General features: G+C 58.6%; 49 protein-coding genes and 2 pseudogenes (1 of these 51 running past the window's edge). 12 read left to right on the top strand and 39 right to left on the bottom strand.

The window, feature by feature from the left end; all coding sequences use genetic code 11:
* The 3 genes from AAIL67_RS19100 to AAIL67_RS19090 all read right to left on the bottom strand — a co-directional run.
* Window positions 1-889: the 5' portion of an NnrS family protein gene (locus AAIL67_RS19100; RefSeq protein ID WP_343484578.1), read on the bottom strand. It extends 377 nt beyond the left edge of the window; the window shows 889 of its 1,266 coding nt (coding positions 1-889); it begins with the start codon at window positions 887-889; its stop codon lies off the left edge, out of view.
* Window positions 882-1,286: a group III truncated hemoglobin gene (locus AAIL67_RS19095; protein WP_003073223.1), complete on the bottom strand. Its 405-nt coding sequence runs from the start codon at window positions 1,284-1,286 to the stop codon at window positions 882-884. The genes AAIL67_RS19100 and AAIL67_RS19095 overlap by 8 nt, the downstream gene beginning before the upstream one ends.
* Window positions 1,287-1,677: 391 nt before the next feature.
* Window positions 1,678-2,067, bottom strand: coding sequence for a MerR family transcriptional regulator (locus tag AAIL67_RS19090; protein WP_343484577.1), 390 nt, complete (start codon window positions 2,065-2,067; stop codon window positions 1,678-1,680).
* A gap of 73 nt (window positions 2,068-2,140) precedes the next feature.
* Between AAIL67_RS19090 and AAIL67_RS19085 the strand changes: the two genes are divergently transcribed.
* Window positions 2,141-3,220, top strand: a complete 1,080-nt coding sequence (locus tag AAIL67_RS19085; protein ID WP_343484576.1) for an SDR family oxidoreductase — start codon at window positions 2,141-2,143, stop codon at window positions 3,218-3,220.
* A gap of 204 nt (window positions 3,221-3,424) precedes the next feature.
* On the opposite strand, the gene AAIL67_RS19080 is transcribed toward AAIL67_RS19085, so the two are convergent.
* Window positions 3,425-3,862, bottom strand: a complete 438-nt coding sequence (locus AAIL67_RS19080) for a transcriptional repressor (protein ID WP_343484574.1) — start codon at window positions 3,860-3,862, stop codon at window positions 3,425-3,427.
* A gap of 67 nt (window positions 3,863-3,929) precedes the next feature.
* A complete protein-coding gene (locus AAIL67_RS19075) occupies window positions 3,930-5,099 on the bottom strand; it encodes a heparan-alpha-glucosaminide N-acetyltransferase domain-containing protein (RefSeq protein WP_343484573.1) in 1,170 nt (389 codons plus the stop codon).
* A gap of 118 nt (window positions 5,100-5,217) precedes the next feature.
* Between AAIL67_RS19075 and AAIL67_RS19070 the strand changes: the two genes are divergently transcribed.
* Complete coding sequence (locus tag AAIL67_RS19070) at window positions 5,218-6,582, top strand: OprD family outer membrane porin (protein WP_343484572.1); 1,365 nt, start codon at window positions 5,218-5,220, stop codon at window positions 6,580-6,582.
* Between the two features lie 244 nt (window positions 6,583-6,826).
* Here the strand turns inward: AAIL67_RS19070 and AAIL67_RS19065 are convergent, their stop codons facing one another.
* The 9 genes from AAIL67_RS19065 to AAIL67_RS19025 form a co-directional block, all read right to left on the bottom strand.
* Window positions 6,827-7,324, bottom strand: a complete 498-nt coding sequence (locus AAIL67_RS19065) for a hypothetical protein (protein WP_063664254.1) — start codon at window positions 7,322-7,324, stop codon at window positions 6,827-6,829.
* A 254-nt stretch (window positions 7,325-7,578) separates the two neighbouring features.
* On the bottom strand, window positions 7,579-13,482 hold the full coding sequence (locus AAIL67_RS19060; RefSeq protein WP_343484571.1) for a PilC/PilY family type IV pilus protein: 5,904 nt from the start codon (window positions 13,480-13,482) through the stop codon (window positions 7,579-7,581).
* Between the two features lie 123 nt (window positions 13,483-13,605).
* Window positions 13,606-14,181, bottom strand: a complete 576-nt coding sequence (locus AAIL67_RS19055) for a hypothetical protein (protein ID WP_034356292.1) — start codon at window positions 14,179-14,181, stop codon at window positions 13,606-13,608.
* Window positions 14,178-15,263, bottom strand: a complete 1,086-nt coding sequence (locus tag AAIL67_RS19050) for a PilW family protein (RefSeq protein ID WP_034382564.1) — start codon at window positions 15,261-15,263, stop codon at window positions 14,178-14,180. Before AAIL67_RS19050 ends, AAIL67_RS19055 begins: the two co-directional genes overlap by 4 nt.
* Window positions 15,264-15,311: 48 nt before the next feature.
* Window positions 15,312-15,827 (bottom strand): hypothetical protein, encoded by a 516-nt coding sequence (locus tag AAIL67_RS19045; protein WP_034356298.1) that lies wholly within the window; start codon window positions 15,825-15,827, stop codon window positions 15,312-15,314.
* Window positions 15,821-16,387 (bottom strand): GspH/FimT family pseudopilin, encoded by a 567-nt coding sequence (locus tag AAIL67_RS19040; RefSeq protein WP_034356301.1) that lies wholly within the window; start codon window positions 16,385-16,387, stop codon window positions 15,821-15,823. The genes AAIL67_RS19045 and AAIL67_RS19040 overlap by 7 nt, the downstream gene beginning before the upstream one ends.
* A complete protein-coding gene (locus AAIL67_RS19035; RefSeq protein WP_052057621.1) occupies window positions 16,387-16,803 on the bottom strand; it encodes a prepilin-type N-terminal cleavage/methylation domain-containing protein in 417 nt (138 codons plus the stop codon). Before AAIL67_RS19035 ends, AAIL67_RS19040 begins: the two co-directional genes overlap by 1 nt.
* Before the next feature lie 237 nt (window positions 16,804-17,040).
* Complete coding sequence (locus AAIL67_RS19030; protein ID WP_131324677.1) at window positions 17,041-17,295, bottom strand: hypothetical protein; 255 nt, start codon at window positions 17,293-17,295, stop codon at window positions 17,041-17,043.
* Between the two features lie 155 nt (window positions 17,296-17,450).
* Complete coding sequence (locus AAIL67_RS19025) at window positions 17,451-17,627, bottom strand: hypothetical protein (RefSeq protein WP_156507099.1); 177 nt, start codon at window positions 17,625-17,627, stop codon at window positions 17,451-17,453.
* A 266-nt stretch (window positions 17,628-17,893) separates the two neighbouring features.
* On the opposite strand from AAIL67_RS19025, the gene AAIL67_RS19020 reads away from it, so the two are divergent.
* Window positions 17,894-18,874, top strand: a complete 981-nt coding sequence (locus tag AAIL67_RS19020; RefSeq protein ID WP_343484568.1) for an AraC family transcriptional regulator — start codon at window positions 17,894-17,896, stop codon at window positions 18,872-18,874.
* Window positions 18,875-18,974: 100 nt separating this feature from the next.
* Window positions 18,975-19,082 (top strand): annotated as a pseudogene (locus AAIL67_RS19015) (LysR family transcriptional regulator); the annotation flags it as partial.
* A 400-nt stretch (window positions 19,083-19,482) separates the two neighbouring features.
* Here AAIL67_RS19015 and AAIL67_RS19010 read toward each other — a convergent pair.
* Window positions 19,483-20,883 (bottom strand): PLP-dependent aminotransferase family protein, encoded by a 1,401-nt coding sequence (locus AAIL67_RS19010; RefSeq protein WP_343484567.1) that lies wholly within the window; start codon window positions 20,881-20,883, stop codon window positions 19,483-19,485.
* Window positions 20,884-21,054: 171 nt separating this feature from the next.
* Between AAIL67_RS19010 and AAIL67_RS19005 the strand changes: the two genes are divergently transcribed.
* The 4 genes from AAIL67_RS19005 (at window position 21,055) to AAIL67_RS18990 (ending at window position 25,178) form a co-directional block, all read left to right on the top strand.
* On the top strand, window positions 21,055-22,344 hold the full coding sequence (locus tag AAIL67_RS19005; protein WP_034356319.1) for a hydroxymethylglutaryl-CoA reductase, degradative: 1,290 nt from the start codon (window positions 21,055-21,057) through the stop codon (window positions 22,342-22,344).
* Between the two features lie 82 nt (window positions 22,345-22,426).
* Window positions 22,427-22,870, top strand: a complete 444-nt coding sequence (locus AAIL67_RS19000; RefSeq protein ID WP_034406331.1) for a hypothetical protein — start codon at window positions 22,427-22,429, stop codon at window positions 22,868-22,870.
* Between the two features lie 17 nt (window positions 22,871-22,887).
* On the top strand, window positions 22,888-24,270 hold the full coding sequence (locus tag AAIL67_RS18995) for a tripartite tricarboxylate transporter permease (protein WP_003066594.1): 1,383 nt from the start codon (window positions 22,888-22,890) through the stop codon (window positions 24,268-24,270).
* 14 nt (window positions 24,271-24,284) lie between these two features.
* Window positions 24,285-25,178: a hydroxymethylglutaryl-CoA lyase gene (locus AAIL67_RS18990; protein WP_034406337.1), complete on the top strand. Its 894-nt coding sequence runs from the start codon at window positions 24,285-24,287 to the stop codon at window positions 25,176-25,178.
* Between the two features lie 307 nt (window positions 25,179-25,485).
* Here the strand turns inward: AAIL67_RS18990 and AAIL67_RS18985 are convergent, their stop codons facing one another.
* The 5 genes from AAIL67_RS18985 to AAIL67_RS18965 all read right to left on the bottom strand — a co-directional run bounded on the left by AAIL67_RS18985 (window position 25,486) and on the right by AAIL67_RS18965 (window position 32,079).
* Window positions 25,486-25,941 (bottom strand): DUF4198 domain-containing protein, encoded by a 456-nt coding sequence (locus tag AAIL67_RS18985; RefSeq protein ID WP_224648492.1) that lies wholly within the window; start codon window positions 25,939-25,941, stop codon window positions 25,486-25,488.
* A 433-nt stretch (window positions 25,942-26,374) separates the two neighbouring features.
* Window positions 26,375-28,789 (bottom strand): TonB-dependent receptor, encoded by a 2,415-nt coding sequence (locus AAIL67_RS18980; protein ID WP_063664219.1) that lies wholly within the window; start codon window positions 28,787-28,789, stop codon window positions 26,375-26,377.
* Between the two features lie 129 nt (window positions 28,790-28,918).
* Window positions 28,919-30,079 carry a FecR domain-containing protein gene (locus tag AAIL67_RS18975; RefSeq protein WP_063664220.1) on the bottom strand — a complete coding sequence of 387 codons (1,161 nt, stop codon included), beginning with the start codon at window positions 30,077-30,079 and terminating at the stop codon, window positions 28,919-28,921.
* A gap of 80 nt (window positions 30,080-30,159) precedes the next feature.
* On the bottom strand, window positions 30,160-30,657 hold the full coding sequence (locus tag AAIL67_RS18970; protein WP_034406445.1) for an RNA polymerase sigma factor: 498 nt from the start codon (window positions 30,655-30,657) through the stop codon (window positions 30,160-30,162).
* A gap of 651 nt (window positions 30,658-31,308) precedes the next feature.
* Complete coding sequence (locus AAIL67_RS18965; RefSeq protein ID WP_034406349.1) at window positions 31,309-32,079, bottom strand: helix-turn-helix transcriptional regulator; 771 nt, start codon at window positions 32,077-32,079, stop codon at window positions 31,309-31,311.
* Between the two features lie 20 nt (window positions 32,080-32,099).
* Here AAIL67_RS18965 and AAIL67_RS18960 point away from each other — a divergent pair, with 20 nt between their 5' ends.
* The gene (locus AAIL67_RS18960) at window positions 32,100-33,008 is read left to right on the top strand and encodes a sulfite exporter TauE/SafE family protein (protein WP_063664221.1); all 909 of its coding nucleotides are present in this window, start codon (window positions 32,100-32,102) and stop codon (window positions 33,006-33,008) included.
* A gap of 237 nt (window positions 33,009-33,245) precedes the next feature.
* On the opposite strand, the gene fabF is transcribed toward AAIL67_RS18960, so the two are convergent.
* A complete protein-coding gene (fabF, locus tag AAIL67_RS18955) occupies window positions 33,246-34,517 on the bottom strand; it encodes a beta-ketoacyl-ACP synthase II (protein WP_082877384.1) in 1,272 nt (423 codons plus the stop codon).
* 97 nt (window positions 34,518-34,614) lie between these two features.
* Between fabF and AAIL67_RS18950 the strand changes: the two genes are divergently transcribed.
* Window positions 34,615-35,196: a TetR/AcrR family transcriptional regulator gene (locus AAIL67_RS18950; RefSeq protein ID WP_034406356.1), complete on the top strand. Its 582-nt coding sequence runs from the start codon at window positions 34,615-34,617 to the stop codon at window positions 35,194-35,196.
* Window positions 35,197-35,251: 55 nt separating this feature from the next.
* Here the strand turns inward: AAIL67_RS18950 and AAIL67_RS18945 are convergent.
* From AAIL67_RS18945 to AAIL67_RS18930, 4 genes and pseudogenes are all read right to left on the bottom strand, one after another.
* A pseudogene (locus AAIL67_RS18945) lies at window positions 35,252-35,395 on the bottom strand (IS3 family transposase); the annotation flags it as partial.
* 23 nt (window positions 35,396-35,418) lie between these two features.
* Window positions 35,419-36,999 carry an esterase-like activity of phytase family protein gene (locus AAIL67_RS18940; protein ID WP_343484566.1) on the bottom strand — a complete coding sequence of 527 codons (1,581 nt, stop codon included), beginning with the start codon at window positions 36,997-36,999 and terminating at the stop codon, window positions 35,419-35,421.
* A 108-nt stretch (window positions 37,000-37,107) separates the two neighbouring features.
* Window positions 37,108-38,250: a porin gene (locus AAIL67_RS18935; protein WP_343484565.1), complete on the bottom strand. Its 1,143-nt coding sequence runs from the start codon at window positions 38,248-38,250 to the stop codon at window positions 37,108-37,110.
* 396 nt (window positions 38,251-38,646) lie between these two features.
* Entirely contained in the window at window positions 38,647-39,873 is a 1,227-nt protein-coding gene (locus AAIL67_RS18930; protein ID WP_343484612.1) for an FAD-dependent monooxygenase, read from the bottom strand.
* A gap of 139 nt (window positions 39,874-40,012) precedes the next feature.
* Between AAIL67_RS18930 and AAIL67_RS18925 the strand changes: the two genes are divergently transcribed.
* Entirely contained in the window at window positions 40,013-40,954 is a 942-nt protein-coding gene (locus AAIL67_RS18925; protein ID WP_224648498.1) for a LysR family transcriptional regulator, read from the top strand.
* Between the two features lie 277 nt (window positions 40,955-41,231).
* On the opposite strand, the gene AAIL67_RS18920 is transcribed toward AAIL67_RS18925, so the two are convergent.
* From AAIL67_RS18920 to AAIL67_RS18905, 4 genes are all read right to left on the bottom strand, one after another.
* Window positions 41,232-41,642 carry a VOC family protein gene (locus AAIL67_RS18920; RefSeq protein ID WP_224648499.1) on the bottom strand — a complete coding sequence of 137 codons (411 nt, stop codon included), beginning with the start codon at window positions 41,640-41,642 and terminating at the stop codon, window positions 41,232-41,234.
* Between the two features lie 483 nt (window positions 41,643-42,125).
* Window positions 42,126-42,359 (bottom strand): hypothetical protein, encoded by a 234-nt coding sequence (locus AAIL67_RS18915; RefSeq protein ID WP_343484611.1) that lies wholly within the window; start codon window positions 42,357-42,359, stop codon window positions 42,126-42,128.
* 9 nt (window positions 42,360-42,368) lie between these two features.
* Window positions 42,369-42,599 carry a hypothetical protein gene (locus AAIL67_RS18910; RefSeq protein WP_034382555.1) on the bottom strand — a complete coding sequence of 77 codons (231 nt, stop codon included), beginning with the start codon at window positions 42,597-42,599 and terminating at the stop codon, window positions 42,369-42,371.
* Between the two features lie 419 nt (window positions 42,600-43,018).
* Window positions 43,019-43,885, bottom strand: coding sequence for a hypothetical protein (locus tag AAIL67_RS18905; RefSeq protein WP_034382553.1), 867 nt, complete (start codon window positions 43,883-43,885; stop codon window positions 43,019-43,021).
* A gap of 590 nt (window positions 43,886-44,475) precedes the next feature.
* Between AAIL67_RS18905 and AAIL67_RS18900 the strand changes: the two genes are divergently transcribed.
* Window positions 44,476-44,673, top strand: a complete 198-nt coding sequence (locus AAIL67_RS18900) for a hypothetical protein (protein WP_343484615.1) — start codon at window positions 44,476-44,478, stop codon at window positions 44,671-44,673.
* A 41-nt stretch (window positions 44,674-44,714) separates the two neighbouring features.
* Here AAIL67_RS18900 and AAIL67_RS18895 read toward each other — a convergent pair whose 3' ends face one another.
* The 10 genes from AAIL67_RS18895 to AAIL67_RS18850 form a co-directional block, all read right to left on the bottom strand.
* Window positions 44,715-46,682, bottom strand: a complete 1,968-nt coding sequence (locus AAIL67_RS18895; protein WP_034383191.1) for a MacB family efflux pump subunit — start codon at window positions 46,680-46,682, stop codon at window positions 44,715-44,717.
* Window positions 46,676-47,884, bottom strand: coding sequence for an efflux RND transporter periplasmic adaptor subunit (locus AAIL67_RS18890; RefSeq protein WP_034383188.1), 1,209 nt, complete (start codon window positions 47,882-47,884; stop codon window positions 46,676-46,678). The genes AAIL67_RS18895 and AAIL67_RS18890 overlap by 7 nt, the downstream gene beginning before the upstream one ends.
* Window positions 47,884-48,531: a hypothetical protein gene (locus tag AAIL67_RS18885; RefSeq protein ID WP_242609931.1), complete on the bottom strand. Its 648-nt coding sequence runs from the start codon at window positions 48,529-48,531 to the stop codon at window positions 47,884-47,886. The genes AAIL67_RS18890 and AAIL67_RS18885 overlap by 1 nt, the downstream gene beginning before the upstream one ends.
* A gap of 21 nt (window positions 48,532-48,552) precedes the next feature.
* A complete protein-coding gene (locus tag AAIL67_RS18880; RefSeq protein WP_034383187.1) occupies window positions 48,553-48,921 on the bottom strand; it encodes a hypothetical protein in 369 nt (122 codons plus the stop codon).
* On the bottom strand, window positions 48,908-49,756 hold the full coding sequence (locus AAIL67_RS18875; protein ID WP_052088495.1) for a DUF3325 domain-containing protein: 849 nt from the start codon (window positions 49,754-49,756) through the stop codon (window positions 48,908-48,910). Before AAIL67_RS18875 ends, AAIL67_RS18880 begins: the two co-directional genes overlap by 14 nt.
* A complete protein-coding gene (locus tag AAIL67_RS18870; RefSeq protein ID WP_034383184.1) occupies window positions 49,753-50,055 on the bottom strand; it encodes a DUF3649 domain-containing protein in 303 nt (100 codons plus the stop codon). The genes AAIL67_RS18875 and AAIL67_RS18870 overlap by 4 nt, the downstream gene beginning before the upstream one ends.
* Window positions 50,052-51,746 (bottom strand): PepSY-associated TM helix domain-containing protein, encoded by a 1,695-nt coding sequence (locus AAIL67_RS18865; RefSeq protein WP_080747231.1) that lies wholly within the window; start codon window positions 51,744-51,746, stop codon window positions 50,052-50,054. Before AAIL67_RS18865 ends, AAIL67_RS18870 begins: the two co-directional genes overlap by 4 nt.
* A gap of 204 nt (window positions 51,747-51,950) precedes the next feature.
* Window positions 51,951-54,416, bottom strand: coding sequence for a TonB-dependent siderophore receptor (locus AAIL67_RS18860; RefSeq protein WP_080747230.1), 2,466 nt, complete (start codon window positions 54,414-54,416; stop codon window positions 51,951-51,953).
* 333 nt (window positions 54,417-54,749) lie between these two features.
* Window positions 54,750-55,787, bottom strand: a complete 1,038-nt coding sequence (locus AAIL67_RS18855; RefSeq protein WP_034383180.1) for a FecR domain-containing protein — start codon at window positions 55,785-55,787, stop codon at window positions 54,750-54,752.
* On the bottom strand, window positions 55,784-56,401 hold the full coding sequence (locus tag AAIL67_RS18850; RefSeq protein ID WP_034383178.1) for an RNA polymerase sigma factor: 618 nt from the start codon (window positions 56,399-56,401) through the stop codon (window positions 55,784-55,786). The genes AAIL67_RS18855 and AAIL67_RS18850 overlap by 4 nt, the downstream gene beginning before the upstream one ends.
* Window positions 56,402-57,671 lie beyond the last annotated feature (1,270 nt).

Below are 57,671 nucleotides of genomic sequence, written 5' to 3'. Positions count from 1 at the left end.
ACGCTGCCACCAGCAGGCCCGTGCCCAAGGCCGCATGACCCAGATACAGAATCCACAGCAACGGCACCTGACGCACAGCCCAGGGTTTCCAGGCCAACACCTGCCATAGGGTGACTAGTCCCGTGACAGCCAATGCGGTCACCATACCCGACACCCATCCCAGCAACAGGCAGACAATGCCAAGCACGCCAGCCCAGAGTTGCCACTGCCCGCTGGCCGTATGCATGGGAATCTGCAGATCCGTCACCGCCCGCATTGCGAAGAATGGAATAACGCGCCGCGCAACCAGTAGTGCAATCACAGCCATGCACAGCAGCCCTGTATAAAGGTAATGCATCAGCGTTGCGTAGTCGCTGCCTTGCCATACCGAGCGCAGAAAGAGTGCATCGGCCACGCCCAGACCTGACACCAGCAGCGGCAGGCCGTAGTTGCGTCGGCTGCGTGCTGCATAGATCACCCGGCCCAGCACTACGGCAGCGGCGGCGAAAAACAGCAGTTCGCACACTACGGCAAAAGCAAAAGCTGTATCACCCACCACCAGGAAACCCACGCGCGCCAGCAGCCACAGTACGCACAGCCCGCCCAGCGCCCGTCCTTGAATAGGGTTGCTTCCAGTCCAGTTACTAGCCGCCGTGAGCAGAAAGCCCACGGCAATCGTCGCCACAAAGGCCCACAACATTTCGTGCGCATGCCACTGCACGCCGCCCAAACGCCCCGCAAGCCACTGTGGCACGAACACCCACAACGCGACCGACACCGCAGCCCACAGACAACCGGCCATGTACAAGGGCCTGAAGCCAAGCTCCAGTAAGGCTTTCCACTGGGGTGCAGGAGCCTTGGGTTGGGGCACAAACTCCATCGGCTCCTCGATCTGCAGCAGCTCAGACATGGCTCACCACCGCCGGTAGTGCCTTGGGATCACGGCTCATCTGGTAGCCCGACCACAGGCTCTGTGCAATACGGCGCGCCGCCTGCCACGCTTGATCAGCCATGGCGCGGTTGGGTTGCTCGGCCAGCGTGATCTCGAACAGGCCCAACCAGCGCTCAAACAGCTCTAGGCTTAGACCCGGTAGCGCAGCATGCTTGGGCATAGGGGCCCCTGAAAAGCGTGCTGTGCGTCGCAAAATGGCCGACCAGAAATCCACCAGCTTGGTCAGATGATGATCCCAGTCCGCTATACGTGCATCGAAGATGGGGCCGAGCACCTCGTCCTGGCGTATTCGCGCATAGAAGGAGTGCACCAAGCTGACGACCTCCTCTTCAGTGCAAAGCTCATGAATCCTCATTGCACAATTCCTTTCGCTGTCGTTACCGCACATAAGATTCATTAATTATGTATCTTATAGCTAGACATGTCTCTAGGTGCATGGTGTTGTTGCTTTACAGGGACTTCCTGTCAATGCAAGCGCTGATCAGTAACTTTTGACGGACCTGTCTGTCAAGGCGATCCAGGTGCTTGAAACGAGGAACAGACTGCCCATCTACAGACGGGGTTAGGCACGAGGTGTGCGCCCCCAGAAACAAACCGCGCAGCAGGGCTCCATTCAAATCTCGTAGAGAGGACGCGCAAGCCTGCACTGAACCAGACAGGGTCCGGCCGCTAGGCTCCAGAAAATACCTGAGCGGGGGCTTGAAACCGGAAGCCGGCGGCAGCTTCCGTTCCTGGGCACCGACAGCTCAGCTCGAAGCCTTGGCCAGTTGCTGCAGCTCAAGTTGTCTGGCAGCACTGGCTTCGAGGTTTGCACGCTCTTCATCCAGATAGCGGTAAATGCTTTTGAGGTCGGCGATTTTCTGCCTGATCTCCGCCATCTTCTTTTCAATGAGTTTGGCGCCGTCAGCACAATCAATCGTCTTGTTCCGCTGCGCATCCAGGATCTGGCCTATTTCCCCCAGCGAAAAACCCATGCTTTGCGCGCGCTGGATAAAGGTCAGATCCTGCAGGGTTTGCGCAGTGTAGACGCGATAGCTGTTGGTTCGCCGCGTCGGCGAGATCAGACCGATTTGCTCGTAGTAACGCAAAGTATGGCGGCTGGCGCCGCTGCGGGTTTCAAGTTCGCCGATTCTCATCAAAATACCGCTTGACTATAGAGTTAGGTCGACACTTTACATTTGATTTCTCACCTTACCAAGGAGCAGGAGAATGAACGTGGAGTGCTTTGTCACGGGAGGGACCGGCTTCATCGGTCAACATTTGCTGGCAAACCTGAGTGCCAAAGGTCACACCGTCCGGGTGTTGATGCGCCGCCCAGAACGGCTGGCTGCACTGCGAGAGCAAGTCGACAATCTGGGAGGAATTGCCACCCGGATATTTGCCGTTGCAGGCGACCTTGAGCGGGACAACCTCGGGCTGAGTCCCGCCGACCAAGCAGTGCTAAGGCAGGCCCGAGTCGTATTCCACCTGGGTGCCCACTTCGCTTGGGGGCTTTCATTGGAGCATTCTCGTGCGGTCAATGTAGAAGGGGCAAAGCGCGTGGCGCTGTTGGCGACTGAGCTAAATAGCCGCTTGGTGATGATCGGCGGCTATATGCTGAAGAATCATGAACATCTGCTTCGCATCGGAATTGATCCTCGTCATCCAGAGCTGACCGATTGGCCTGCCGTCTACCGACACGTCGGTGCTTACGAGGCGAGCAAGCTGGAAGCGCACTTTGCGACCCTGCAGGTCATGTCCACCAAGGGTGGGGAAGCTACCGTAGTTCACCCCGCGACGGTCTGCGGCCATAGCCGTACCGGACATATCCTTGACGGTCAGCCGCTGGTGGCACTGATACGCAATCTTGCGCAGGGAAAGCTGGCTGCAGTGCCCGGCACTGCCAAGCATTGGCTGCCACTGGTCACCGTGGATTACCTGGTTGAGTTGGTGGCGGCTTGTGCTTTCGATCCTGCCATGGTGGGCAAGGAACTGCTGGCGCTTGATGACCAAAGCCCCAACTTGCGGGAGCTCTTGGGACAGGTGGCACAACCCATGGGCTTGAAGCCTCCCAGGTATCACATCTCACTGCGATTGCTGAAGTTGCTGCTGAGTATTCCGCCCGTCGCGCGGTTCTTGAATACAGACGCCGAAGCCTTGGACTTTATCCAGACCACTCGCTTTGATACGGCGGCGGTCGAGCAATTTGCCAATAGGCATGGAATAGCCAAACCGGATATAGGTCAGGCTTTGCAGCACACTGCAATGTTCGTCAACTCATATTGCATGACCAAGGACAGGACTGCCTGACATATTCCTTGGGGCAGCAAACAACATCAAGATCCAAGGTGGTCGTACGGAGCAGTAGGGCGCGGTCTCGGGCTCGTCGCAGATGTGCGCTTGCATACGCCCGCAAGGGTCTGCTGCACCATTTCGGCACACGCAGAAGCAGTCATCCAGATGATGTCGGACATGACAACAGATCGCATGGCCGGTCTGGGATGGAATCGGTATTCAAGGCTGACCGACAAGACGGCTACCGGCAGGAGAGGTCATCCCCCCCGACAAATTGGACGCGCACTCACGACAGCGGCCATACAGCGTAATTTCATGGCTATCTACCAGAAAACCAGGTGGCGCCAAGCCCGCCAGGTTGCCGGGACAGGCATGTACATCGAAAACCCGCTGACAGACTGTGCACTGAAAATGGTGGTGGTGGCCGTGGTGAGCTACCTCGTACATGGGCGTGCGCTCAGGCAAGTGGACTTCATGAAGAAAACCCTCTTCAGCCATCGCTTTGAGCGCTCGGTACACGGTCGCAATCCCCAGCCCAGGTAGCGTTGCCTGCGCCAACTCCAGCACCTCCTGTGGCGCAAGCGGCCTGTCGGCCTTCGTCATGGCCTGCTCAATAGCCGCGCGCTGCTTCGTGGATCGTTGCTTGGAGGGGGTCATTGTGGCGAGGCTATGTCATGGAAGCGGGGATGCGATATTGTGCCCTGGCTCGCCCCTTGAGCGGCCCCTACAGGTACTTGAGCCAAGTGATGTCGCGTCGACGCTGCTTGAATGCAGCAAACCAGCGAACGACGGGATACAAGGTCACGGCCAGCAGCGCCGAGATCACCCATAGCCAAAGCAAACTGCTCAGCCCGAACAGTTGTCCCTGGTTGGCCCCCCAGACCGCCATTGCGCTCAAGTACATGAACTTGAGCACGTACAGATGCAGCACATAAAAAAACATAGGCGCGGCCCCCAGCGTGGCCAGAAGCAGCAGCCAGCGGCGGCCTGTGGCTTTCTCGAACGCTCCCAGCAGCAGCAATCCGATGCCGAGCGTCAACAGCAGGAACAGCAGTGAGGGCGGATACTTGGTGACGTTGAACCAGGACATGACCGTGCGCAGCGTATCCGCACCGGCCAGCCAAGGTGCATCGCCATACAGGTTCAGCGTGCGCAACAGCGCAAAGCTCAGCAGGCAGCTAATGCCTGCAACGAGCAGATGGTGTCTGCGCCGTGCCGGGTCACAGGCTTTGCCAAACCACGGTCCGATGCCGTAGCCCAGGGCGATCACACCAATCCAGGGCAGCAAGGGATAGGACGTACGCAGTTGCAAGCCCGCCAGATCCAGCCAACCACGGTCATGCAAGATTGCCCAGGGAATATGCATCACGTGATCCGCCGGGAAATGCAGGCTGTCGAACAGGTTATGGCCTGCTACCAGCACCAGGCCCAATAGCAGCAAGGCCTTGCGTGGCAGCCACACCAGCACCGACAGGGCCAGCATGGAAAGACCAATGGCCCAGATCACTTGCAGGAAGATCTTGGCGGGGGGAAATTGGAAAGTCCAGGCGAAGTTGACTACCGTCACCTCCAGCAGCACCAAGAACAGGCCGCGCCGCCAAAGGAAGCCTGACGCTGCACTCGCCTGACCCGCCTCGGCATGGCGGCTGGCATACAGATATGCCCCCAAGCCTGTCAGAAACACAAACACAGGCGCACACAAATGGGCCAGCATGCGCGGAAAGAACAGGCCGGGCGCAGTGTCTGCCACCACCATCGGGTCCGGTACTTGCAGATGCAGGTAAAAGGTTTCACGGACATGGTCGAGCAGCATGAACAGCATGACGAGACCACGCAGCGCATCGATCGATTGCAGACGGCCAGCACTCGCTAGCGAAAATGGAGAAGGTGACAAGCTGCTTACTTTATTGATATTGAATTATCACTATCATATCAATTCTATGTTTACCCGCACATGGTTTCAGCTCTTCCCTTCCAACAAGCAAACCATGTGTCCAAGAACGCAGGAGCACATGCACGCTGTCTTCCCTGAAAAACCTATCGAGACCTCCCGCCCCACCCTCTGCTGCCCTGCAATCGTCGCGGCCTTGCTCCTGGCCAGCGGCAAGGCCTTCGCCATTGGACAGGACGAAGCCAAAGGCTTTGCCGAGGGCAGTTCTCTCATCATGCACAACCGCATGCTTTCAGAGCAACTCGACTATCAAAATGGCAGCAGCTTTCGCGCCGCAAGTGGGCAAAGAGGCCAAACCCTTGCGCGCGAATCGGCCTACGGGCTCATGCTCAATTACGAATCAGGCTACACACGGGGCCTTGTTGGAGTGGGGCTTGATACACATGCCTATGGGGCCCTCAATCTAGGCACCGAAGCGAACCATGCACGCGCAACACCTCGCTACGTGACCAGGAATGGACAAGAGATTGCCGATCGTTTTGGGCGCGCCGGCGCTGCGCTGAAAATCCGAATATCAGCCACCGAACTGAAGGTGGGCGAGATGCGGACCAGGTCCCCGCTCTTCAGTTCGTCCGATACTCGATTGCTGCCTGAAAGCAATCGAGGCTGGCAAGTCATCAGCACAGACATCCCTGCGCTCACACTGCAAGCCGGACGCTTTACCGGCTGGGCTGACCGCAACGCCCGCAAGAACGGTGCCGACCTGCTGGCCAACTACTCGGGCGTGACCAGCAGCTCCTTCAGCTTTATAGGCGGTACATGGGTCACTCCCATCACCCACCTGACGCTCAGCAGCTACTACGGGCAATACGCGGACAACTGGAACACCGCTTATCTGGGAAGTTTCTACAAACTTCCTCTGCCAGATAAGCGTTCACTCTCGTTCAATCTGAATATCTATCGCAGCACCGATACCGGCAGGGCAAAGTCCGGCGTCATCGACACCACCACCTGGAGCTTGATGAACAGCTACGCCATAGGAGCTCACAAATTCGGACTCGGCTACCAGAAGGTCCGCGGGAACAACCCGTTTGACTATGTGAATCGCGGCTCCATCTGGCTGGAAAACGCGATGCAGCTGTCCGACTTCAACGGTCCGCGCGAAGCCTCCTGGCAACTCAGGTACGACGTGGACCTGAGCTCCATTGCAACCCCTGGATTGAGCGCTGGCGTGGCCTACACCAGAGGCTCCGGTATCGACAACAGCCGTCTCAACGCAGTGTATGCCAGCCACCTCGGCTATTCGGCGGCCAACGGCAAACACTGGGAGCGAGACATTCAGGTTCGATACACGGTGCAACATGGGGCGGTGAAGAATCTGAGTTTGCAGTTGCGCTACGGAGTGCATCGAACGAATAAAGCGCAAGGTGAAGCCAATATGAATCAGCTTCGACTACAAGCGGAGCTTCCATTCAAGGTCCTGTAAACCTGAACGAACTGCCTGATGGGCAGCAATCAGTGATTCATTGCCGCCTCTTTTTCTTCCGATACCTGGCATGAAGCGGTCGATGGGGAAAGTTCACGGCCGACCGCTTTCGAGAGCATGAGTGAAATAGAGGTCCCGGCCACAGGCCGTCGCTGGAGGCATGCGAAACTGACGCTCGGCGCAGGCATCGGATATCGGATGGCGATGAGGAAGTACATGCAACCGAAGGGCGCGCAAGCGATCTTCATCCGAAATGAGAGAAGATGATCCACCCACGCTTGGGAATGACGATCAAGCCAGACTCATGCCCAGTTGCATAGAAGGAGCCTGGTTCTCTCAACGCCTCATCGATGCCGCGCTGCATTTCGGAGGGAATATCCGAGCACCCCTCGTTCATACCGGTCAGCCAGCCGTTTCGAACTATTTCGTCCTTCGGCTCAATGTAGGGGGTTTCCTTCCAGTCACTGTATTCACGCGCTTTATGCCGCCTGGCCTGCTTGGCATCTCTTAAGGCATCGAGCCCATTCGTGCGAATGCGTTCCAGCGAAAGCCCATTCATTTTGTAGATAGCTGCTCCGCAACCTTCTCTCAAGCCGCCGCTGTCCTCAACAAACAGTAGTTCTTCAGTCTCGATCGCCTGAGGCAGATAGCCTTCGTACCAGTAGCTATTGAGGCCAGCGCAGCCTCGGGTTGCAAGGAGCAACGCAGCCACCATTGAAAGTGCCATCAAACTGAGCTTCATTGCGCCTCTCATATCGTCTTCGGGTAACCCTTCAGTCCAGTCGCCCCCATTCTGCGGTCGGCTTACCCAGTCCGTCAGCCACTCTATGTCCGTATCCTTGTACTTGCGCATTTCGTGGATCGGCGGTGTTAGCCCCCCTGAGAAGGGCCTGCCCCCCGGCTTTCATGCACCAATCCATCACAACCCATTGAGTAGATTGGATTGGATTGGCTTGAATTTCCAGAAAACGAAGTTTTGCAGAGGCCCCCTCATGCTTATTTCACCAGTTCACGCCAGCTAATGCGTCTACCCAGCGGCTTGGGTGAAGCATAGGGAATGTCAATATCCAAAGGCCTGTCCCTGTTGCCCGTCGTCGATATGTGATCGGTTGCCTTGCCATCGCCGGTGGTAGTGGTGGCATGTCCCGAGATCGTTGAGCCATCCACAATGATCGATACATCGCCCTTGCCATCCGGCCCTTGGATCACGGCCTGACCAGTGTTGAAGTTCAGGTAATTGATCCAGCCATAGCCGCCCGCCAGGCACACATCGGGTGAAGGCACGTTGCTGGCGATGACCAGGGTTGTGTTGGCCAGGCGCATGTCAATATTTACGCGTTCGCCTGAGTCGGGCAAATCTACGTACCAGCCCTTGGCATCATCCTTGCAGTCAGTCGAACTGCCCAAGCACCTTATCGTACGCGTGCGCTGGCCGCCCACTCCGGCGCTGGGCTCCAGCAGCATCTGCTTGAGCCGGCTGCGCAGCGACTCCCCCGAAGTGCTATCCATGTTGTCATCGAAGCCATAGACGCTTTGCGTACCCTTGTCTGCAAGATCGGATGAACCATACAGCCTGCCGGTGCCCACCAGGATGCGCGGCCTCTCGGTAGCGGCAGAAGTGGGTACCAGTTCAATGCGCGTGGTGATGGGCTGGGGATTGCTGCGCTCGTCCACGAGTTGAACCACCTTCTTCGCGCTCATGGCTGAGCCGTCCTTTTTGAACTCGAAGCGCCAGATATTGCCTTCCAGATCGCCGCCGTACAGCAGCTGGGTAGTGTTGTCGATGGCTGGGTTGCGCACGTAGTTGTTGATCTCCCTCAGGCCGCTGCCTGCCGTGGCAATCGTGTGGATGATGCTGCCGTCGTTGGCATCAAGCACATAGAGATACCCTCTGTTGTCGATGTTGTTGTAGCCCGAGGTCAGGAACACTGCCCAGCGGCCATCAGGCAACTTGGACACCAGTGGCCGCCCAAAGCTGTGACCCATGGTGGAGATGGTCGTGCTGTTGACCTCCCACAGTGGCTTAGGGTCCTGCGGGTGGGTGATATCCAGCGCATAGTAGCCCTTGCCGCCCTTGTTGAATCCGCCCACCAGGATGGTTTTCCAGGTGCCGCCGGCCTGGATGTCGGCCATCACCGCAGAGCCGTCCACGAAGTAGCGGTGACCGCCCTCATAACTGGTGCTGGCCAGCCTGGGCAGCTCCGGCATCACGGTCGTAGGCACAAAGGCCCAGGCCTCGCGTGCAGCGGTCTGCACCTGCTTGCGGCCTTCGATGCCGGAGGCACTCGGGTCCACCTCGGCATAGAAGGCATGCAGCATGCCATCGTTGCCGCCCACATACACCATCGGCGTGCGGCCGCGCTGGGCCAGCCTGAAGGCGCTATGGCCTGCATCCCGGTACTTGCGCAGTGGCTCTCCCACATACAGCGGCTGGGACCCGATGATGTCCCCCAGCCTGCTCTCGCGCGTACGGTACAGCTTGCTGTTGTGGTCCTTGGTGAAGCCCTCCTTGCTCTGGTCGCCACGGATGAAGTTCACCAGATTCTGGCCCAGAGCCTCCTGCTGTTGCGCTTGCGACATCTGGTCGTACTGCGCCAGGCGGCTCGCGGCATTGGTGCCACTGAAGTGGCTTTGCAGGCTGCCCAGTTCGCTCCATGTGAAAGATTTTCGCGTCCTGCCGTCCATGAAATAAATGGTACGGGGGTCGCCGGCCTGATCACGGGCATCGAGCCTGGCGCGTGCCGACCAACCATCAATCTGTGTGCGCTGGCCCGATTGCGGATCGATCTTGTAGGCCAGCAGATCGCCAGACCATCGGCCGGTCTTGTAAGTGGCGCCGTAGGCGTAGTGGCCGTCGGCATCGACCAGTGCAGAGGACACCGCCACGCCGGCGCCAGATCCCATGGCGGCGCGGATGTCTGTAAACACCTCGCTCAGGCCGGCCTCGATGGCTTTGGGATCATTGGCACTGAAGTACAGGCCCCGGCCATTCACGGCGGTATGCCAGAAATCATCGATGGATTGCCGTTGCTCGTAGTTCGACGTGCCCTCAGTGGGCCAGATCGGCCAGGTTTTTTTGCCCGTGCGCAGGTCGGCGAAATCGCCCGCACCATTCTTGTAATTCTTGTCGTACTTGAGCGTCCCCGAAACGCCCATGCCAATGACATAGGTGCTCATGTGCTGCCATGTCGCCTTGTCATCCTCCGCTCCGTTACCTGCGGGCTTCACCACATTGTCGCTGTCAGGGCGAAGGTCGGTCGCATAGTAGTACTGGGCCACGTCGGCCAGCGAGTTGGTGCTTCCCCCTTTGGCATCTTGCATGTTCAATTCTTCGCAGGGCAGCTTGCCACAGCTCGTGTGGGTCGCGGGAAGCTGTGTCCATGGGGGCGTTCCTGGCTGCGGCCGCCCGTTCGGGGGTTGCTCAAGCGGCTCCAGTGCAACCCATTCCTCAGGTGCATAGCATCTTGCAGGGGACTCCAGGTCACCGCTGAAGTCAATTCGCCTACCCGTCGACAGTGTCCCCGTCTCGACCGTGCCGGTCATTATCTTCTTGTCGGACCAATACTGGCCCTGGTAGGTCTTCTTCCTGCCAAAAACTTTCTCGCAGGTCCCCGCAGGGCAATTGGCGGGTTTGTCGACCACGATTTCGCTTGTGGGTTGGCCCACGCCTGCGCAGTCCGTCACCTTTTTCGTGCTCGCGTTGTAGCCTGGGACACAGCCTTCACCCTGGAGCACTGCGACGGTGTGGGGGCCATCCTTGATACATTGGATTTCGACACCATTGCCAGCCGTGCCCTTGCTGGCCTCGCAAGCCGCAAAGTCCGCTTCGGACTGCAAGTAGCTCAGTCCGCCGCCTGCCCCTTCATCGACCTTGAGACAACTGCTGGTGGTCCAGCCATTGGCTTGCGTTGGATTCCCGCCCCCATCCAGCCCAGGCAGCGAGGATTCGCAGGTGCCGTAGGCCATGTCTGTGGCACTGGAATGGTTTGTACAGTCGGTAACTTGCTTGAAGCCTATCGATGATTCCGAGCAGGAAGGCACGGATTTGCCTGGCTCGGACTCACTGGTGCATATGGTCTGCGTCCAGTTATTGGTCGCCGAAGCCGCGCTGGCAGTGCACTGATTCGTTGCAACGTCAACCGGATCGGTGACATCAACAGTGCACCAGCTGACAATACAGCCATTTTCTGCCGTGGCAGCCTGTGGCGTGCAGGTGCCTGGTTCCTTGGGGCCGCCCGCCGGGGTTGCAATGCCCTCCATGCCTGGCGCTGGCTTGCACGATGGCGGGTCTGTGACTTCGCCTTTGTTTTTGCACTCGCGGCCGATCCAGCCATTGCTTGCCGAGGGAGCCTCAGCCGAACAGGTCTGCGCAGGCTGCCATTCACTGGTTTTTGTCTCGCAGCTCAGGCCTTCCGTAACAGCTGTCCGGCAGGAGTAGTAGCCCGGCGCAACCGGACCGCTCCAAGTGCTCGGCAAGGGTGTGCATTCATGGAAATATCCGTCCGCATTGGGCCCGGGTTTGCAAGAGCTCGGAGGAACAGTCGCGACCGAAACAGGGTCCCCACGGCTGCCGCACTGGGTATTCATGCGCTCCGATGTGTCAGCAATGGGACCCGGGGTACAGGATGCGGCCCACTCCTGGCCAGAAGACTTTGTGCATTCTGAATACAGGTTGTTGCTCGATGCATCCAGCACGGGGGTGGTCGTAATTTGGCAGCTATTGTCCGTGGCCGATCCGGCCGACACTTTCACGCAACTGGTCGTCCTGAATCCGTTGTCCTTGCTGGACGGCACCGATTTGCATTCGTCGGCGGTGACGTATTTTTCTTCCTTGTGCGTGGTGTCGCAGTTGGAGAACTGCACCATTGAAAGAGGATTGCCAGCATGGCCTTGCGATGCAGCAATGATTTTGTCCCGCAGGTCCGGGTGAATGGTCCCGCAAGAGGCAACAGGCCCGGAATAAGGTTCGACCCAGGTACCGTCACATTGGATGAGCCCCAGTCCCTCCACATACTGGCCATTTCTGCCGCAATATTCCTTTGCGCTGACTTGTATGGGCTCGGTCTCGCACTCGACCTTGAAGAATCCGTCCATACCGGCAGAGCAGGACCGCACCACTTCCCACACCTTGTCGTTGCCCTCCGGCTTGCAGCCGCCTGGAAATGGATCGCACACCGTTTTGTCGGTGGTCTTGAGGTCCTGTTCGACCACAGGGTTCTTGTACCAGTAAAAATAGCGCTTTTGCCGGGTCTGAATGGCCAGGGCCGAAGCCCATGGCGTCTGTGTTTGCGTACTCCAGGTGGTGGTAGCCTTGTAGCGGTATTGCTCCTTGGTGACATAGTCCCAGGTAATCAATTGTCGGTAGAGCTTGCGGGTGACCGTGTCTTTCCTTTGCGAATTCCAGTAGGAGCGGACGCGCTTGGGCCATAGCAGCTCCTCCTCTAAGTCGCTGATTTTTCGGAAGCGCTCTCGCAGCGTATTCGTGCTTCTCTTCGCCCATCGAAGAGTGGCGGTGCTCCACTGCTTATGGAGAACGTCCTTCTTGACGATCTTTTTGTAGGTGGTCTCGGTCTTGGTGCCGCCCCCTGGCGTCGTCACCTTCCAGCCCAGTTCGCACTGTGCCAGCTTATAGCTGACGCTGGCATCGTGTACGTCTTTGGTACCGCCGACCGAGCCATCGAAAATGGGCCGCGGGCGCAGTCCATCGGCATCAGTCAGCGATGCTGGCGGGCCGTCCTGCTGGCCTACCAGGGTTTGGCCATCAAGCTTCACAGGCCCTGCGCTCTCTTGCCCGATGTTCCAGTACCCATCAGTGGTGACAATCGCGTAATGGCGCTGGCAGGCCGACACCACGGGGTCGACGAAGGGCGTCATGCTGGCATTGATGCTGTCGCTTTGGCCTGCATAGTAGCGGCCCACGCGAGCCAGCGCCTCGCGGGCAGGCGAGGTGCCGCCGGTCTTGACCGTCTGTGTGGCCTCGAGCCACTGCCGCTTGCCCTCTGTGTTGAAGTCAGCAACCGGTAGAAACTTGCTGTGAGGCCCGGCACCGGGATTAGCCACGGTCAGAAAGCCGATGCGAAAATTGTCGTTCAGTGTGGAAAAAGCCAGGCTGACCGACGACTTGGCCATATTGATGCGCGTGCGGTAATAGCTATACCAGTTGGCGAAATTTTGCCTCTGGGCGGCTGGTATGGCTCGGCGTGTCCAATATCCGTCTGGGCCGCCGCCTCCATAGATGTTGGGGCTGGAAATGTCGACGCGCAGTGTGCCGTCGTCCACGCGCGCTGAGTTATAGCTCGAACTGCTGCTGATCTTGTTGCAAACACCGATTTTTTCGGACGGCTCCTCAAAGTGAGGCTCCGGTCTATAGCCTGCAGAGTATAAATTACGCCATTCAAAGAAATAGGCTGGCTGGACGGGATCTTCATATAGCGCCCTGCGGCGGGTGTCGTTGTCGTAGGCCTGAAAATTTCTGGAAAGGTCTACCGTGCCCAGCGACTGGTCGTAGCCGTCCTTCCAGGCGTTCTCAAACACAGGCGCATCCATGTCCCGGCCATCAGGCCTCTTGGGCAGCACATAAGTAGTTTGCGGGTTGTAGTACAGCGTATTGCATAGCGCGCTTTTGTAGCCGACGGGAAAGTAGGTGGTGCTGTCCTGCTCCCAGTCGTCGGGCATGTGAGTCCACTTCATGGAGTCAGAGGTGTCCAGAAGCAGCATCACGTTGGGCTTGTTCTGATCGGCCATGATGCCCAGCGGCGTATCCGATATCTGCACGACATCCTGGGCCGGAGCTTCGGCCACGGCCATGCGGCCAGCGAAGACCAGCATGCCCAAACCGATGAACCCTGCCAGCGATGCCGCTACGAATGGCCGCAGCCTGTACGTCAGTTTCTGGTGCATCTCGAACCTCCCTTTTCCAATCTCGGGTAGCCCGAGTGTCTGTCTGCCTGTCTGCCTGTTGGTCTGCATTCATGCCGAGCTGTCCACGGCCGGCGTTCTGCCGCCACCCATGGCCACCCTCGGTCAATACACAGTCATCTGCACACTGCTCAGAGTGCTGCGCGGGCCCGTGGCGCGTGCGGTGATGCGGTACATGGGGCGGGCGTTGCAAGAGGAAACACTGCCTGCCGTCTCTGAGGAGCCCGGGCACTCCAGCTCGTGCGGCAGCACGCAGCTTTGGCCAGGCGCATCCCAGCGGCCGGCATCCCTGCACAGTCGGTGAATGAGAAATTCCACCTTGTTGCCCAGGCCATCGTCTTCGGTGACCAGCTTGGCCTGGCTCCAGTCCAGCGGCGCCCTGGGGTCATGGCTGGCGAAGTAGCCGCCGTCGGCGTCGGCCTCCAGCGTCGCACTGCCAGCGGAATACAGCGCATCGAGCTGGGCCATGCCTCTCTCCAGCCCCAAGTCGGCGCCCGATGTGGCCCCTTGCTTGAGCGCAAGGCTGCCTGCCATGCTGGCGCCCTGAGTGGAGGTGCGCACCACGGCCAGGCCGGTGAGCGTCATCACCAGCAGCACGATCAATGCGACCAGAAGGATGACGCCGCGTTGCGGGGCCTGCTGGGGCCTGGGGCGATGTGTGGGTGAATGCACGGCATTCATAACTGCTGACCCCACAGCGTGTTGCGCAGCGGGACGATGCTTTCGTATACCCGGTAGCGGTAGTGCATCCATTCATCCCCGTCTCCCATGCTGAATTGCTTGGTGCCGTTGGCCCAGCGGGGTGCGGAGTTGGTGACTTTGTCTTTTTCGTAGTGCGGAATACGCATCAGTACGGCGATACGCACGGCAAGAATTTGCTCCCACCTGATTGCATTGGGGGAAAGCGAGGCGGTCCATTCGACTTCTTCATCAATCGCGCCATTGCCGTTGGCGTCATAGCCGTATTCGGCCTGAAGTTGAAAGATGTCATGGGCCACGGCAACCTTGTCCGTCTCGGTCTCGTCGAGATAGTTGTAGCGGGTCAGTTGCTTCTTGTCGTCCACGCCCCAGACGGTGAGGGTGGGCTCCGGCCCCAGGCTGTAGAGCATGCCTTCGCCCAGACTGCTTTTGCTCGAATCCAGGAGACTGATGTGAGCGCCATCATTGCGCGTGGCATCGACCTCCTTGCCTTGGTAAAAATCCTGGTAGGAGCCGGTCTTTCGATGGACCTTGTTTTTGTTGACGGCTGCCGTTGCGGATGTCGGGTCGGCGCCGGCGGTCACTTCCATCAGCAGGCAGCTGTCGGTGAAGCTGTCGCTGGTGCCCAGGATCACATCGCCAGCCTGAAAGCCCGCATTGGATCTCTCCATCTTGAATTCACCGCCACTGCTGCCCACATAGCGGGCGCCGGCAAACATATTGCTGGAAGAGCCGGTCAGCACCCAGATTCTCCCGTCTGCTATGCGCACGGGTAGCAGCGGGAAGTCGAAAGCGGCCGTGCTGCGTCCGCTGTTGTACGCTTTCACTGAGCAGTTGAGATGGCGGGCGTCGATGCTTGCAAACCCCAGCCCTGCCGAGCGGATGTCGCGTTCGATGGCAAACAACGCCATGGAGCCTGCCGTCTGCGCTTCACTGATCGAGACGATGGTGCGCCGCCGCCCTTCGGACGTTGCATACAACTGGTAGATGGCCAGCATGCTGGCCAGACCTATGGCCAACCCCACCATGATTTCGATCAGGGAAAAGCCGAGGGACCGACCCATCGCCAGCGGCGTTTCGTATGGGAGCGTGCGTTTGTGCATCGGCATGCCCTAGTGCACGAAAGCCTGGATCTGGTAGTTGCGCACGGCCGGGTCGTTGGGCCCTTGCCAGCACAGCGTGACCGTGATCCGATTGTCGTTCGCTGCATCGACCCTGACTTGCTGCATGGCAGCCGTGGCGCCAGGCAGGCCATGTACGTTGGTTTGCTCACCCCGTGCGGCTTTGAGCACGCCTTGGAACGTGGAGTCTCCTGCGCTACTGCCGCTGAAGTCGCACATCTCGCCATCGGGCTGGTGCTGGAACGCTGCGAGCGAGTTCGCCAGATTGTCTGGCGAGCTGCGGCTCACTTTGAGTTCGATCAGTCGCACGATCTGCGAAGCGAACATGCCCGCCTCCGTGCGGTGTTGCGCATGGCCGGCCCAGGTCGCAGACTTCATCGTCAGCCCGGCAATTCCGAGGATGCCGGTCATGACGATGATGATGGATACAAGTGACTCGATCAGCGCAATGCCGTGCTGGTGACGGCCCTGTCTTGCGCCTGTACTCACGGGGCGCGAGGTCAGCATTTGCGGTTATCTCCGTTGTTTGAAATGCCTGGATCGCACAAACGAACCTGTCCGCCAAGCGATATGACGACATGCAGGCAGCGGGGCCCCTGCGGATAGCAGGTGTCCGCTGCGGGGCCCAGGAATTTGACGATCTGGTTGACGGAGGCCGCACCCTGGCCATCGAACTGCACGACGGCCTCATTGGCGGCCACGTGCAGTCCCGTTGTTCGTGCTTCCTCCGGATCTTTGCTGGCAACCCATTCCACCCCTTCGAGCGTGCTCCAGTCGACTCCCTGCGGACCACCTGCCAGCATTACCCAGCCGAGGCCATTCACACTGGCAGTGGGCTTTGAAGCGCGGGGATCATTGGTCAGCAAAAGCCGTACCTCGGCATTGCGACGTACGGCCTCGGCGCGCGCAAGTTGTGCACCGCTGTAATAGCTCTGTGCCGCTGCGCGGATGCGAGCGTCGGTCAGGTAGGCGCTGGCGCTGGGCAGCGTCATCAGCATGAAGACGACTGTGAGACCCAGGCCCACGAGCATCTCGACAAGAGTGAAGCCCTGTACGGCGCGGCGCATCAGCAACTTCCATCCTTGTGTGAAGACCAGCAATTTGCTTCAGGCTTCGTCCAGCCAGTAGGCGTTGCGGCAGTCTTGCGCACGCCCTTGGTGTCAAGGGTGAAGACAAAACCACCCATGCTGCCCTTGCCTGTGGCAGTGACCTTCGGGGGGGCTTCGTCCAGGGCGCAGGTGTACTTGAAATGGCTGGTTTCTGCAGGCAAAGGCGCGATCGAGTCCGCCGAGCAGGCACCGGTGTACGTGCGGTAATCCTGGAAATACTGCTCCAGCTTGGCCCCCATGTCCGCAAGAGGCACCAGGCCATCGACGATGCGCCCGCGCTTGAGGTAGTCGCTATAGCTAGGCACGGCGATTGCCGCCAGGATGCCGATCATGGCTATGACGATCAGAATTTCGATCAGTGTGAAGCCTCTCACACACTCACTCTTATGCATTGATACTCAGTTTTTATTAAATTCAAGGCGCAATTCAGGACGCGAATTTAAGCGAAAACCCCAAAAAAAGCCCCCACAGCAAAATCTTAAAATAAGAATATTCTTATAGAAACCAACGAGTCCTGTGCGTAAAGTACATTCTTCAATCCGAGTTCCATGGATTAATCATGGGAAATATTGTTGACACCGGAATTAACAACTCCATCATTCGCATGATTTTCATTTTCTATTCCTTTCCCACTCATGAATATCCGCCCAAACTGCAACTCCCGGTTGCTCCGGAGGTTCTGAGTTGATATCGTTTTCGTTCTCTCTATTTTTTTCCTGAGCTCTGCGATAACTCACCAAAATCAACCACAACAACAAAAACAAGAACGTCATACTTAATGAGTACCACGACCAATCCACAACTGGCTCAACCCCCATTAACTTCAATGCCGAAACAACCGCACCCAATAGAATCAAAAAATACATACCACCTCCCCCCCTGCTGAACATGTGAAATGGGCAGACTTCAGTCGAACCATATTGACTTCAATGCAATTTATTGATCGGCGACAAGCCATTACGTTAGCTGCGCATGCAAGCCAAAGCACAGAAACGAACAGCAATTGCCAACGCCAAGAAGATCATTCCCATTCAGCTCTCACAAACACCCAATAACTCGTCTCTCTTGCAAGGATGAACAGCCATAAATCAATGTCCTTGCAGTAATCTTGAGCATCTGAAAACCAGGTATGAGCGCCTTCTTTGTACTGAAATGGAAAATCTTGCCGCTCATCAACAATAGTGATCCGACTTTGCACGCCAATCACCTGCTTAGCATCTTCGCTACATCTCAAATCCCTGCCAGGAATTATCAATGATGAGTTTCAAGAAAAAAGTATATGCATCCTGCTTATTGATTTATCGTACATATTTTGGCGACCTTCCCGAAGATAGAACCGATTCGCTCTATTGGACAGATCACTCCTGATCCTGAGCAATAGAAAATTTCCTCAGTGCCTTATATATCCACGAGATTCACGCAGCAGCCTCTCTAGGAAATCAACAAGCGATCAGCCGAAAAATCATGGAAAAATGCAGTAAGAAAAACAGCTATTCAGGCGTTTTAGCTCCTCCGCAGCAATCGACTCCTGCCTCACGCCCGCGTGCGCAGGCATGGTCCGCGCTTGAATATAGACTGGAGGAAACTTCACTTCCGCAGATTGATAGCATCAAGATCCTTCATTCCAGTGAAGGGTGCGGATGGAGCGATTTAGCGGCCGCGATTACTCAGGAGTCCCCTCACACCATTGAGCACCGACCTATCTCCAGCATATGGATTGCGATGGTGCTGACTCCAGCGGATATTCAGCGGAATGCACGGGGGGAAAATTTTGCAGGCTTGCTTGAGCCTCAGGCGCTGGTCATAACTCCGCCCGGTGAGGCCGTTGTAGATACGATAGGCAACCATCCACGCACGTTGCATTTCTTCCTGAAAGATAGTGTGCTTAGAGAAGTCGCCGAGGACATATTCGACTTAGAGAAAGTGGAATTTCACTACAAGGCTTCGTTCGGCGCCACCGATCCTATATTGTCGCAACTGATGCGCACGACCAAACAGATGCTTTTGGAGGGTCTATATCAGGACTGGCGCAGCGAGTACCTCGCACGCGCCATTGGCAGCCACATTCTCCAGCGGCATTGTGTACTTGAAGGCAAGGATCCCCCTCATTCCGACGTACGGCTGTCAGCGTCTCAACTCAGAAAAGTGGACGAATATATGCATTCCCATTTGGAGCGGAATTTCACATTCGGAGAACTGGCCGCATATGTCGGCTTGAGCCGCACCGTACTTTTCCAGCGATTCACCCGGACCTTGCATCTAACGCCCAACCAATATCGACAGAATCTGCGGGTTGCACAGGCCAAGGCGCTCATTAAAAATGGCGAAATGACGCTCTCCGAGATTGCCAGCGCTTGTGGGTTTTCTGACCAAACCCACATGAATCGAACCTTCCGACAGCAACTGGGGGTGACACCTGGTCAGTATCGCAGGGACATCGAATAGGGCTCCACGACAGTCAAGAGTCCGCCATGAACAATCCAGTTTTCAGACTCGGGCTCGGTGGTGTTCTCCCAGCCTGCAGAAACCATCAGCGAGAACCGGACTTCGTCCTGCCCCTCTGCAATTGCTGGGGGCATACAGCCATCGCCATTCCGTGACCGCTCGTGTCCAGGCACTGCTGGAATTGAGACAAGTGCGATTGGCTGAAGCAGTTGACCCTCCCATGGCCCCCCCGATCTTGCGGGAAGGTCTAGGATCGAAGTGGGGCACCGGGCCCAAAGTGAAGTCCTTCGAAGCGCAAGCAATCGCTTGGTATGACTTTCTCAATGCCCGCTTGTGACCGAGCAAAACGCCCGGCTTCCATACACCCGCTCAGATGTTCAGCGCATGTGTTGCATCGACCAGTTGAATCCGCAGTCGTTTGCTGCCGGTGGTTAGTACAAGCAGGCCGGTCCTCGCGTATCGGACTGATGGTCAATTAAGGCCAGCGACCGCAATCGGCTGCCATAAGTCCGTAGCGTTGATCAATCCAGGGAAGGCGGCTCTCAACCAAAGCCACTTCTCTTCTTTTGACTCCAAAAAGTGAGTTTCGCAAAGCTATGCAAAAGCGATCAGCGCACCTCCTGCATTGTTCGATAGGCCACCTCAAAGCGGGGGTCCAGCATGGCACCTACATTGCAGCGCGACCAAGGCGATGTCTGGCTCGGATCGAGGTTGAAAACATGGCCCGGGGCCATGGTGACTTTGTGGGCGAGCAAGCGCTCGGCCAGACGCACGGCATCGGGATTGCCGGGGAACTTGGCCCAGAGGTAAAGCGACTGAGGGTTACGCGCAAACACCTCGCAGTTGTGCATCTCCAACCAATCCAGCGCCTGCTGCGTTGCCTTGCCCAGACGCTGGCGCAAGCGCACGAGATGCCGCTCGTAGTGGCCTTCGCGGAGCATCACATCGACCATGCGCTCGCAGTATTCGGACCCGCTCACATGGATCAGCGATCGCAAATCTGCCAGGTCGCTGGCTAAAGCATCGCTGCAGGCGATGAATCCCACGCGAAGGGCCGCAGAAAACGACTTAGAAAAACTGCCTATATAGATCGTGCGTTCCAGCTGGTCCAGCGTGGACAAACGCACTGACGAGGTTGGTTTGAAATCGGCCAATGGGTCGTTCTCTACCAGCAAGAGGTTATGCCGTTCTGCAAGCTGCAGGACGCGGTAAGCCTTGGCAGCGCTGATGTCCGAGCCAGTGGGGTTGTGCGCCAGAGACTGGGTAAAGAACAAGCGCGGGCGCTCGGTCAGCAGCAACTGCTCCAAAGCCTGGACATCGGGCCCATCGGCTTGCCTGGGGACTCCCAACACACGTGCTCCTGCCAGTTTGAGCTTGCCAAACAGCAAATAGTAGCCAGGATCGTCTACCAGCACCGTCGCGCCGGGCGGGACGAAGTAGCGAATCACCAGATCCATGGCCTCATTCGCACCTTGGGTCAGGACCATTTGCTGAGGTGTGACTCCCAGGCCGAACACGCCCAGCTTGCGCACCAAGCTATCTCGCAGCGGCGCATAGCCAAAGCGGCTGCCATAGCGAAACAAGGACCCCAGTCCGGTTCGCACCACTTTCTGGTGATAGCGATCCATGCGCATATCGGCCAGCCACTCTATAGGCGGAAATCCATCGCCAACCGCGACAGCATCTGGCTGGGTCTTGAGTTGCTCGCGCATCAACCAGACCACATCCATCGCGCGATTGAGCTGCCCTGCGTCTTCATCCTGAACCGCATGGCGGGCCTGCGGTTGAACATAAAAGCCAGCACCGCGCCGGGACTCCACCAAGCCGCGTGAGACCAAAAGATCAAAGGCGGCAACCACGGTGTTTTTGGCGTAACTGTGCAAATGCGCCAGCTCACGCAAGGATGGCAACTTGTCCCCTGCACGATACACACAATCGGTTATTTGCTGCCCTATCAAATCAGCTAAACGCTCTGCAATAGGGGCCTGACGCTTGCTACCACCCGCCATTCAAGTCTCCTAGATCGTGAGTTGCCAGTATGTATGCCGATGGGTCCAATGCTGCATTGCGGCAGTACTGTTCTCGCAAACTGTACCTGTATTTAAAGGTACAGTTTGAATAAATTCTCGGCCAACCGTCCCCTTGTATTGATATCCAGATTTGGATCTGTAGGAGTTTTCATGGCCGTCGATTCGCGTCTTCCCAATTTCCGAGCTCTCACCCCCGCACAGCGCTGGGAGCATGTCGCCACCGCATGCAATCTCAGCGCCGAAGAACGCAATCTACTGACCCATGCTGGCGCCCTGCCCGTCACCTTGGCTGACGGCATGATCGAAAATGTGGTGGGCACGTTCGAGCTACCCATGGGCGTCGCAGGCAACTTCCGCATCAACGGTCGCGATGTGCTGATTCCGCTCGCAGTGGAAGAGCCTTCAATCATTGCTGCTGCTTCGTATATGGCCAAGCTGGCCCGTGAAGACGGAGGCTTTGAAACGTCGAGCACCTTGCCGCTGATGCGTGCGCAGGTGCAAATCGTCGGCATCAGCGACCCCTATGGTGCAAGACTGGCGTTGTTCAAGGCCCGCGATGAGATCCTCGCGCAAGCCAATAGCCGAGACAAGGTGCTGATCAGCCTGGGCGGTGGCTGCAAGGACATCGAAATCCATGTCTTCCCCGATTCTCCGCGCGGCCCTATGGTCGTGATGCACTTGATCGTTGACGTGCGCGATGCCATGGGTGCCAACACCGTGAACACCATGGCTGAATCAGTCTCGCCACTGGTGGAAAAGATTACCGGTGGATCGGTGCGCCTGCGCATTCTCTCGAACCTGGCAGATCTGCGCCTGGCCCGTGCTCGTGTACGCCTGACCCCACAAACCTTGGCCACCAAAGAGCGCAGCGGCGAGGCAATTATTGAAGGCGTGCTCGACGCCTACACTTTCGCGGCCATTGACCCCTACCGCGCCGCCACCCACAACAAGGGCATCATGAACGGCATCGACCCCGTCATCGTCGCTACAGGCAACGATTGGCGCGCGGTGGAAGCCGGTGCCCATGCCTATGCCAGCCGCAACGGCCAATACACCTCGCTGACGCACTGGGAAAAAGACAATGCCGGCGCTTTGGTGGGAACCATTGAGCTGCCCATGCCCGTGGGCTTGGTGGGTGGTGCCACCAAGACCCATCCGCTGGCGCGCCTGGCGCTCAAGATCATGGAAGTGAAATCTGCCCAGGAACTGGGCGAGATTGCCGCCGCCGTGGGTCTGGCCCAGAACCTGGGTGCTTTGCGCGCGCTGGCCACCGAAGGCATTCAGCGCGGCCATATGGCACTTCACGCTCGCAATATTGCACTGGTCGCAGGAGCCGTGGGTGAAGAAGTAGAGATCGTCGCCAAGCGCCTGGCTGCCGAGCATGACGTGCGCACCGATCGCGCACTGGAAGTGCTGCAAGAAATTCGCGCCCGGCGCTAAGCATCCTCAGCCTCGCCAGGCACATCCGGGCGAGGCTTTTCTTACCCGAAACGGGAACAACAACAAGCAAGGAGACAAGGCTATGAGTTCCGACAAGCAAGCCTCGCACTGGCAACTCGCTGAGGTCTGGGGTGATACCGTCGACCTCAAGCATCTGAGCTGGTCCATCCTGATTGGCATCGGGATCAGCGTGCTCGGCTTTTTTGCAGCCAGCCGTTGGCTGAGCTCGGTGGTCGAATCCAAACAGCTGGCTCATGCCTACGCCATGCTCGCTGGTCTGGCCGGCTGTGTTCTGGCTGGCGTTATTTGCGCTCGCATCTTCCCCCCAAAACGTGTGGTGACCGAAGAAGACATCTCCAGCAACCCTGAATGGCGTGCCGAGGTGCTGCGTGAGCTAGAGCAGCAGCCCGGTGGTCTGGGTTCTGTGTCTGACCTGCCCCCAGTCGTGGTGCAGGAGCTCAAGGAACTCAAGCTCTACGAGCTTTTCGTCACGCCCAAGACACCCCAAAGCCGTGATGGCCAATAACCCTAGGAGTACACGGCATGGATCCTCAACTCATTGAACAAATCGGCGTCGCTGCGGGCATGGGCCTGATCGGCGCCATCGTCTTTGCTGCAATCGGACTGGTTTCCGGCACCGACGAAACCACGACACTCGCACCACTCACCCTGCTTGTCGTTTTGCTCGGCGTTCCGCCTGCAGGCGTCTTTACCTTCTTTCTGGCTGGTGCTGTTGCCAAGCACATGACCCACGCCGTTCCTACAGCACTGCTGGGTATCCCCGGAGATACACTCGCCACGCCTTTGCTGCAGGATGCAGACTTGTTGCGCAAACTTGGCGTGCCGCATATTGCCTTACGCAAAATGGTCTCGGGCGCCATCGTCGCGGCCTTTGTCGCCGTGCCGCTGGCGGTGCTGTTTGCCGTGATGTTGGCGCCATTCGGCTCAACCATTACCAAGACTGCACCCTGGATTTTTCTGGCCGCAGCCGTGCTGATTGCCTATTTCTCCAAAGGCCGCTGGGGTGCAATTGCTTTGCTCGTGCCTTTTGTTGTGGTGATTCTGGCTCTGCAGGCACTGACTGCCAAGTACGACACCAAGCTCAGCATCAGCTACTTCCTGGGTATCGCCATTGGACCTCTGGTCGCCGATCTCTTTACCGTCATGGCGCCCGCAGGACGCAAGAGCATGTTGCGCGACAAGGTTCGCCAGTTCAACCTGGCTCCTGATGTCAAAGGTTGGTCGGGCTATTTCCCCAATCCTCTCAAGGTGCTGGATAGAACCCAGACACGTTGGACGTTGACGACTGCCGCCATTTCCAGCGCAACCTTTGTATTCAGCCCTGTGGCCATGACCGTGGTGCTGGGCGAGTTGGTGGGCTCTCGCATCAAACACGCTTATCACCGCCTGACCACGGTGCTGAGCGCTCGTAACGGCGTGACAGAAGCCACCTACATTGCTGAAGCGCTGATCCCGCTGATCGCCTTCGGTTTGCCCTTGAGTCCTGTGGCTGCCGGCCCTGCTGCACCGTTGTTCAATGCACCTCCACGCTTTACGGTGGATGCTGCTACGGGCCAGACCCACAATCTGCACAACCTGCTGAGCCACTGGGAGTTTCTGGGCTACGGCATGTTGTCGGTGTTGCTTGCCGCAGTGGTGTCCTATCCGTTTGCAATGAACTACGCGCGCCGTGCTGCAATGTTTGTATCGCGCAAAGTCAGCCACGAAGCCATCATTGCCACCTTTGTCGGCCTGATCATCGTGATCAGCGTCTGGGAAGGCGGTCTGCTGGGTCTGCTGGTGATCTTGACCATGGGCCTCATGGGTGGCCTGCTCTCCCGTACCTTCGGCTTTAACACCGGCGTGCAGTTCATGGGCTATTACACAGCCGTGCTCAGCGTTCCTGCGCTGCTCAAACTGTTCTGAAAGCGAGAGCAGCAATGTCGAATGCATCAGAGCGCCGGGTCAAGATCGTGGAAGTCGGGCCACGCGACGGCCTGCAAAACGAAAAGCTGCCTGTGCCATTGAATGCCAAGGTCGAACTGATCAACCAGCTCAGCCGCGCAGGCCTGCGCTTTATCGAAGCGGCTTCGTTTGTGTCGCCCAAATGGGTGCCGCAAATGGCCGGCAGCGCCGAAGTGATGGCCTTGATCGACCGTAGCCCTGGAGTTTGCTACAGCGCATTGACACCCAATCTGCAAGGACTGGAAGCTGCTCTGACTGCTCGCTGTGACGAGGTGGCGGTCTTTGGTGCGGCTTCGGAGACCTTCTCGCAACGCAATATCAATTGCAGCATTGCGCAGAGTCTGGATCGCTTCAGACCTGTGGTGCAGAAGGCGCTGGAGGCCGGTGTCCCTGTGCGTGGCTATGTATCCTGCGTGTTGGGATGCCCCTATGAGGGCGATGTTGCCGCAGAGGCGGTCTTGCAGGTTGCACAAGAGCTTTTGGCCATGGGGTGCCATGAGATATCTCTGGGCGATACGATTGGCCGCGGCTCGCCCGAATCCACACGCAAGCTGCTGGAAGTCTGCCTCAGGGACCTTCCCAGCGCGCGCCTGGCGGGCCATTTTCACGATACCTATGGTATGGCGGAAGCCAATGTCTGCGCTTCTCTGGAGATGGGACTTCGCATTTTCGACAGCTCTGTGGCGGGCTTGGGCGGCTGCCCCTATGCCCAGGGAGCTTCAGGCAATCTGGCCACCGAAAAGCTGATCCATGCCTTGCATGCCATGGGCTATGAAACCGGCGTAGATATGTCCAGGGTTCAAGCCGCAGGTTGCTATATCCGACAAGTGTTGAGCGACTTACATGGCCAGCAAGTGGTGCAGCTCTGAAACCTGCGCTCTACATAAACACCAGCGCAAAAAGGCCTTGAGATCTCAGATCTCAAGGCCTTTTTCTTTGAAGGCGTCAACGCCCGCCGTCAGAGCAAGTCCCGACTTCTACACGCAAGTCGGCCATGTGCTGAACCAGTCGTTGGTGTCTCTGAGATGAATTGCCTCGACCCGCCAGAAGCACTCACCAGAGAGAAGGCCTTCAAGGACTGCTCCTGACTGTCTTTCACCTCAATTATTGCGATGAGCGGCTCATACTCTTCAACAGAGTCGATTGTGGTGTGCCTCCAGCCCAGCGCCAGACAACTCACCTCCCCTCTTGCTGAGGGACAATAAAACTAAGCGTCGCGGTATAGCGTACATCGCTATATTTCTTACCACCCACAGTAACCACTGCATCATTGACACGAGCCGATACCTCCAGCACATACAGGCCAGGGAAAGACGGCGTGAAGCTCACCGTACCGTCCTTTGACGGGGTCAGTGAACGGCGCCATCCTTCCCCCGTTTCGATATTCACTTGACTGGCTGCAACAGCTCGTCCCTTGAATATCAATCGAAAGGTGTTTCCGTCAGGGTGGGTAGGAACCAGCTCCAAGTCGTTCATGGCCTGAATGTCCTGGCGACCGTAGCGAGCTTGATAGTAGGTAAGAACTCCATCATCGAACCCGGTTGCAGAGAAGCGCAGATCGCTGAAGGGCTTGGGAACAACGATATGGTTGATCGCAGTCTGAATTGGCAATGATTTGCCATCAGCTTGCATGGCCTTGGGCTCCAGCAATGCAGGCAGCCTGTCTAAAGGTTTGTGTAGCTCTCCTACGTAGGCTCGGACCTCCGCCCCGTCAGGCTGCACCCAGAGATACTCCGCTTGTGCCTGTGTTGAACACCATAGGCCACTGATTAGCAGGCACAAAGCCATTCGATGAAATACAGGAAGCAATTGCACTCAGTGATCCTCATCTTCAAGGTTGTATCCAATGCGCTCGGCGTCTTGGCGCCTTTTGGATTTCTTCCTGCTCGACAATGGCCTGCAGTCCAGGCCCTGCGTCGAACAGCACATAACAAAGGCTGGGCAGGTTGATTGCCGGTCAGCGTGGAGTTTCTATCCGCCTTGCCCAGAATCAGAATCAGCGGAGGTCCATCATTGCGAGCTCCAAGGCAGCGAAGTACTGCCGTTCAACTTTGAATATCGGCATTCAGAAGTCATAACGCATTCCGACATTGACGCTGCGCGGAGCACCCCAGGTGTAGAACAAGCCTGCCGCGGTAAAGTTGGTGAGCCCGGCCATGTACTTCTTGTCCAGTGCATTGTTCACGTTCAGGCTGAACGACAGGTGCTTATCGACCTGATAGCGCGCCATCAGGTCCAGCACCGCATAACCCCTCTGCGACAAAGTGGCAGCGCTATTGCTCATCGAGGTCTTACCCTGCCAGCGTGTGGCCGCTCCCACAGTCAGTCCCCGCAACGAGCCCTGGTCAAAGCGATAGGTCGTGCCGAACTTGAACTGGTACTTGGGATATTGACTGGCGCTGGTGAGCGAGCTGCTTTGCTGCACCAGACTGCCCTGCGCTTGCCAGCCGCGCGCGAGCTCGCCCGCCAACTCCAACTCCCAGCCACGCCGCGTTGCAGACGAGACCGCACGGTAGGCCGTATTGCCCTCAGGAGTGAGATCACCACTTTCCTCTGCGGTGTTTTCCGTCTTCATCCAGAAGTGAGCGATGCTGGCGTTCAAGCGCTTGTCGAAGAATTCGGCCTTGGCGCCGACCTCATAAGTGCTGCCCTCCTCCGGTGCCAGCGTTGCACCCCGCGCATCCTGAGCCGTCTGCGGCTGGAAAATGTTGGCATAGCTTGCGTACAACGATACGTTCGGCTGCACCTCGTAGACCAACCCAGCGTACGGGGTGATCACACCGTTCTCCTTCATGTCATAGTTCCACCAATATGGTGTGATGTCACGCTCTTCAAACCGAGTAACGCGTAACCCAGTGATCAACTGCAGAGGATCAGCCACCCGGAAGCGTCCCGCCGCATAAACATAACGCTGCTTCTGACTGAATTTGTTGTTGCCGTAGTTCAAGACACTGAAATCAGGCTGAGGCAGCACCGCCCCACCCTGTGCCATGTTGATACCGAGATTGCCGAGCGGCACCAGGTTCAACGCATTCAGCGGCAATTGCACATTGCTGTGAAAGCGCGATACGCCTGCGCCAGCCAGAAGTTCATGCGAGCGGCCCAACAGCTGGAATGTCCCCTTCACATCGAGATTGACGCTCCAGTTATCGGTCTCCATGTTGCGCCATCGGCCGAAGCTTGCGCGGTCCTGGTCGTAGAAGTAGCCAGCCTTCATATCGGCCATGGATACGTTCTGATGTGAAAACTTGAGCGTGGCTGTCCAGTCATCCGCCAGACGTTGCTCCAGACTGCCGAAGAGATTGAGACCTTTTTGGGAATATCCGCCCCAGGGGGCACCGGTGTTGAAAGAGCGCGGCATCCACGCCACCTCACCACCTGTTCGCGTGTAGCGCTGGATCGGCTGCGTAGTGCCGATGCCTTGTGCATCGCGTTCGCGATAAGTCATACCGAGGTTGAGGACTGTGCCGGGAGTGATGTCCGCTTCGAGTGCCCCGAACAGCATCTTGCTGCTGCTCTTTTCATGATCGCGGAATCCCCCCGCGTCCATGGCAGAAGCGACCAGACGCCCCCGTACCGTGCCCGCCTCGTTCAGTGGACCGCTCACATCGGCCTGTGTTCGATAAGTGTCCCAACTTCCCGCATTGGCACGCACGCTGGCCTGAAATTCGCGGGTCGGGCGTTTACGGATCATGTTCACTGTGGCGCCATAGTCGCCCTTGCCGACAACCAGACCGGATGAACCCTTGAGGACCTCGATCCGGTCGATCTCCGCCATATCGTCGAGCGAAAACATGGTGCTGGTAAGGTAGTACCAGCCGCTGCTCAGCTGTGCCATGCCATCGGTCTGCAGGTTTACCTTTGCCCCACGCGCTTGAAAGTCAGTGGCATTGTTCTGCCTGTAGACGGCGATGCCAGGTGTCTGTTCCATCACATCGGTCAGCGTCTCCAGCTTGAAGTCATCCATGCGCTGACGCGTCATGACGGTCACGGATTGAGGTGTCTCGCGTAGCGAGAGATTCAGGCCCGTTGCCGTCCGGCTGGGACCCGTCTGGGTGTAGCTGCCCGTGCCCTCGGTAACGCCGTCCCTCTCAAGCTGTGCAGTCACCGTGACTGTGGCCAGCGATGCGGAATCATCGTTTGACGCGACGGCCTTGATGATCAGGCCGCCCCCTTGAGTCACGGCGACCAAGCCGCTTCCAGCCAGCATCTGCTCCACAGCCTGCTTCAGCGTGAGAGCTCCATGGACGGGGTGCGCTGTCTTGCCAGCGACCAACGCGGGAGCAAACCCGATCGAGGTGCCAGAGGCCGCTGCCAGCTCGTTGAGTGCGCTCCCCAATGGCTGGGAATTAATCGAGAAACTGATGCTTTTTCCACTAGCAGCAGCGGATTGCGCCTGCGCAATCATCGGGGAGAGGACTGCCAGGGCTGCGGCCAAAGCAAGAGGAGCGGGCTGAAAATGAGGCTGCGTGAAGCGCATGGAGAGGGATTCCGAACGTCGAGTAATGAATGAAAATGAAACTCACTACTCTTTAAGACGCATCAGATCACCAGAAATACACCCCTAGTCCGAAAAAAATTCGAAATGGCCGCATTGAGCATGAAGTGCTCAATGCGCACTGACGATTTCGGCCTTCCCAGATGGCTCGCTGACCAGCTTCACAGGCAGGATCTGGGTCAGCATGCGCGCAAACTCCCCTGGTCTATCAATCTGGTAGCTGCCGCCGATGGTCAGAGCGGCAACCGCAGGGTCGCGGATCTCCAGACCCGTAGGCCCGTAGCGCTCCAGCTCTAGCAATGCATCAGCCAGTGAGGTGTTATCAAAACGCACCAAGCCCTTGCGCCAAAGGGCGACACTGCCGGGGGGAACACTGGCCACCTGGCCTAACACCCCATTGGATGACACCCTCAGGCCTTGCCCTGCCAGCAATTCGACAGGCAGATCAGTCTTCGCGTTGGCGGCGCTGTAGGAACTGGTGACCCGTACATGGCCCTTCTCCACCGAAACATTGACAGCCCCGGCATCGGCCCCCTGGTTGCGATAGCGAACGGAAAACCGTGTCCCAAGTACCGTGACACGCGCAGGCCCAGCGAGGACATGAAATGGCTTCTTGGGATCGGCGGCGACCGAGAACATGATTTGTCCATCAGCAATCCGCACTTCTCGGCGGTCGCGGTACATGGTGACCTGAGCCTGGGTGTCGGTGTCCATGGCGATTTCGGTGCCATCTGGCAAGGTGACAAGCCTTTGCTGCCCCTTCTGCGCAACATAGCTGCTCTCGAATGTCGGCTGCAGCATCCATTGATGCCATCCAATCCCTGCCGCAAAGACCGCAGCACAACAGGCAGCGACCAAGGCAGAGCGCGGCTGCATCCAGCTAAACAGAGCGCCTGTGCGGGCCCATCCCTCCATCGCCTTCGGCTTCGCGGGCTCCTCGCCTGGCTGCGCAGAAGATCCACCACTGGCAATGGCTTCGCGCTTGAACGAGGAACGTGCTTTTGCAACCATATCGGAAGGAGCAGAACGCAGCACCGCCATGTCTTGCGTCAGACGACGAAATGCCGTGTCATGTGCAGCATCCTCAGCCAACCACTGACGCAGGGCTTCATGCTCGCTCTCGCTCAGGCCTTGCTCCCAACGCGAGTGCCATTCGACGGCCGCCACATCTACCGGATTCTGTCGACTGAAAAAATCCGCAAGCTCGCGCGCTTCCGCAGCCTCGTCAAAGGAGGCTGGCACATTGCGCTGGGATGCAAAAGAGTGACTCATCTTAGGGATACGGATGCGCGGGGCGGGGCAAAAATTCGCCCTCGGCGAAACAGCTACGCAAAACGCACGCGAATTTGCGATCACTCGACATTATCAAGTTCCATTCTGCGCGCAGCACAAGCAAGTTTTCCGCGGCTGATGTACTGATTCACCATGCTCAGCGACACCCCCATCCGCTCTGCAATTTCCTTGTTGGGCAACTCATCGAAGATGTACATGCAGAAGGCATCACGACACCGAGGCGGCAGTCCCTCGATAGTGTCCAGATACGCTTGAATGCTCTGAGACGATGCATAGGCATGCTCGGGCTGCAGATGCAGAGGACTCGCAGGCTGATCCCGCTCCTCCAAAGAATCGATATTTTGATGCTGGCGCACCTCAGCCCGTCTATCCATATCGATTTTGGCGCGCAAGGCTACCTGCCTCAGCAATGCACCTGGCTCAAGAATGACCTGCCCCTTCTGCTGCATGGACAGCACACGGGCATAGCTTTCCTGCGCCAAGTCAGCCGCAGTATCGCGGTCTCTCACTTTGCGCATGCAGAAATTCAACAGGTCTCTGTAGTAGCGGGTCAGCACGATCCAAAAAGCCAGTAGCAATGAGTGAGGTCGAACGTGCGCGGCGATAAGACAGCCTTGGAGCCCTGGCGCAAAGAGTTGCGATCAACTACACGGCAAAAATTATAAATTGTTAATGCGACTTATTCTCAATCAATGTGTCCGATGTGATGCGAACTGCGGGTACTGGTCGGTCGTGCCCCCTGTTCGGCTCAATGTCGACCGGCATGCCTGATGAGCACCGACAGCAAACCGCCTCAACCCGCCGTTTGGAGATCTGCGGTGGCCGACTGCTACTGGCCGATGTTGCCAACCGACAGAGACCCGGAACCAGGCTGGTGCCGCGTCAACTACTCCCAAGGTGTCAATGTCAGCAGCCGCTCCACCTCTTTCACTCTTTCATTTACCCAGCCTGCCACTGGTCGATACACAACTTTCAGCCTCTGCGCACCACACGCTTCTATTGCGTGGACGATCAAAGAAAAGACCGTTGCATGCCTCGATCCAAACAGAGCACATCCAGGCTGGAGGCGTGTACAGAGCGCAGCGACTTGATGGCTGTGCCTCCAAAGAAGAGCAAAGCACCAAGTTGGACTGATCTGAAAAAGCCGGCTCCTGAAGGCAGACGTTCACTAACCGGTAATGAATGAACTACGTGGCCATCAGCTCGGATTACCGATCTGCCGCCATGAAGTTTGACGGCTTGCTCCCGAGCCTCTTGCGAAACATCGTGGAGAAGGCACCCGGGCTGTCATAGCCCAGTTGAAGCGCCACCGTTGTCACCGAATCACCGGTCCCCAGTTTGGACATTGCAAAAAGAAGGCATGCCTGGCTTCTCCACTCTGAAAACGATATTCCGGTTTGCAAGCGAAAGAACCGGCTGAAGGTGCGTTCACTCTGGTGTAGCTGCTGCGCCCAGGCCAGCGGCGACAAGCGCACGTCGGGCTGGTGAAGGAAAGCAATGCATAGAGTCGCCAGTCGTTCATCCCGCGGTAGCGGCGCAAAGAAAGGCAGTGTTTCTGCGCGGCCGACCTCCAGCAGCAAAAGCGACATCAGCACGCCATCGCGACCGCGCTCGTCATACAGCGCTGGCAAGTCGATGGCTTCGATGAGCAGCTGCCGTAGCAGCGGGGACACGGCCAGCACCTCGCAATGCGATTGGCTCCGTGGTACCTCTTCAGGCTCGATGTAGAGGCTTCGAGTGTTGACTCCCACCATCTTCACCCTGTGCGGCTTGCCTGCTGGAATCCACACGCCACAGTGGGGAGGTATCACCCAGGCGCCATCGTCAGTACCGACCTCCATCAATCCGGTCGCGCCATAGAGGAACTGTGCACGGCGATGGCTATGGGTATCCAGAACGGTGCCAGGCGCGTAGTCGGTGCCAATGGCCACAACGGCACGAGGCGTGGCATCGAGGGAGTTCAGTGATTGATTGCGCACAACAAGACTGCAAGGAGCGAATGGCCGAAATGCAAATATTGTTGACCAAACATCGAAAGTGCGCCACTCCAGAACAATCTACTGTGATGGCTCCTGCATCAATGGAGTTTTTCGTGTCCTTGTATTTGTTGTTGGCGGTCTGCGGATGTGTGACGGGCGTCACTACCGTTCTCTTTGGTTTTGGAGGCGGATTCGTGGTGGTTCCGCTGCTGTACTGCTTGCTGTCTACACCGAACGCCCCAGGCAGCGCAGTGGGGCAGTCGGCCATGCAGATTGCCGTTGCGACATCCACCTGCGTGATGGTCTTCGGTGCGCTCCTCGCAACTTGGCGTCACCAACGGGCAGGAACAGTGGATTGGACGTATGTCAGGCCTTTGCTGGGTCCCATTGGCGCGGGGGGCGTACTTGGCGCACTTGCGGCAACCGTTGTTCAAAGCGAATGGCTGCGTTGGGCCTTTGCGGCCTATCTGGTACTGACCATCCTGGATTGTTGGTTGAGGCCTGGATTTCTTGCTCAGCCCGCAGCAAAGCAGCACCGCCCTGGGCCGCTGGCGAATGCACTGTCCGGTCTGGTTATCGGCTGGGTTGCAGCATTGCTGGGGGTTGGCGGCAGCGTGATGACCGTTCCCCTGATGCGCCGCCGTGGAATCGAAATGACACGAGCCACCGCCATGGCGAATCCGCTATCACTGCCGGTCGCGCTGGCAGGAACAGGGACTTACATCGTCCTGTCCACCCAATCTCCTTTACCTCTTGGGGAGTGGCACCTCGGCTATATCGACATACGAGCTGCTGCTGTGCTCGTGACCGGTTCGTGGGTCGGCATCCGTGCAGCATCGCTGTGGATCGGGCGCATTCCAGACCGGGTTCACGCGAAGGTTTATTTAGGACTGTTGATCATCGTCTTCCTGGCCATGGTGACAACATGACTGTGCGCTACTCTGCCTGCATCCCGAACGTCGGCTTGTGAAAGAAAGCTCTATTTCGCCAGAGCCCCTGAAGCAGTCATCAGCCGACTTGCTGCTTGCACCGAACGTCTGCTGACGCAGGCTTCTATAGAACCCGCACTACCGGTAATTGGCATTCGTTCGTGTGAGAAGCCTGAACGATCTACCAAGAGCCGCATGGGTGATATGACCTGATGAGGTCTCTGATAAAGGCATGGCTCAGGCAGTAAATCGCTTCAGAATCAACGACGCATTTACACCGCCGAAACCAAATCCATTGAGCATGGCGTGCTCCATTGCATGAGCACGCGCACTCCCGGCGATCAGGTCCAGGCCGTCCGCCAAAGGGTCTGGCTGCTCCAGGTTGAGCACGGGTGGCGCGATCTGGTCGCGCAAGGCCAATACTGTGAAGATCGCAGCAGCTCCGCCTGCAGCTCCCAGCATGTGACCCACGGCTGATTTGGTGGCAGTGATGGAGGGGCCGGTGCCTGCTCCAAACACTTGACGAATGGCTGCCAGCTCCCCCCGGTCACCAACGGGAGTAGAGGTTGCGTGAGCATTCAGGTGTTGAATATCACGAGCTTGCAACTGCGCCTGTCGCAACGCGGCGCACATCGATCGCGCGGCGCCTGATCCATCCTCGGGCCCGGAGGTGACATGGTATGCATCGGCAGAGGTGCCATAGCCCACGACCTCGGCCAGCGGCCTGACGCCGCGCGCCAATGCATGATCCAGTGCCTCCAGCACCAGCAGGCCTGCACCTTCGGCCATGACAAAGCCGTCCCGTGCCTGATCGAAAGGTCGGGAAGCCTTCGCGGGATCGCCGCCGCAAAAAGTGGTCACTGCTTTTGCCGCAGCAAAACTGCCGAGCGCAACTCGATCAATCGTGGCTTCGCTACCACCGCAGAGCGCCATGTCCGCTTCGTCATTGCGAATCAGACGGGCCGCATCGCCAATGGCCTGGATGCTGGCTGCGCAAGCCGTCACCGGAGCACCCAACGGCCCCTTGAGCTGGTGCCTGATCGACACCTGTCCCGAAGCCAGATTGGCCAGGAACGCCGGTACGGTGAAAGGCGACAAGCGCTGTGGCCCTTTGCCGTCCGTGGTTCGCACCGCTTCAACAATGGTACTGAAGCCGCCCACACCGGAGCCGATGATAGTCGCCGCGCGCTCCTGTTGCTCGACGCTTGGATGAAGCCATTGCGCGTGTGCCAGAGCCTGGTCTGCCGCCCCCAACGCAAATGCGATGAAGCGATCCATGCGGCGTAGCTCCTTGGCCGAGATCACGGCTTCAGGGCTCCACCCGGCTTGCGGATCCTGCTCCAGGCCTGGCACCTGCCCGGCGATGGAGACGCCTGTGCCTTCACCCACACCGGCGCTCAAGGCACGTACCCCGGACTGGCCGGCCAGCAGGCGTTGCCAGGCCAGCTCCACATTGCACCCGAGAGGAGAGACCAAGCCCAAACCGGTGATGACTACCCGACGACCCATGCTGCACCTTCCGCTATTGAACCCAGGAACTGAGCCCAACCTTATTGATGATGATCACAATCATAAATGAGTTTTGATGATGAGTATCATCTAACGTATGAAAGTGAGCAAAGCACAGGCCGCCGAGAACCGCGAAGGAATCGTGGATGCCGCTGCGCGCCTTTATCGAGAAAAGGGCCTGGATGGCGTGGGCGTGGCAGAGATCACACGCGATGCAGGCTTGACACATGGCGGGCTGTACCGACACTTCGAGTCCAAGGATGCTCTCGCACGCGAGGCCTGCCTGCGTGCATTTGAGTGGACCATCACGCCGCTAGACGGACTGGAATCCTCGAAGGCGGATGGCGCGCCTGCGACCAGGCTCCGCGCGCTGGTGCATGGCTATCTTTCTGCGACGCATCGCGATCACCCCGGAGAGGGCTGCCCCGCTGCGGCATTGGCAGCAGATGCCGCAAGAGCGGGGCCTGAGATGTCGGAGGTTTTTGCCCAGGGAGTGGAACGCAATATCCAGCGCTTTATGAGCGTGCTCCAAGGTGATGATGCAGCCAAACGTACTCAGACTATTGTGACCCTCAGCAGCATGGTCGGCGCCCTGGTTCTCGCTCGTGCCACGGCAGCGGGTAATCCGGCGCTTTCTGAAGAAATATTGGCAAGCTTGCGGGAGCAGTTAGCCCCGTAGTCGCCCGAATTAGGCATGCGCTCGCACATCTGATGCGCATCTCAATTCAGAGCGTGGTGGCCGTCACGGTCTCGCCCGGGTCACACTGGATATCCAGACCGTTGTAGCACCAGCGCAGGTCGCAGTGCACCACGTCAACACTGCCCTCCTGTGAGCGGGCCGACTGGCGCCGGTGCGGCGCCCTGGGCTATGGCAAAGAGCGGCTTGTGCCGCCGCTGTCGTTCAGAGAGCGCCGTATTCGCTCAACTTCTTGCTGAACCTGAAGGTCCACAGTCGCTGCGCGCGATCATTGACCTCATTGGTGGTAAAGCGCAGGCTCGCCGCACCCTTGGCGCACTTGCCATCGTGCACGATCTTGCCGTCGGCATCCACCATGCACTTGGTGACGTCCGAGCCTTCGATCTCCTTGCCGCTGGCGTCCAGCACGGCCAGCGAGACACCGAAGTCGGTGTCGTTGGTCAGCGCCAAGGTGTAGTCATCGACCAGTGCCAGACCCTCGGCCTTCTCGGCCACCCAGCCGGTGGCGTTCAAGTTGAAGAGGCGAGTTTTCTTGAGCGCCACTACCTTGGAATAGTCCGAGCCATTGACCGGTTTGCCAGTCAGGCTGCTCTTTTCCAGGTCGGAGCCCAGCGCGGTGATGTCGGTAGCGTTGGCCGGAAACTCGATCAGCACCAGATCGTTAAAGACTTTTTTGTCTTTGCCCGTGCCTTGCTCGATGGCGATGAACTTCCCATTGCCCAGCGAGACCACATCACCCAGCTTGGCGTTGCCGGTCTTGCCCTGGCTGTACCAGCTGCCGTCCACGGGCAATGCAAACAAACGGGTTTTCTCGGTAGTCGGGTCAAACTCCACCCAGCGCACAAAGCGAGCGTAGTCGCGCACGTTTTCCGACGTGCCGGTCGCATCGGGAACGGCAGCAGTGGTGTAGTCAGCCTTGCCGTCGTTCAGCGGACTTTGCAGGAAACCGTGCAACTTGCCGCTGGCCACATCGATGCTCAGCCCCTCCATGCCACGGTTGGCGCGGCGTTTGGCGAGGATGGCAGGCAGATCGGCCGCGCCAGTACCGGGCTTGTATTTCTTCAGGATGATGCCGGTAGCCGGGTCGATCTTCACGATGAAGGGGCCGTATTCGTCGGAAACCCACAGCACCTTGCGTGCTGCATCCACCACCACGGATTCGGTGTCCAGGCCGAATTCACTGTAGCCCTTGGCCTTGCCAGGATAGGTGAAGGAGTCGTCCAGAACTTGCTCGCCTGTGTTGCCTGTGATGCCCCGTGGCTGCACACGACCATTGGCGTTCTGCGCGGCGCTGAACTTGACCGGCAAGGTCGAGACGAGCCTGGCACCCTCCTTGTCGAGGGTGATCACGCCGATGGACGGCGTGAAATTGGGCGAAGGAAACACCGTGGAACTGGCGAAGCCCGTGGAGTTGGAGCCGTCGGTGATCTGCGTGACCGGACCGGTGGTGGCGTTCGGGCCGCGATCGGTGATGGCGTAGAACTCAAGCGTGCCGTCGGCGCGCCGGCCCTTCAAGGCCAGGCCCGAGCCATAGGCCGGCAGAAAGCCTTTGGGGAAATCGGCCTTGGTGCCAGGATGGCGGCCTTCGTAGGGGAAATAGAACTTGTCGTCGAACTGCACGTCCTGACGCGTGACGACGGCGCTGATGCTGCCGACGCCGGTGGTCTGCATGACCGCCTCGGAGTTGGCGACCTGGAGCGGGCGGGTGTCGGCACAAGCGCTCAGCAAGGCAACCGCGGCGGCGGTCGCAGCCATCAGGCAGGATGAAGAAGTGAGGTGGCACATGGCGGGTATGGCTTGAGAGGAAAATGGAAGTCCCCAAAAAGCAAGCCCGGCGAGGCGGAGGCCTGCTCGACCTTGGAGACTTCTTTGCGCAAAGAGGCGTCGTGCAGCTCAGAACGAGTGGCTGATGCCGATATCCACGCCAGTCGACCCGGTGTTGGCTACACCTGCAGGGCCGCCGATCAGGCCAATGCTGGCGCCATTCTTGTTGTTGACACGCGCAACCCCGGCGTACATGGAGGTGCGCTTGGAGAAGTCGTAGACATATCCGATCGAATACTTGTCGGTCTTGCCACCGCTGCGCGTGAGGGCCGTGGCGTTACCGCTGAACTTGGCGCTGGCGTACTTGACGCGGAAGCTGCCAGGCCCCACGGGGATGGTAGCGCCCAGGTAGAAGCCGTCCACCTTCCCGGAGGTCGCACCGCTGACGGGTTTCCACTTCAGGCTGTTGTATCCGCCATTGAGCCCGAAACTGCCGAAGTTGTATGAAGCGCCCAGCGCCAAGTCTTCCAGGTCGCTGGTTGCGGCGATGGCGCTGGGCGAAGTCACGGCCGCAGTGCCGTCGATCTTGCCGTAGCCGATACCCACGTTCAGCGGGCCAGAGCGATAGCCCAGGTTACCGCCTATGTATCTGCGGGCCTTGCTTGCGCCAGAGTTGGAGGCATTTTCATCACCAAAGGAAACCGAGAACTGACCGTAGACACCGCCCAGGTTGCGCGGCAGGAAGTAGCCCACGGAGTTGCTGATGCGCGTGCGGTCCACCGTGCCGCTTTGGCTGGCGGCGTTATACGCAGTCTGGCGGATCGTCTGGAACAGGTTGGCCTGCACGCCGGTGGTGGTGTCGGGGCCCCCGAACGCGGTGAAGATGTTGTAGCTGGGGGTGTAATCGCGACCCAGGCGGATTTCACCCCAGGAATTGTTGATCAGTCCGATAGTGGAACGGCGCTCGAAACCCAGAGAGCCGCTGCTGCCGCCACTACCGGCGTCAGGGCTGAGACCACCTTCGAGCCAGAACTGAGCCTGGTTGCCGCCGCCGAGGTCTTCAGTGCCGCGAAAGCCGATCAGGCTGGTCTTGCCTTGGCTGGAGTTCAGAGCATTGAGCCTGTTGCTGCCGGACTTGGCACTGGTGATGCCGACGTCCACTACGCCAAAAATGGTGATGGAAGACTGTGCCAGGGCCAGGCTGGAAGAAGAGGCTAGGAATGAGCCAACCACGGCTGCCAGAGTACGCGAGCACGTTTTATGATTTTTCATTGGCGAAATACGAACGGAACTTGTCAGAGGAAATGGCGGTGGCTTTCTTGCAACCGCTGCCGGAACTCTAGGCAACACATAAGTACGTTTTGTGACATCTGTACTCTGTGACATGAAAGTAACAGCAGCGGTGCATGCGGAGCGTTAGCTACCGGCAGCTCCTGGCCGGACTGCGACAGTCGCAGATCAACCCGTGGCGGTCGTTCAAGTGTCAATGACCATGCCTGCTATGCAGCGCTTACCGGCTGGTGCCCACATGCACGCTAGCCGGGTGCATAGCAAGAGGCGTCTGAATAAATACCGACGAGGCACATCCAGCACCTGGAAAGCTCAGCCGGCCGCGCGACTCTCGTCACCGCAGACATGGCCTTCTATCCGCGTGGAATCCAGCGCACGTCATTCAATGCGGTACAGGCTGCCGAAGCCACCCTCTTGCGCCGGCATGCCGTCGGTGCAGCCAGGCATCGGTAGACCCTGCCCCCATCCGGCTGCCAAGACCTGCACGTCATGCATAGGATTGGACGCCCTAGCACGCTCATTGCGGATGCGGCAGGTTTCAGGATCAGTGGCGAACAGCCCGCGTGCGAAGACCCGACCTTGTTCCGCCAGCCTTGCGGTTTTCGAAGCTCGGATTTTCGCAAACGCCTGGAAGACATCGTCCAAGCCGCCGCTTGCGCCATCCAGGCACCGGGCCAAATGCCACGCATCTTCCAGTGCCTGGCAGGCACCCTGCCCCGACGTCGGCAACGGCGCATGCGCGGCATCGCCAACCAGCAGCACATTCGCCCGGCTCCATGTATGCAGCGGCTCCAGGTCATGCACCGCAATCCGCCGGATAGCATTTTCGGGCGTGGCACGGACGATTGCCAAGACCGGCTCAGGCCATTGCGCGAACAGCTTCTCGACCTCCTTGCGCAGATCTGCGGTGGGCGTAACCTCGCTGAAGGGCCGTGCCTGCGCCGCAGCCCAATACACCAGCTCGGGGCGAATCGGCACGCAACCAAAGCGCTCGCCCGCCCCCCAGAAATCCTGAATCGCAATACCGTCCACCAGCGCATGCTGCCCCTGCGCCACGCCGATCCAGTTCACGAAGCCCTGATAGACAGGTGTGTTGTCACCCGCGACAAACTTGCGCGCCACTGACCCCATGCGACCGTCAGCGCCAATGAGCAAATCCGGGCGGATGCTCGCACCGTTCTCGAAATGGGCCACGGCCCTGCCATTGGCATCCAGCTCGATGGCCACCGCCCGGTGTCCGAACTCCACCGGTATCCCGGCCCGGGCTGCGTGATCCAGCAGCATCTCCTGCAAGTGCCTGCGCAGCACCGTGTAGGTCGGGTATCCCATCGTCCGGTCCAGCAAGGCGATATCGAGGCCTCCCAATGCATTGCCCATGGCATCCTTGCGGCGCATTGTCAGCGGCCGACCGCCAATGGCCGCTATGTCTTGCAGCAGCCCAAGCTCTTCCAGCACAAAGCTCGCATTGGGCCAGAGCGTCACGCCTGCCCCCATGGTTGCCGGCTCCGTTCGACGCTCATAGACCCGAGGGTTGTAACCCTGCTTGCGCAAAGCCAGCGCCACGCTCAAGCCCGCAATGCCACCGCCAAGTATTCCAATTTCCACGCTGAATCTCTCCTGTCCATACGATGCCCGATATATGGCGCACTGCGTTGTATCGAGCAAAAGGGCATCTTAGATTTCGCCACTGAAGAGAACTAGCATGCAAAATTGGGACGTTTTCATACCTTAAACGGGATAATCAATGCGCGATGCACTCGACCTGAATACCGTACGCGTTTATACGGCGGTTGTTGATGAGCAAAGCTTTGCCGGCGCATCGCGTCTTTTGGCCATGCCCTCGTCCAACGTCAGCCGCCACGTCGCGTCACTGGAGCGCAGACTCGGTACACGGCTGCTGGAGCGAAGCACCCGCCACCTGCGCATGACGGAAGCCGGTCGATTGCTCTACGAACGTGCCAAGCCCTTGCTCGACACCCTGCTCTCTACACAGGAAGAGCTTGGCGCGGTGCAGCGCGAACTGCGTGGACCTCTGAAGATCTGCATGCCTGGCGAAGCACCAAAACTGCTGGCCCCCATCCTCGCCGAATTCTGTAGCCTCCATCCGGGGATCGAGCTCGAATGCGATACCCGGATGACCGGACTGGAAGTGCTTCGAGAAGACGTGGACCTTTCCATCGTTTTCCACCGGGGCCATCAGGAGGACAGTGCTTTCATCACCCGCCAACTCGCCACACTGCCCAGCATCGTGGTTGCCGCCCCCTCCTTGCTAGCCAGGACAGGCATGCCACGCCATGTGCGTGAGCTGAAATCCCTGCCCTGCATCACCACCCTCAGTGCGCTGAAGGGCCAGCCCTGGCAGTTTCAGGACGCCGCGGGGGAAATCATCAAGGTGCCGGTCCGCAGCCGCTACCGCGTCAACAGCGGAGAGCTGGCCGTGGCAGGGGCACGACAAGGCATCGGCTTCGCAATTGTGGCGGCCTATCCCTGCCAGGAAGACCTTGCAACGGGTCGATTGCAGGAAGTGCCACTGGACCTCTGCCCTGCCCCGCTGCAATTGCTTGGGGCATACAGCCATCGACATTCCGTGACTGCGCGTGTCCGGGCACTGCTGGAATTGATACAGCTACGGTTGGCCGGATCGGAAAGCCCTCCCACGGGACCCAGACCACATGCAAAGGTCTAGGATCAAAGTGGTGCACCGGGCTCAAAGTCGAGTCTTTCGGAATGCAAGCAGTCGCCTGGTATGACTTTCTCAATGCCCGCTTCTGGCCGATAGTGTGAGCACACGGATATGCCAGGAAGCGGACACCCCGATATGCAATCCCTGCCGGAGAAGTCGGCTGTCAGCGAGGTCCACAAACCGGTGCTGCCGGCCTGAGCAGGCGGCCTGCATCATTCATTGCCGCGCAGGCAGGCTAGAAGACATCCATAAGCAGGCGTTGCCGATGGTCGAGGTTGCGTCAGCCTTGAGGCATCTGGCTCATGTCCATAAACATGACTTCCCAGATGTGGCCGTCTACGTCCTCGAAGCTGCGCCCATACATGAAGCCGTGGTCTTGCAAGGGGTTCACGTCCGCCTTGCCGCCGTGAGCGGAAGCGGCCTCAACCATGCTGTCGACGGCCGCGCGGTCGTCCGCGCTCAGGCACAACATGACTTCGCTGGCAGCATGGGCGTCGACGATAGGCTTTTGGGTGAACGTGGACCACTTCGGGTGGGTGAGCAGCATCACGTAGATGCTGTCGGAGACGACCATGCAGGCGGCGGTGCCGTCGCTGAACTGCGGATTGTTGACAGCGCCGATTGCTTCATAGAAGGACTTGGCCTTCGGCAGGTCAGCGACGGGCAGGTTGACGAAGATTTTCTTGGACATTTGAGGCTTTCAAGGTCTGTGTTGAGAGGGAATCTTCGGACGTCGGCGAGCGACGTCAACAGTTCGTCCAGGAGTTGCATGCTGGATATGAGGCTGTCTTCCTGCCCAGGCAACCACAGCTTCCCAGTTTCGGAGCGAGTGAACAGTCTATTGATACATCATATATAGCTGCACCAGTGTCAGCCAACCGCGTTGGCCATCGTTCAGGTCGCAGACTGACAATGGCCGCAACCGAGAGTCGCCAGCAATCTAAGGCGACTATCGACCGGCTGCCATCATTTGAACTCCACCTGTCTATGACGGCTATGCAGGGCGGATTCAACCGGTCAATGCAACACAATCACTGCCTCTGGCGGAGGGAGTGTTGGCATTTCTGAATTGAACGGCTGCAATCAGCCTGCAGTTGTCGTCTGGAGGTGCGCTGCGGCTGTCCGCTTCTGGCCGATCTGCGACTGTCGCTGAACGACCCAAAGCAGACCATCATCAAAGAGTCTGAAGACAAAAGACCATTGAGTTTGCCAATGCATGGGTTAAGTACGTGCTGAGAATAGGCGTCCCATGTCTTTTCGCCTCTATGACGAAAATGGCAGAAAGCACTGTCGCCCCAATCAAAATATTGACCGCAAAACGGTCAGTGAAGCCATGTAGCAGAGTGAATACGATGGCTGAGGCAAGGCCAGCAACCCACCATGGCGAGGCAAGGAAACGACGAGCCAGTCGAATTGGTCACCACTGCCCCGCAAGCGTCTCAAAAAATGGCATGAACACCACGCCACCAATGAGCAAAATACTCGAAGAATATTTGGCCAATGGGTTTGCCGCTGACGGCACTGGACCTATGGCCCAGATTGCAAAAAAGGCCCACAGAATCTGTCCGAAAAACATGATGCAGGCTCCACCAAGAATCAACATCCATTTTGGAGCAGCTAGCAACTGGGTCGGTGTGTTGAGGTGCATTTACCGAGTAAGCCGAACAGCAATCAAGCGGTTGTAGCACATGAGCCCTCCTTCAATGAGAGACCGCTTCTGGCCGAAAGGAGCCTGCCAGGGGGCAACCTCGGTAACCAAGGATGATCATCTTCTCAGTCAATCCTTGATCGGAGCTGTCGGCGCACTGATAGCGAGCATTTGGTACAGATGATCAATGTTGCCGGTACACCCATTTCAACCGCACCTACAAAAACGGAGGTGCTCGACTGCTATGTCTTTGAATCGTTGCAGGAAGTGCGCTCGATGACCGAGGGCTGGCTGCATCGCTACAGCCACCATCGCCCACATGAATCGCCAGGCCGGATTCCTCCGGCTGCGTAGCGTGTCAAACGCTTCCCGAACCTCTGCTTTGAGGTGGTGCAGGAAAACGAGGAGGCTTCACTGACCTACCGGGGCGCCGCCTTGATCGCCGCATTCAGGGTAGTCCACAGCTCCTTGGTGACGGGCACCATGTCCTGCCTGAAGTACCACCAGAAGTGACCGCCCACGTAGTTCGGGGTAGTGATCTTCATCGTGTAGTAGCGGGTCAGGTACTCGGCCTTCTTGGTTTTGCGTGAGGTACCCACTTCCCCGAACCCGATCTTGGAATTGGGGAACATCACGCGCAGCTTGTCGAACACCTGCTGCCAGTTGGGCTTGAGTCCATTGCAGTCATCCTCATAGTAGGAAATCCAGACGTAATCCAGACCCTGCTTCATGTAGGCAGGGACATTGGCCTCGGCCCACTTGAACATTTCATTGGAGGGTTGAGACCAGCAGCCCTGGTTGTAGTAGAGCGTGACCGCGGCCGCCTTGTTCTGTGCCTTCACGATGTTGTAGGCGTTGGTCATCTTCGCCACCACATCGGCATTGGCCCCCAGCCACTCGCCGTTGACCTCGTTGGCTACTTCCCAAATATCCACGACATCCGACAACGCATTGAGGTATTGATTAGTCCGTTGTATGTACGCATCCACGCTGTACTGCTTGACGTAGTACGAGTCCAATATCTCACCCATCACATAGGAAACTTTGGAGATTTCCACTGCTGGCTTGCGGTAGTAGTCCGGGTTCACGAACTCGTCGAAGACGATGCGCGTGGTAGGCCGGTAGGCCAGCGACGATAGGCTGCGCGTGATGTCGCTCAGTCTACTCACATCGTCCACGGTGACACCGTAGATGGGTGTCGGGACTATGCGGCCCGAGGGCACGCTGGTCTGAGCCGATACTACGGAGCACAGCGAGGCAATGCAGAATGGGATAAGCGCTTTCATGCGGTATCCCCCAATGAAGGGTTCAATGATTTTTTTCACTTGGATCAATATGAATCGAGGCATGGCAAGGGTAGGATGTGACTGCTTCTAGCGGGTAGAACCAGCTCAGACCGACCCTCGGTTGACTCTCGATAATTAGCTAAACAGTCGACTTTAGTTCATGAAGTTTGGCTAACAGTAGCCAAATGAAACGAAACACGTTTCATGAGTCAGCGCACATATCGAGCTCACAGCTCTCGGCCCTTGTTGACGCGCTCAATGCTTTGCGGCAGCTACCAGTCAATGAGTTGATTGCTAGAGTTGATTTGCCAGCAAGTCCTCAATGACTGCAATTGAGGGAGCGCAAATTGCACTTGATGTTTGGGTAACGTGGGTGAGCCCTAAACATGAAACGTTACGTCTGTTGCCTACGGTATGAGTCATTTTCAAAATGAGCGTATCGAAGATACGTGCCATCGTGCGGTTGCCAGTCGGATGAGATGAAGGTGCTTTGTGTGGCCGCTTGTCCTTCACTTCGCCGTCCGCTTTTGGCTGTGGATTCAACCGGTCAATGCAACACAATGACCGCCACTGGCGCAAGGAGTGTTGGCATGAAGCAAAGACCGCGGATTTACTACACCGAAGCTCAGAAGGCCCTGATGTGGGATCGCTGGAAAGCAGGTGATACCTTGCACAAGATCGGCAAGCTGTTTGACCGATCTCCCTCCTTCATTCACACCATCCTGAGTTCAACGAGTGGCATCTGGGCACTTCAGAGGCGCGATCGCGCAGCCCGCCAGCATCATTGATGCGGCGATGGCGCACGCAACGGCTGATATTCCAAGCACTGTCATTCTCCCGCGAGCGCCACGACCGGATCAAGCCTTGCCGCGCGCCGCGCCGGCATGAACCCAAAAACCAGCCCTGTCGTGACCGCGCAGCCGAAGGCGAGCAGCATGGAGCTGATCGAGAACACCACAGAGGACCCAAAGAAGATCAGTCCAGCACCGATCCCTAATCCTGCAATCACGCCCACCGCGCCGCCCACCATCGTGACCAGCACTGCCTCTGTCATGAACTGCCGCTGAATATCCCTCTGGCGAGCACCTGTCGCCATGCGAATGCCGATCTCACATGTGCGCTCCTTCACTGCCATCAGCATCACGTTCATCACGCCTATACCACCGACCAGCAAGGACACGGCGGCGATCATGCTGAGCATGGTGGTCATGGAGTCCTTGGCCTGGGCTTCTGCATTGAGCCGTGCCGCCGCATTGGCGACGTAAAAGTCTTCTCGCCCATGGCGCTGACGCATTAAGCGCTCAATGGCTGCCTGCGCATGCAGCACACTAGCCGAGTCCCGTGCCTGGACTACCGTGTAGTGCGGATCAAAGCTGCGTCCGTTCGGGAAGATACGCAAAATGCCCGACCGATACGGTACTACAACCAGATCGTCCTCGGACTTGCCACCATCGGCCGCTCCTTTTTCCGCCATCACGCCGATCACCTGGAACGGTGTATTGCCGATCAGCAATTGCCGGCCCAGCGGAGATACATCCTCGAAGAAGCGCTCACGCACCTTCTGCCCAATTACCACCACCGGAGCCAGTTCATCGTCTTCCGCTTCGGTGAAGAAGCGGCCTTCGGCCACCGGCCAGTGATGGATGGCTGGCCACGTGTGGGTAGCTGCAATGGTGTCTGCCTGCCAGGCCACGTTGCCATGGCGTACCATGGCCGGGTCGCGCGCCACGGGCATGACATGTGCCACTTCCGAAAGCTTCTCTACTTCTTCCAGGTCAGCCAGAGTGGTCACACCTTCCGGTCCGCCCTGAGGCGGCGTGCGATTATTGATGTACATGACAGTCGAGCCCATCGCACCCAGGCGCGCTACGACTTCTTCGCGTGCTCCCATGCCCACCGCCAGCATCACAATGACCGAGGCGACACCGATGACGATCCCCAGCAAGGTTAACGCGGTGCGTGAGCGGTGGATGCGCATGGAGCGCCACGCAGAGCGCAACGCCTCGCGCAGGTCCGCCAGCAGCGGTGTTCCCGGGTCCTGTCGCGCCTGTACCGTGCAGGGAGCGGGGAGAGCGACCAGCGCACGGCCCGGCGCGGGCTGGCCTTTCTGGCTGTCACCGACGATACGCCCATCGCGAATCTCGATGACTCGCCGTGCCTGCGCCGCCACCTCTCGGTCGTGAGTGATCAAGATGATGGTGTGACCTGCATCGGCCAGCTCGCGCAGCAGCACCATCACCTCCGCACCGCTTTGGCTGTCCAGCGCGCCCGTGGGCTCATCAGCCAGGATGATGTGCCCACCGTTCATGAGTGCCCTGGCGATGGACACGCGTTGCTGCTGACCGCCTGAGAGCTGATTTGGCCGCAGGTGCAGCTTGCCGGCAAGCCCAAGGCGTCTCAGCAAGGCGCCTGCGCGTTCTTCCCGCTCGGCCTCACTTTTGCCGGCGTAGATCGCTGGCATTCCCACGTTCTCCTGGGCGGAGTCTGTGGCGATCAAGTGGTAGCCCTGGAACACGAAGCCAAACGCCTCACGTCGCAGCCATGCCAACTCGTCCGCATCCAGTCTGGCCACGTCCTGGCCATTGAAGCAGTACGTGCCTTCGCTTGGCCGATCCAGGCAGCCCAGCAGGTTCATCAGCGTGGACTTTCCCGAGCCGGACTGACCCACGATAGCGACGAACTCCCCAGCATGTATGGCTAGGTCGATGCCGTGCAGCACTTCGACCTCGGGCCTGCCCGTGGAACCGCCGCCGTAGCGTTTGCGGATGCCGCTCAGCTTGATGAGCGGAGTCACCATCGGAATCTCCTAGGACCGGCGACCGGCACAGTTTCGCCCGTGATGATCCGATCGCCCTCCTTCAGCCCTTCCCGCACTTCGGCCCGGAGCCGATCCTTCACGCCCAGGCGCACGCGGCGGACTTCCACGACTTGATCGGGTGCTTGCTCGGCGAGCAAGCGGACCTCATAGACGTCGGAGTCACTGGTGGGCTTAAAGGCTGCCAGCGGAGCCGTGAGCACGTCCTTGGCAGCAGCAGCCACCGCGGTGACCTGCGCCGTCATCTGCGGCATCAGGGCACCATCGGTATTGTCCACGTCGAATAGCACGGTGTACTGCACGGCCTTCATGGTCGGTGCCACAGCCGCACCGCTGCCACTAGAGGCATTCACACCGGATTGCACAGGTGGAGCTGGCAGCACCTGCCGCACCGTCCCTGCCCAACGGCGCTTGTCGCCTCCGAGCGTGGTGAAGTAGGCGGCCTGACCCGCCTTGACGTGGCGGATATCCGCCTCGGACACATCGGTCCAAACCGTCATCCGTGACAGATCGGCGATGCGCAGCACCGTGGGAGTCTGGTAGGTGGCGTTGAGCGTCTGGCCTTCCTTGACATCGATGCCTGTCACCACACCCGCGATGGGCGCATAGATACGCGTGTAGCCCAATCGCGCTTCATCGGCGCGCAGGCTGGCCACGGTCTGGCGAATCGTGGCCTCGTGCTGCGCTACCTTGGCCCGCGCAGAGCGCAGTGTGGCGGCGGCTATCTGCGCGTCTTCCATGCGGGTTGCGCCGTCACGCACCATCAACTGCTGGCGACGATCTTGCTGCACGGCCAGTTCTGCCTGAGCCTGTGCATCTTCTAGCTGAGCGCGCAAGCTGGAAATCTGAGCCCGTCCAGACTCCACAGTTGCAGCTAGCACGCTGGCATCGATCTCGGCAAGTAGCTGGCCCTTTTTGACCGTATCGCCAGCGGCAACATGGATGCGGGTGATCTGACCGGAGACCTGGGCACCAACGTCCACTGAGCGAACAGGCTGCAAGGTGCCAATCGCGGCGACGCTGGACTCGATGTCGCCACGCTCGACTTTGGCGCTCTGCCAAGTGAGTGCAGACCGAGGCTGCGACAACGTCCATCCAGCAGCGACTATCACACCGACAAGAATCACCAGGGCGAGCTTTCCCCCACCGGGCCAGAACCGGCGTTGCATCGAGCGGACAGCCATTAGCGGGAAACCTCGAAGCTGAGCGTGGCGGTGTGGCGCACGTCGTCGTACTTTTTGCCGTTCAGGGTGACGCTGCCGTTGTTTACGCGCGCAGTGACTTCGAGAACATAAAGGCCAGGGATATAGGGCACAAAGCTGACCGTGCCGTCCTTGGCCGGGGTCAGCCTACGATGCCAGCCTTCGCTGGTGTCGACGTTGACCTGGCTGGCGGCCACCGGTCGTCCTTTGAAGATGAGTTGGTAGGTGTTGCCGCCAGGCTCCGTGGGCACCAGTTCCAGATCGTTGACGGACTTGGTCTCTGTTCTGCCAAAACGGGCCTGGTAGTAAGTCAGCACGCCATCGGTACTAGTGCGGGTGGCCACGAAACGCATATCCCCCGTAGCCTTCGGAACACCGAAGTGATCCGATGCCTGCTCATACGGGACCTCATCGGTTTCTGGCAGCACTGCCTTGGCATCCCGCAACACAGGCAGACTCTCCAGTGGCTTGCGCAGCTCGCCTGCAAAGACCTTCGCACCATTCGCCTCGGGTTGAATCCAGAGGTAGTCGGCGCGCGCCAATGTGGCGACAAGCCACCCTGCCGTGAAGACCACGCCGGTGCAGAGCCTCCGCAGCGTGGAATGTCGTGATGAATGGAACTGCAACATAACCTGTCCTTTTTTCTAGTTTTACGGCGTGCGCATCCAGCGCGGCGTGCGGCCGCGTGGGGGCGCAGTGATTTCTTCTTGCTCGACGGTGACCTGTAATCCCGGGCCGGTGTCAAACAGCACATAGAAAGGCTGCGCGGGTTTCTTGAAGGTCCAGGTGGAGTCCACGCCCAATTTACCTTCTAGTAGCGTTGCGCCATCCAGTGCGATGACTTCCATGCGAGAGCCCTGCATCTCATCGCCGTCGTTGCTTGCACCACGGCAGCGCACAGTGGACTCGTCCAGCAGGAAGCAGCGGGCCACCGGTTCATGCGCCAGGACCATGGCACTACCAAGTGCGAGGCCCAAGGCGAGCAGCCAGCGGGCGGTCAGTCGTTCAGTGCGAAACATGGGCTTTCCTCTGCTCATCGAACCACAGCACAGTGGCTGGCGAAGCCTTATCCATGCGCAGTACAGTTTGGTAAAACTTGCCGTCTTTCCCAACAACGGTGAGCCAAAGCTCGCTGTTGGCCTGGGTGGTGGATGGCAACGGGATCTCCACGCGTCGTTTCCAGCTTTGCCCCATAAAAGCCATGCCAACGGCACGTGCCGAGCGTGGCTTGTTGACCTTCAAATAGGCTTGGCGGATTTCGCTATCGCAGGTCTCGCAAAGGCGCAGCTGATATTCCTTCATGGGGACATCCATCTCCATGACCTCGGGTGCTCCTCGATTGGCTTCTGCGAAGGTGAAGGACCATGGGCCCACCGTGCCCTGAATCGCATCGGCCCGCTTGAGCGGCGGAACCTCTATACGGGCCAGCGCGAACGCGAAGCCAACAATCGTGAGAACGAGCAGGCCGGCGGCGATCACACGGCGCGTGCGGGTCTTCTCCACGGCCACAGGCTCTGCTGGCGGTGCTTTTGCTTGGCGCACGGGTTGCGCCCGCAATGGTGGCTGCCAAGGCCACAGGGGAAATGTAAAGACCCAGCTCAATGCCGCGATGCTCAGCCAGCCCAGCCATAGCGTGATGCCGATACCTGTACCCAGCGCATCGACAGCCCAAACAAGTGACACAGCCAACAGCAACCATCCGGCGATGCGTGCCAGCATCCGCCAGTGCGGTGCCGGCTGGCTTCCCAGCAGATGCTCGGCATGGCGTTCCGTGGCCAGAGCCAGCGCAAAGAAGCCCGCACAGCTCACAGCCAGAATACCCAGGTGGGCGCCGGTTTGAAGTGAAACGCTCATGGACGGCCTCCCACCATCAATAGCCATGCCAGGCCCACGCACACAGCAGTACTCACTGCCATCCCGCCCCATGCCCGAGTAGCACTGCGGGCGCAGAAGACCCAGATCACTGCGACGGCGTAGATCGCAAAGCTGAGCATGGTGGCCCAGAGCACGCCTTGCGCCCTGGGCACCGGCCACAGCAGTGCCAGCAGCACGGTGGCAGCGGAGGCTAATGCGTAGCCGCCCAGCGCGGCAGCGACCACCCGCGATGCGACGGACCAGCGATAGGCGGCGGTCAGTGTGATGGTCTTGCTCATACAGACCCCTTACCCAGCACCGTCCGGCGCATATTCAGCCCAGACGCGTGCCCGGTTATCACGCGCCGCCGAACCTTCACCGCCATCACTGCGAACAGAGCGGCCAGTGCCAGCATGGTCAGATCGAACCCCGCGAACACCCAATCACGCGCCAGCAGGCTGTGACCCAGGTGGCGGTTGGTGGTCAGTGCATTGAGTACCGGCACCAGTGCGTAGACCAGGCTGCAGCTCCAGAGCAGTTCTACCCAGGCTCGCGCCAACGGACGAGCCAGTGCATAGAACAGCGTACCCAGCCATACGGCGAACAGGGTGTGAAGTTCCCAGGCAGCGCGGTCTGCCATTTCCACTGGCAGAAGCCGGTTGGCCCAGAAATACGCGGCCACAGACAGCGGCAGGCCGGCGATGGTGGCGACGTTCAAGTTTTCCACCAAGCGCACACCAAAATGCTCCCCGCCTTCAAGGCCGGCAGCGAGGTGGTGTTTGCGTCGTTTGACAGTCCACAGCACCAGTCCTGTGCCGACCATGGCGCAGCCCAACAGTCCGGCGAAGAAGTACAGCCAGCGTCCCCAGATGCCTGCAAACAGACCTTCATGCAGATTCAAGATCACATCTTGCGTAGAGGACGCCCCACCGCCCTTGCGCGCTTCATCGGGTAGAGGGTGCCCAGTCGCGGCATCAAAGCGCAAGATGGGTGGGTACCAAAGATCCAGACGGCCACCGTTGACACGGGCGATCGATATCTCAGTGGGCTCACCCTCGTGACGCTCAACGGTGATAAAGGCCACCTGACCTGGACCCCAGACAGCCCAGGCCTGATTCACAAGTGCCGCCATGTCAGCCGAAGGACGTTCGATTGCGATGTGCTTGTGGCCCTCGCTATCGAATAATTCTTCATAGAAGCGCTCTTGCTCCACATGTCCGCTGCCATATAGCTGGTCTCGGCCAGCAGGCATATAGGTGAACATGAAGAACACCAGCCCGCTGTAAGTGATCATCAGGAAGAACGGCAGCGCCATGACGCTAATAGCGTTGTGCGCATCCAGCCAGGAGCGCTGCCCCTTACCTGGTCGGAAGGTAAAGAAATCCCTGAAGATTTTCTTGTGTGTGATAACACCCGCAACGATGGCAATGAGCATAAGCATGGTGCACACGCCGACGATGCGTATGCCCCATGCATCAGGCATGTAATGCAGCAGATAGTGCATGCGGTACAGCCCATTACCGCCCGTTGTAGCGCGCGGCTCCAGGTCAGATGGCCGCAATGATCCATCCCAAGGATCGAGCTTTTCGCTGACGAAGGCACCAAATTCATGGCCGGGATCAGGCACCAGTTGCCAGCGCACGCTGAACTCTTGCCAAGTTCGGCCTGCCAAAGCCTTATGCGGCAGCGTGATGCGCCAACTCGACGCCTCTGGTGCCATTTTTTCCAGGCGCGCTAACCCCAGAGCAGTCATGCGCAGCAGGTCTTCTTGCGCGTGCGCTTGTGGCTGTGCCCTCAACTGCTCCGGCTGCATCCAACGTGTGATTTCGTACTGAAAATAGCCGGCTGTACCTGTGACGAACACGAAGAACAGCAACCAGCCCACGATCAGGCCGCTCCAAGTGTGCAGCCAAGCTGCCGATTGTCGTAATGAACTTCCCACTGATATCCCTGTCTCTGATCGAATAGCACTCGAATCGAATGCGAACATTGATCTGCATGGTCTAAACCGTACCCATGGCTAGGGCCCACAACATATGCGGGGCAAACAGGGCTCCATTTATGGCAACCATTTAGTCGCGCTGAGCCCTGGGTACTGACACTGGCCATAGCTGCCGAATCCTGCGACTGCCATTGCTTGCCAAAGCATGGCGACGAGGCCTGCAGTCGAGTGGACAGTGAATAAGACTGCCGTTCAGTAGTCGTAGCGCAGGGTCACAGCGAAACTGCGTGGCGTTCCGACGAAGACACCGCCATAGTTGTTGTTGGTAGGGATGGATTGGTAGTAATGCTTGTCCAGCGCATTTCGCACGTTCAATTGCAACCGCAGATGGCGGCTGAACTCATAACCTGCATGCAGATTCAGCAGCGTGTAGCCGCCCTGCTGAATTTGAAAGCCGTTGCCGTTGTAGAACATGGCGCTCTGCGCCTGCACACTCCCCCCTACTCGCCACCGCCCCCCGGGGAGTCGATAGTCAGTGGATACTTTGAAGACCTTGCGAGGCAAGGTTGTGTTGTAGTCCTTACCCTCATTTGGGCCTGCTACGTACTTCGGGTCGCTAAACGTGAAGCCTGCGGCAATGTTCCAACCCGGTGTGGGTGAGCCCGTAACCTCAAGATCGATGCCGCGGTTCCGGACCTTGGCACCCTCTGTGTAGCACCGAGTGCCGCCACTTAGCCCACAGGTCGAAGCCACATTCATGGCCACCGGCAAATTGAGCTGGTCGGTCTGGAACAAGGCCGCAGCAGTCTGCAGACGGCCTTCGAAGAACTGGCTCTTTATCCCGACTTCGTAGTTCTTACCTTTCACAGGGTCGAGTAGCCCGCTCGGGCTGTAATATTGCTGTATCGAATAGATATCGGTATAGCTGGCGTAGAGCGCATGTGCCGCGCTCAGGTCATAGACCACGCCCGCATAGGGAATGAACTGCCGACCGGAGTCGAACGATGCGTTGGTGTAAGGACTGCGCGAGGAATAGTCCGCCCAGCTCAGACGGCTGCCGATGATGAAGCTGAGCGCATCAGTGGCGCTCAGACGAGTGGCGACAGACGCGCCTTTCTCGTTGCGCTCCAACGCATAAACAGTGGGCGTACTGCTAAATCCCGGCCGGCGGATGGAGGAGAAGTCGAAGTTGGTGACGTCGATCGTCTGCGACCCCTGCGCCGCATAGATGTCGTAGTCGAAGTTGTCTCTGCGGCTGCTCAGGCCCAGCATGAGCTGGTGTTGACGGCCAAACAGAGTGTAAGGGCCAGTGGCATGCAGATCGAAGGCGACCTGCTTATCGGTGTACTCTGCATTCACCCAGGACAGGGTCTCGTTACTGCCCGAGGCGCGCGCAGGGTAGTTGGCCAGAAAGCTGGCGTTGGAACGCACCGCATTGAAGGCAGCTTTCAGATTCCAGCCATTGCCCAGATTATGCTTTAGGTCGCCGAAGACGGTGTAGTTGTCCCGGTTAAGGTGAGCGTCTGGGCCTGCTTGTGACGCAGAGCGGTCCAGGCGATAGAACGAGCCATCTTCCCGCGTATTGAAGCCCCCCCAGTCATAGCCCTGGTGGTTATCTCGCTGGGCGCTGAAGCCGAGGCTGGCCGTCGTAGCACTGCCCAGATCGGCCTCCACGATGGCATAGAGCATGCGGTTGTCGGTCTTGGCGCCCTGCTTGAAGCTGTTGGCCTGGTTGTCGAACACCACGGCGCGACCGCGCAGGCTGCCTGAAGCATTGAGCGGGCCCGATACATCAAGCTGCGTGCGGTAATCCGCCCAGGAGCCGGCCCCCAGCTCAGCGCTCATCTGGAACTCACGAGTAGGCCGCTTGCGCACTAGGTTGATGATGGCAGACGGGTTGCCCGACCCTTGGAGCAAGCCATTGGCGCCCCGCACTACCTCCACCCGGTCATAGATCGCCATGTTGTTGAGCGACATGGCGTCGGCTGAGAAGCTCTCGGCCATGCTGGTGGACAGGCCGTCGATCTGCAGGTCGGTGATCTGAAAGCCACGCGAATAGAAGTACGAGCGCTCGGTGCCCAGCTTGCTGAAGGTAACACCCGGAATGGCTTCGGTCACATCGTCAAGCGACTGCATGTTGGCATCGCGCATCTGCTGCTGCGTCACCACGCTGACCGATTGCGGCGTCTCGCGGATGGACAAGTCCATTTTGGTGGCCGTGCGCACACTGTTGGTGGTGTAAGCGCCGGTGCCTTCGGTAGCTCCATCGCCCTCGGCTTGCGCCGTCACTGTCACTGCCGGCAGGGTGGCTGAAGAAGTATGCGTCGGATCCGCAGCTACCCCCTTTAGCGTGAACGCGTCCGGTTGCGACTGGATGACCGCTATGCCCGTGCCTGCCAGCAGACGATCAAGTGCCTGACGGGGCGTGAGGGAGCCCTTCACGGCGGGTGCCGAATGCCCTGCCACGATTGTCTGGTCGAACAGCACCTGCTGCCTGGCCTGTTGCGAAAACAGGCGCAACGCGCCGGCCAGCGGTTGTGCGGAAATGTCGAAAGCCACCGCCTGCTGGGCCTGTGCCGGTACGGCCATGGCGGCAATGGCCCCCGCAACCCACCAAGCCGCAGCTGCTGGCTTCCAGCCGCGCGCGCTACGGCCGTGAACGTTCCCAACCAATGCGCCACTGACGATGGCCCCCCTCAAATGCTGCTTTGCTCGCATATCCAAATCCTGCGTTTTCTGTCTTTGTTGCCCGCTTTTGCGGGAAGCGCCATGCGACGTATCGTCAAGACAGATCAGGGAGTCAGACAAAAGCGCAGGCACAACGTGAGTGGCATGCACAGGTGTTGAAGCAAGAAACCCGGGACATCAGCGTTTGACGAGCCGCACGCGATAGGCGCGGTCGGTGTAGTTGTTGGCTGATCTGCACCGAGCAGGTACTGGCTGGCAACTCTGAGGCAGGAAAAACCTGCCCCTACATAGATAAACCGCTACCGCAGCAAAAGTGAGAACGTCGAGAGCAATCTTTTTTTGATTGATTCACATTTACCGACATCAACCACGCGGAGAGATGCGCCACCCACCCTCGGCCGCCCTATCCACCCGTACAGGCAAGAGATCGGGCAGCGAGCGCAAGAAGGTCTCGGGAGTGCTGGTAATGACCATGCCAGATACGGGCAGCTTGCGCAGCCGCTCCCCCTCCACCGACACAGCTTCACCCAAGTAGCGAGCCAAGTCGGCTGCCACGTCTGCGAGCGGCGTCTGCTCAAACACCAGTTGGCCGTTGCGCCAATCGCCCACTGAGCTGACTGGGGCCGCGACAGCAACGTGCTGGCCCGTGGCCGGGTCAATGCTGACTCCCGCCCCCGCAGTCAACAGCAGCGCGCGCCTATCTTCTCGGGTGCGGTCAGGACGCACTTCGACCTTGCCTTCAAGCACCTTGACGACGAGTCGCGGCGGCGCAGCCCGAACGTTGAATGCCGTTCCCACCACACGCACCTGGCTGATACCGCTGTCCACAGTGAATGGCCGCGCAGTGTCGGGGGCCACGCGAAAGAACGCCTCACCAGCGATGAGCTCGGTCTCGCGATGCCGTGGGTAGTAACGAATCCGCACGCTGCTGCTGAAGTTGAGCGCAATACGGCTGCCGTCGGGCAAATCAACTTCGCGCGTCTCGGCGGGTCCGGTGGCAACGTTCAGTGAATAGGTAGCGTGGTTGTCCCACCAGTACCAACCGCCGCTGACCATCAGCAGCCCAGAGAGCAGCGCCGGTACCAGCGCACGACGTCTGGGTTGCCACGACGCAGTACTCCCACTGGCGACCGCCACTTCCGGCCGCGTCATTCCGACACGCTTGCCATGAACAGATGCACCTTGCTGCGGCGGATCAGATGCCAGCCGGGGGCGTTGAATCTGTTGCAGATCGAGATCCATACGGCTGAAGTCTTCGAAGATGCCACGGTTGACAGGATCGTTGAGCCATGCGTTGAGCTCCCGCTCATCCGCACCGGTCCAATCGCACTCGCGCCGCCGCACAAAGTAGTCCGCGGCCCTCTGGTGGCGCAGCGCCAGTTCAGGGGTGAGTTTCGTCATGGTGCTTCGTCCGCCTGCAACGTCTGAGCAATCTTCATTTCTTCTTGGGTGCGGTATCGCACGCGAATCTGGCAATAGGCGTAGGCCAGAGTGACATGGTTGTGGACCATGCGGCGCGAAATACCCATAAGTTCGGCCACTTCGGTCTGGGTCAATCCGTCGATAGCGTGCAATACGAAAGCCTCACGACGCCGTTCGGGGAGTTCAGCAACCGCCTCCTCGAGACGGCTCAAGCGCTGGCCGCGTTCAACGCGGTTGAGCGGCTCAGCGGCTTCGTCAGCAGGAACCCCCTCGGCCATTTCCATGTGCTCGTCCAAGGAAACGGCTTCGACGCCTTCACGCCGCGAGGCTTGCTGCCAAGCGGTGTGCGAGACGTTGCGCGCGGTCGTGTGAAGGTAAGCGGCCTCTTGATCTTCAGGCAGTTGCTTGCCAGTGGCCGCGTAGCGCAGAAAAACCTCCTGCACTCCATCCTCTGCGTCTTCTCTGCGCTGCATGCTGCGTCCCAGCAAACGCTGCAACGGCGCCCGCAAGCGCATGTAGGTGCGGGCCAGCGCGCCGCGTGCCGTGGCCTCATCGTCTGGCGCCACGCCGCCGTTTGTGACACGTGCGTTCATGACGCAGCACCCAGTGCCCTTTGCCAGGGCCTGGCCAACGGGATGGTCTGAAACGCGAAGGAGGTCGATGTAAATAGCACGGCTCGCAGCGATCTGCCTATGCTCCGGATTGGCATCCCCTGAGCGCTGATAGGCCGCGAGGGGGGGAATCCGTGCTACTTGCGGAGGTTCGGCGACATGTTGTAACTTCAGAGAAGTGTATCGAACACGGTATTCTTTACCGTGCAAAGTGGCTGTTGGAGCAGTCCAAGCTTCGCTACCGCACTACCGACTGGGAGCAATACGGCACACTCAGGACGAGAGGTCTTGAGCTTCGGGTTAGATGGGACTAGGTCTTGGTTTGCCGCTGCACTCAGTTATCAGATGCATCCATTCAGTCTTGCCTGATCATCAGGAACCTGTTCGACTTGGCTTTGTGCAGTCGTTACTAGCCACTTACGATGCAAAAGCGCTGCAATTGATCACAAGTTGCTGGAGGCCCTAGGAACCACCTCATATGCCTATAACGCTATTTCCTGCCGTAAAACTCTTAAGCAAAGTGGCAGGTTCGTTCAAGGCGTTGCCCGCTCTCACTAGAAACCTACAGTATTGAAAGCGAGATGTGAGAACGGTCACTCAAGGGTAGGTAGAAGCGTTTTAGGCATGTGTTGGATAAGCTGCAGCGGGGTGTGACAGTGGGCCCGCCCCCATCCGGGGCTAGCAATTCACGAGTGCAATTCACCATCTGCTACGGGTCTAAAGCACCTATTCTCGATCCGATACAGCGGAAACCTCCGCCTTCCCCGACGACGGCCCCATCGCGAGGGCTGCTGCTCACCTGAAACGTTGATTGGAGAAGCGACGGTCTTAGCTCTCTGAATGAGACCGCTATGAGGCGGTGACAGGTAACTCGCACTGCGGCGATGTGAGGCAGGAACCGCTGTGCAGCAGTCGTAGGTCGTAGAGGCTTGAGCGGCGGTAATGGGTCGTTTGCAGGCCGACGCGAACGACAGCTAACGAGAACCTCTGGTTTGTGGTTCTGTCCCATCAAGTCTGCCGTTCGGTGACAGACCGCTCACAGCCATTAGCTGCCGGCTGGAAGTGCACAGCGGCTGTCCGCTTCTGGCCGTTCCCAGTCATACGCACCGGAGCAGCCCCCTCCTCCGAGACATTCGCGCGATGACCGATGGATCCTCGATCCACACAGTCCACAAGCGCGTTTACCACATGTTCCTGAGGCACTGGAAGGCCCACAACAACGCCTACCCCAAGCTGATCAAGCTGCCGCCCG

It is taken from the genome of Comamonas sp. A7-5 (assembly GCF_039581385.1).
Taxonomy (GTDB): Bacteria; Pseudomonadota; Gammaproteobacteria; order Burkholderiales; family Burkholderiaceae_C; genus Comamonas; species Comamonas thiooxydans.
The sequence above is the reverse complement of the archived record's forward strand: the minus strand, read 5'-3'. Positions and strand labels throughout refer to the sequence as shown.

What these genes read in the sequence shown, in the direction of transcription:
- AAIL67_RS18980 (WP_063664219.1), bottom strand. Translation starts at nt 28,789, where the DNA reads ATGCGCTTCACGCAGCCTCATTTTCAGCCCGCTCCTCTTGCTTTGGCC.
- AAIL67_RS18950 (WP_034406356.1), top strand. Translation starts at nt 34,615, where the DNA reads ATGAAAGTGAGCAAAGCACAGGCCGCCGAGAACCGCGAAGGAATCGTG.
- AAIL67_RS19050 (WP_034382564.1), bottom strand. Translation starts at nt 15,263, where the DNA reads ATGGGTCGGTCCCTCGGCTTTTCCCTGATCGAAATCATGGTGGGGTTG.
- AAIL67_RS18850 (WP_034383178.1), bottom strand. Translation starts at nt 56,401, where the DNA reads ATGAACGCACGTGTCACAAACGGCGGCGTGGCGCCAGACGATGAGGCC.
- AAIL67_RS19060 (WP_343484571.1), bottom strand. Translation starts at nt 13,482, where the DNA reads ATGCACCAGAAACTGACGTACAGGCTGCGGCCATTCGTAGCGGCATCG.
- AAIL67_RS19065 (WP_063664254.1), bottom strand. Translation starts at nt 7,324, where the DNA reads ATGAAGCTCAGTTTGATGGCACTTTCAATGGTGGCTGCGTTGCTCCTT.
- AAIL67_RS18990 (WP_034406337.1), top strand. Translation starts at nt 24,285, where the DNA reads ATGTCGAATGCATCAGAGCGCCGGGTCAAGATCGTGGAAGTCGGGCCA.
- AAIL67_RS19010 (WP_343484567.1), bottom strand. Translation starts at nt 20,883, where the DNA reads ATGGCGGGTGGTAGCAAGCGTCAGGCCCCTATTGCAGAGCGTTTAGCT.
- AAIL67_RS18895 (WP_034383191.1), bottom strand. Translation starts at nt 46,682, where the DNA reads ATGGTGACTCCGCTCATCAAGCTGAGCGGCATCCGCAAACGCTACGGC.
- AAIL67_RS18975 (WP_063664220.1), bottom strand. Translation starts at nt 30,079, where the DNA reads ATGAGTCACTCTTTTGCATCCCAGCGCAATGTGCCAGCCTCCTTTGAC.
- AAIL67_RS19005 (WP_034356319.1), top strand. Translation starts at nt 21,055, where the DNA reads ATGGCCGTCGATTCGCGTCTTCCCAATTTCCGAGCTCTCACCCCCGCA.
- AAIL67_RS19020 (WP_343484568.1), top strand. Translation starts at nt 17,894, where the DNA reads ATGGAAAAATGCAGTAAGAAAAACAGCTATTCAGGCGTTTTAGCTCCT.
- AAIL67_RS19040 (WP_034356301.1), bottom strand. Translation starts at nt 16,387, where the DNA reads ATGCGCCGCGCCGTACAGGGCTTCACTCTTGTCGAGATGCTCGTGGGC.
- AAIL67_RS18960 (WP_063664221.1), top strand. Translation starts at nt 32,100, where the DNA reads ATGGCCGAAATGCAAATATTGTTGACCAAACATCGAAAGTGCGCCACT.
- AAIL67_RS18875 (WP_052088495.1), bottom strand. Translation starts at nt 49,756, where the DNA reads ATGAGCGTTTCACTTCAAACCGGCGCCCACCTGGGTATTCTGGCTGTG.
- AAIL67_RS18920 (WP_224648499.1), bottom strand. Translation starts at nt 41,642, where the DNA reads ATGTCCAAGAAAATCTTCGTCAACCTGCCCGTCGCTGACCTGCCGAAG.
- AAIL67_RS18890 (WP_034383188.1), bottom strand. Translation starts at nt 47,884, where the DNA reads ATGGCTGTCCGCTCGATGCAACGCCGGTTCTGGCCCGGTGGGGGAAAG.
- AAIL67_RS18935 (WP_343484565.1), bottom strand. Translation starts at nt 38,250, where the DNA reads ATGAAAAATCATAAAACGTGCTCGCGTACTCTGGCAGCCGTGGTTGGC.
- AAIL67_RS18855 (WP_034383180.1), bottom strand. Translation starts at nt 55,787, where the DNA reads ATGACGAAACTCACCCCTGAACTGGCGCTGCGCCACCAGAGGGCCGCG.
- AAIL67_RS18910 (WP_034382555.1), bottom strand. Translation starts at nt 42,599, where the DNA reads ATGCACCTCAACACACCGACCCAGTTGCTAGCTGCTCCAAAATGGATG.
- AAIL67_RS18885 (WP_242609931.1), bottom strand. Translation starts at nt 48,531, where the DNA reads ATGTTGCAGTTCCATTCATCACGACATTCCACGCTGCGGAGGCTCTGC.
- AAIL67_RS18905 (WP_034382553.1), bottom strand. Translation starts at nt 43,885, where the DNA reads ATGAAAGCGCTTATCCCATTCTGCATTGCCTCGCTGTGCTCCGTAGTA.
- AAIL67_RS19080 (WP_343484574.1), bottom strand. Translation starts at nt 3,862, where the DNA reads ATGACCCCCTCCAAGCAACGATCCACGAAGCAGCGCGCGGCTATTGAG.
- AAIL67_RS18900 (WP_343484615.1), top strand. Translation starts at nt 44,476, where the DNA reads ATGAAGCAAAGACCGCGGATTTACTACACCGAAGCTCAGAAGGCCCTG.
- AAIL67_RS19085 (WP_343484576.1), top strand. Translation starts at nt 2,141, where the DNA reads ATGAACGTGGAGTGCTTTGTCACGGGAGGGACCGGCTTCATCGGTCAA.
- AAIL67_RS18870 (WP_034383184.1), bottom strand. Translation starts at nt 50,055, where the DNA reads ATGAGCAAGACCATCACACTGACCGCCGCCTATCGCTGGTCCGTCGCA.
- AAIL67_RS19030 (WP_131324677.1), bottom strand. Translation starts at nt 17,295, where the DNA reads ATGTATTTTTTGATTCTATTGGGTGCGGTTGTTTCGGCATTGAAGTTA.
- AAIL67_RS18925 (WP_224648498.1), top strand. Translation starts at nt 40,013, where the DNA reads ATGCGCGATGCACTCGACCTGAATACCGTACGCGTTTATACGGCGGTT.
- AAIL67_RS18940 (WP_343484566.1), bottom strand. Translation starts at nt 36,999, where the DNA reads ATGTGCCACCTCACTTCTTCATCCTGCCTGATGGCTGCGACCGCCGCC.
- AAIL67_RS19070 (WP_343484572.1), top strand. Translation starts at nt 5,218, where the DNA reads ATGCACGCTGTCTTCCCTGAAAAACCTATCGAGACCTCCCGCCCCACC.
- AAIL67_RS18985 (WP_224648492.1), bottom strand. Translation starts at nt 25,941, where the DNA reads ATGCAAGCTGATGGCAAATCATTGCCAATTCAGACTGCGATCAACCAT.
- AAIL67_RS19055 (WP_034356292.1), bottom strand. Translation starts at nt 14,181, where the DNA reads ATGAATGCCGTGCATTCACCCACACATCGCCCCAGGCCCCAGCAGGCC.
- AAIL67_RS18865 (WP_080747231.1), bottom strand. Translation starts at nt 51,746, where the DNA reads ATGTTCGCATTCGATTCGAGTGCTATTCGATCAGAGACAGGGATATCA.
- AAIL67_RS19090 (WP_343484577.1), bottom strand. Translation starts at nt 2,067, where the DNA reads ATGAGAATCGGCGAACTTGAAACCCGCAGCGGCGCCAGCCGCCATACT.
- AAIL67_RS19045 (WP_034356298.1), bottom strand. Translation starts at nt 15,827, where the DNA reads ATGCTGACCTCGCGCCCCGTGAGTACAGGCGCAAGACAGGGCCGTCAC.
- AAIL67_RS19095 (WP_003073223.1), bottom strand. Translation starts at nt 1,286, where the DNA reads ATGAGGATTCATGAGCTTTGCACTGAAGAGGAGGTCGTCAGCTTGGTG.
- AAIL67_RS18995 (WP_003066594.1), top strand. Translation starts at nt 22,888, where the DNA reads ATGGATCCTCAACTCATTGAACAAATCGGCGTCGCTGCGGGCATGGGC.
- AAIL67_RS18860 (WP_080747230.1), bottom strand. Translation starts at nt 54,416, where the DNA reads ATGCGAGCAAAGCAGCATTTGAGGGGGGCCATCGTCAGTGGCGCATTG.
- fabF (WP_082877384.1), bottom strand. Translation starts at nt 34,517, where the DNA reads ATGGGTCGTCGGGTAGTCATCACCGGTTTGGGCTTGGTCTCTCCTCTC.
- AAIL67_RS18880 (WP_034383187.1), bottom strand. Translation starts at nt 48,921, where the DNA reads ATGTTTCGCACTGAACGACTGACCGCCCGCTGGCTGCTCGCCTTGGGC.
- AAIL67_RS19000 (WP_034406331.1), top strand. Translation starts at nt 22,427, where the DNA reads ATGAGTTCCGACAAGCAAGCCTCGCACTGGCAACTCGCTGAGGTCTGG.